Genomic DNA, 57,375 nt, shown 5'->3' with positions numbered 1-57,375 from the left:
CTGTTCCGCATTTATTTGTTGTTCTAATACATTTTCTGTATTTTCTGCGACTTGCTCGTCAGGTACTTTTTGGTCTTTACTACTCATGAATATCTCCGCGTATTTTGTATTATCTTCGCCATTTGAGCTTATTATGGGGATCAAAACGCGGGATTCAAGGGAACAATCATTATTGTGAGGGCAAAACCATATGCTGAAGGAAATAACAGCAATGAATAATGAATTCAAATGCATCGGTATTGTCGGTCGTCCACGTCACCCGGAAGCGCTGGCCACCCACGAAATGCTGTATCACTGGCTGGTATCTAAAGGTTATTGTGTCATTGTGGACAGACAGGTCGCGAAAGACATTAATTTAAAAGACGCTCAGACTGGAGGATTGACAGAAATTGGTAAAATTGCCGATCTTGTGATTGTTGTCGGTGGTGATGGTAATATGCTCGGTGCAACCAGAGTATTATCACGTTATGACATTAAAGTCATTGGTATCAATCGAGGCAATTTGGGCTTTTTAACGGATTTGGATCCCGATAATGCTTTACAGCAGCTATCCGAAGTTTTGAATGGCAAATATCGAGACGAAAAACGTTTTCTGCTTGAGGCACAAGTGACAAAAACTGGGCATAAATCTCGCCGTAGTACTGCCTTAAATGAAGTTGTACTACATCCAGGCAAAGTTGCCCATATGATTGAATTCGAAGTATATATTGATGAACGTTTTGCTTTTTCTCAACGTTCAGATGGCTTAATCATAGCAACACCCACTGGCTCTACAGCCTATTCACTGTCTGCTGGAGGACCTATATTAACCCCAAACTTAGATGCTATCGTGCTAGTGCCGATGTTTCCACATACGCTCTCGGCACGCCCTCTCGTTATCAGCAGCGAAAGCAGTATTCGCCTGAAATTTGCCCAAAACAGCAATGACTACGAAGTCAGTTGTGACAGCCAGATCGTCCTGCCAATCCAAGATGGTGAAGAAGTGATCATCAAACGCAGTGACTATAATCTGCACTTAATTCACCCAAAAGATTACAACTACTTCAATACACTGAGCACAAAACTGGGCTGGTCGAAAAAAATGTTCTAAAAATGAGCCTCCCTACTTTACTGTATAAAAAACCAGTTTATACTGTATGGAAGCACAGGCATGTTTTTATGCACAGGAACATGTTCTTATACAGTAACGTGTTTATATACAGTAAAAAGAAGGAGGAGCACGATGCTGACTCAATTGACCATCAGTAACTTTGCTATCGTTCGCGAACTTGAAATTGATTTCCGCTCAGGAATGACGGCAATCACAGGTGAAACTGGAGCCGGTAAATCCATCGCAATTGATGCATTAGGTTTATGTCTTGGCAATCGTGGCGAAGCTAACATGGTTCGCCCAGGTGCTTCGCGTACCGATCTTTGTGCCTGTTTTTCGCTGTCTGATGCGCCTTCTGCCCGCAAATGGCTTATAGACCACCAGCTTGATGGAAGTTTTGATGATGACAATGAGTGCCTGCTGCGTCGTACAATTACCGCTGATGGGCGTTCTCGCGGTTTTATCAATGGCACTGCTGTACCACTTTCTCAATTACGTGAATTAGGTTCTCATCTAATTCAAATTCACGGGCAACATGCTCACCAATTATTGTTAGAAAATCGTCACCAAAGGCGCTTACTGGATATTTACACGGGTGATTTCGAACTTCACCAAAAAATGAAACAGGCTTACCAACAATGGCGTCAAAGCTGTCAAGCTCTCTCCCAATTCCAACAACAAGCTCTTGAGCGTCGCTCACGTCAGCAATTGCTGGAATACCACCTGAAAGAACTGGACGAATTGTCACCACAACCAGGTCATTATCAAGAACAGGATAGTGAATACAAACGGCTGGCAAATTGCGGGCAATTTTTATCCGTCAGTCAAAATATCCTCCAGATTTTAAGTGATAATGATGAACAGAACATTGTCAGTCTTCTTAGCTATGCCCGCAGTGAACTGACAGAGCTTGCCAGCATGGATCACAAACTCAGTGGCCTGCTTAACATGCTGGAAGAAGCTGCTATCCAAATCAATGAAGTTAGTGACGAGTTACGTCATTACAGCGACCAACTGGAACTGGATCCCAATCGTTTATTTGAACTGGAACAGAAAATCTCCCAACAAATCAGCATGGCCCGTAAACACCATGTTGCGCCAGAAGAGTTACCTGCATTACATCAACAGCTGTTGGAAGAGCAATATCAGTTATCCCAGCAGGAAAATGATTGTGCTCACCTTAGTGAGCTTGTCAGCTTGCATTATCAGCAAGCCCTGACTGTGGCAGAAAAATTGCACCATGTTCGCCAGAAATATGCCGCAGAATTGGGCCAACTGATAACAAACAGTATGCACCAACTTTCTATGCCTCATGGCCGTTTTACCATTGATGTTACCTTTGAAGCGGAGCATTTAAATATTGATGGAGCCAGCAAAGTTGAATTCAATGTCACAACCAACCCCGGCCAGCCTCATCAACCATTAGCAAAAGTAGCATCAGGTGGTGAACTTTCCCGTATTGCACTGGCAATCCAGGTCATTACGGCGAAAAAAATGGAAACCCCTGCGCTGATTTTCGATGAAGTTGATGTAGGTATCAGTGGTCCAACAGCGGCAATTGTTGGGCGTTTGCTACGTGAATTGGGGGAATCGACCCAAGTTATGTGTGTCACCCACTTACCTCAAGTCGCAGGATGCGGGCATCAGCATTTTTATGTCAGCAAGCAAACAGACGGTGAAGAAACAGAAACCCAAATGCAACTATTGGATAAAAAAGCACGACTTCAAGAACTCGCGCGGCTTCTGGCGGGGAGTGAGGTTACAAAAAATACTCTGGCTAACGCAAAAGAGCTGTTAGCGGCATAAATTGAGACAACTTTTTTGTATAATTGCAGTCATAGGTAAATGCGTAGAGGTTTTCAATCTCTTCAATGTTTATTATTATCGACGGCCTAACGCCTAAAGGAATGTAATTACTATGCGCTGTAAATTATTGACTGCCGCTACTGTATCACTTGTTATGCTGACTGCGGGTTGCTCCATGTTTGAGCGAATTGTTTATCGTCCTGATATTAATCAAGGGAACTACCTTACGCCGGCGGCGGTATCAAAAATCCATAAAGGAATGACTCAGCAGCAAGTTTCTTACACTTTGGGAACACCAATGCTGACTGATCCGTTTGGGAGTCAAACTTGGTATTACGTATTCCGCCAACAACCAGGCCATGGGAAAACAACTCAGGAAACCCTGACACTTACCTTTGATAGCAAAGGAGTGCTAACTGATATCAAAGATGAAAAATCACTGGCAGAGAATCAGTGAGATGTGTGTTTTATTTATTCGCCAGTAGAAAGCCTGGCGAATAAATAGACATTATCGTGCATTGTTTTTCGCGCGCTCTGCTCGTTTACGGCGCATTTCTTTTGGATCAGCAACCAGAGGGCGATAAATTTCTACACGATCTCCCTCTTCTAACGTATCAGTCAGTTTGGCAGGACGGCTATAAATACCAACTTTATTTTTAGCCAAATCGATATCATTACGTAATGTCAAAAGACCTGACGTTACAATCGCCTGTTCGACGGTTGCTCCTTGCGGTACTTTCACATTACGCAGATATTGCCGTTCAGGCAGAGCATAAACGACTTCGACATTAATTTCAGACACTATAGACCTCACGTGCACGTTGGGTAAAAGCCTGAACCATATTCCCCGCCAGCTCTTTAAATACCTTACCAAAAGCCAGTTCAATCAATTTGTTGGTAAATTCAAAATCGAGATGCAACTCAACTTTACAAGCATCTTCACTTAACGGAGTAAAATGCCACCCTCCCATCAACTTACGGAAAGGCCCATCAACGAGTTGCATACTAATGCGTTGATTATCAAATAGCGTATTGCGCGTTACGAACGTCTTACTGATCCCTGCCTTAGAGACCTCAACAGAAGCCGTCATTTCATTATTGCTACTGCTTATTACACGGCTACCTACACATCCTGGTAAAAAATCCGGATAAGATGTCACATCATTGACCAATTTATACATTTGTTCCACGCTGTAAGGCACTAGCGCAGAGCGACTAATCTGTGGCATATCATTTCCTGTAAAACATAACAGCGCTGAATAGTATCACTTAAACATGGTTAAATAAAAACCCGATGACATTTAGAACAATAAATACGCACTTATCGCTAAATATCATACAGAAGAGATTTCTTTCACTAACGCATACAGTATAATACAACGCACTATGACAAAGAAAAAAGCATACAAACCCGGTTCGGCAACAATTGCCATGAATAAGCGAGCCCGCCACGAATACTTCATTGAAGAAGAACTCGAAGCAGGCTTATCCCTACAAGGTTGGGAAGTTAAATCACTGCGCGCTGGCAAGGCTAACATCAGTGAGAGTTATGTTTTGCTCAAAGATGGTGATGCTTATCTTTTTGGTGCCACGATTACGCCATTAAACGTTGCTTCTTCCCACGTAGTTTGTGATCCGACACGGTCACGCAAACTACTACTTAACAAACGCGAGCTTGATTCACTGTATGGTCGAATCAATCGAGAAGGTTATACCATCGTCGCACTTTCCATGTATTGGAAAAACGCCTGGTGCAAAATCAAAATTGGCGTGGCAAAAGGTAAAAAGGCGCATGATAAGCGTTCAGATATCAAAGAACGTGAATGGAAATTAGACAAAGCGAGAATTATGAAGAATTCTGGGCGTTAATCACTGGCATTATCACTCAATATTCTGATATACTTGCTTTTAAATATACTTGGGGCTGATTCTGGATTCGACGGGATTTGCGAAACCCAAGGTGCATGCCGAGGGGCGGTTGGCCTCGTAAAAAGCCGCAAAACAATAGTCGCAAACGACGAAAACTACGCACTGGCAGCTTAATAACCTGCGCAGAGCCCTCTCTCCCTAGCCTCCGCTCTTAGGACGGGGATCAAGAGAGGTCAAACCCAAAAGAGATCGCGTGGATGCCTTGCCTGGGGTTGAAGCGTTAAATCCAATCAGGCTAGTTTGTTAGTGGCGTGTCTGTCCGCAGCTGGCAAGCGAATGTAAAGACCAGACTAAGCATGTAGTACCAAGGATGTAGGAATTTCGGACGCGGGTTCAACTCCCGCCAGCTCCACCAAAATTCTCCATCGGTGATTACCAGAGTCATCCGATGAAGTCCTAAGAGCCCGCACGGCGCAAGCCCTGCGGGCTTTTTTGTGCCCTCAATTTGTCCCGCGAAGTCCGAAGAGAACTAATTAAATCCGAACCTTTTAGGCCCATTGATAGGCCCAACGAAAAGCTCTATTGTTTTCGTTGGGCCTAAATGCATGGAGACTCCCATGGCAAGAAAAACCAAGCCGTTAACCGATACGGAAATCAAAGCCGCCAAACCTAAAGATGCCGATTACCAGCTGTATGATGGTGACGGGCTTACTCTGTTAATCAAGTCCAGCGGTAGTAAGCTCTGGCAGTTCCGTTACTACCGACCTCTGACCAAGCAGCGAACCAAACAGAGCTTCGGTGCCTACCCTGCCGTCTCACTCTCAGATGCACGTAAACTCAGAGCTGAATCTCGAGTTTTATTGGCGAAAGACATTGATCCTCAGGAACATCAGAAAGAACAGGTGAGAAATTCTCAAGAGGCCAAAACCAACACTTTCTTATTAGTTGCCGAGCGTTGGTGGAATGTGAAAAAAGCCAGCGTAACAGAGGACTATGCCGACGATATCTGGCGCTCGCTTGAGAGAGATGTTTTTCCAGCAATCGGTGATATCAGTGTCACTGAGATTAAGGCTCATACTCTGGTTAAAGCAGTTCAGCCGGTTCAGGCCAGAGGGGCATTAGAGACTGTTCGACGCCTTTGTCAGCGAATTAATGAAGTCATGATTTATGCGCAGAACACGGGCCTGATTGATGCGGTTCCCAGTGTAAATATCGGAAAAGCGTTCGAGAAACCGCAAAAGAAAAACATGCCGAGTATCCGTCCGGATCAGCTTCCACAGTTAATGCAAACAATGCGTACGGCAAGTATCAGTGTGTCAACGCGGTGCTTGTTCATGTGGCAACTTCTCACCATTACCCGCCCTGCCAAAGCAGCTGAGGCTCGATGGGATGAGATCGATTTCAATGCTAGCGAATGGAAAATTCCTGCAGCTCGAATGAAGATGAACCGGGACCATACGGTTCCACTATCTGATGGGGCTCTCGCTATTCTGGCAATGATGAAGTCTCTCAGTGGTGGCCGAGAATTTATCTTTCCCAGTCGCATCAAACCAACCCAGCCGATGAATAGCCAAACAGTGAATGCAGCACTCAAACGTGCTGGATTGGGAGGCGTTCTCGTTTCTCATGGCTTACGCTCTATCGCCAGCACTGCTCTCAATGAGCAGGGATTTCCGCCTGATGTTATTGAGGCTGCACTGGCCCATGTGGATAAGAATGAGGTTCGCCGAGCCTATAACCGCAGCGATTATCTTGAGCAGCGACGACCAATGATGCAATGGTGGGCTGACTTTGTGAAAAAGGCAGATAGTGGTAGCCTCGCTGAAGTTGAATTTACAACATTAAAGCTCACTGGATAAGACCAATTCTTAATCCACACAAGCAAAAAACAGGAGTGTGCGGTAATGGCGCAATCCTGTTTTATAAGATCTTACTCCTTGGGTTACACGCATGATCTAACCAGGCAAGCATTGGCTCATACTATCAGGAACAAATCTGAAGCAACCTACCATCGTAAAGGCCTGCTGAATGAGCGACGCCCGATGATGCAGGTATGGGAGGATTATGACATGTCACCAATCTCAAAAGCCTGAGCAAACCGTTTTCCTATCTGCAGAGACTTTCAACCACTCATATAATAATCAGGGAGATAAATTTGTTAACCGTCCAGGTAATACGCAAAGAGGCCATCAGATTTCGGGAACTGCTCGAAAAATGTGATCCATCGAAAACTTACCTTGTACCTGACAACTTTCCTGTTGAAAGCTGCAGGCTTGCTTCGATGCTACTTTCCTTCCACTTTCTGAAATTATGGCCTGAGTTGGAATTGAAAGGTATCTCAGGAGTAACAGGTAAAAATGATGCAATAACTCACTACTGGCTGGAGTTGGATGATATCGTTATTGATATCACAGGGGATCAATACAATGTCATCAGCACCAGCAAACTAAACGAAGCTATCGTAAAAAACAGGCCTTTTGTGCCTGTCCATATCGCATACAAAAAGAACAGCCATCTCTATGATTTATTTAGAATTCAAGGGGAATGGCGTTTAACCAGTGGATTTCCTACAATAGGTGATGATTTCATCGATGAGATGGAATGTGATTATCGCCAGCTTGTCAGGTGATGGTGGAAACAGAATCAAGAAATAGATGCAGACCTGCACTTTTATCGGCAAGTCTGCAACTGAAATTCTATTTGTCGCTCAAGGGCCGCTGTATTAGCTGGCTAGTGCCAAAATTGCGATAACCGTCATAGAAATCTTTACTGTAGTCTTTGCTCAGATAAGCTATTCGTAGAAGAAACTCATAGTAGTCATCACTTAACGTTAACGCGTCATCCCGAGTGAACCAGGCGGTATGATTCTTCGGGAAATGCGGGAGATAAGCATATTCAGGATAATCAAGCCCAATGGCGCTGCACCAGGCTTTCTGTATCCTGATTCCCATATTGTCAGCATCAGATTCAGTGTAATTCCCCAGATAGGCATAAACCTCTTTGTCAAACAGCAGAACCAGATGGTAGTGATGATGTTCCCCGGTAACACGCTCTCTGGCCCAGATATAGCCGAGTGGCCTAGACTCACCAGTCCTGCCAGAACGCTTGTGCTCTTCCCGTAACTGGCTTTTAAGGGATTCTATAGCCCGAGTTATGGCTTTCTCATCATCCTTCTGAAAGCAGAGCGGCAAGTCTGGCTCTCCAGGCACATGGGACTGAGCAAATCTCAGATCAGCACGTAATGCAAATACCCGGTTATAGTTTTCCACATAATTAGATATCACAGAAAGCGATCGACGAAGCATATAGCTTGATATTCTGGAATCATATTTGTCTTCAGCTTCCTGCAGCAGGAACTTAAACTGCTTTTCAGTTAATCCGTAAGGTGATTTCATAATATAAGTTCACTGGGTAATGGGTAGCCAGTAGCTACCCAGGTTATTGTGGGATGGTTTAAGTAATGGCCATGGTGCCCTATTGCAGTAGGATCACCTTGGTTCACTGGTATGTATTACTATGTTTTATATGCTTATTCCTAATTGAAATATATATCTATATCTATATCTATATCTATATATATGTCTATCTTATATATCTATATCTATATCTATATATATGTCTATCTTATATATCTATATCTATATATATATATAAGATAGACATATATTACATATACCGGGCTTTCCAAGTGACTTGGACAACTACGTGGTGATAAAGGAAGCCGCAGTACGCCTGGGTAAGAAATAGATTTAACTCAATGATATATAATCAAAATAACTCTGAAGTTATTCTGGTCGAGCTAACTTACTCAGTGTCAGCGGACCAGTCTGATGTATTGGCGTATTGGTCTTAGCTGCCAGTTCGACAGGGTTCATTGTTGAACCGATAAATTTGACATAATTGATACCTGCCTCTTCGAATAACTGCACCATTCCTTTCGATTTAAGCTTTTCCAATGCTGGTATAAGCCGCTCAGAGCATCTGATGGATCTTGGGCCCTTTTTGATAATGTCGTTTCTTCTGAAATCGTACGAGCCATTTTCGACAAGATGCGATTCCAGCCAGAATAATATTTTTTCTTCATCACTAAGCTCTCTTGTAGAATCAATTTTTGTGATAGCGTGATTGACAAACCAATCCATCAAATTCAAAGCTGATAACAAATTTTCCTTTGTTATTATTGTCGAATCGGGTTCACCAGAAACCTGAAAAATGCCTGCCATTCTGAGACCCTGCTCGATAATACGGGCACCTAAATCATCGTAGGGAAACAAGGAACCTCCAGGTTTCATCTTTTGCTGCAAACTTAACGATGTTGTATCCAATAGTTCCTGGGCATCTGGTGCCAGAGAAAGCTTTATTAGTTCATCACCATTTTCTCTTCGCTTCACACCTGCTTTTATATGCCGCGTTATCACTGAGTACAATTCAGAAAGCACTGCCTCACTATGAGTGTAATCACCGTTGATGATGCACGGTTCTATAATTTGCTCCATATCTATCATCTGTGTACGTGCCTGTAATCCAGTCTCTCTGATGTTTGCTTTTTTCTGTCTGCTGGTATTGTCATAGGGTTGAGGCTGCATCGCTAAAAAATATGAAAACACATAATTTTCAATGACAAAGCTTTCAGTGGCAGCCCTATCTATTGTAACTTTGTCTCCACACCAGTATGTATTGAGTAGCGCGGGATTGTTGAACACACTCCCCTTGTACACTGCGGTTGCCTCGTCATTAAAAAGCGCCTTATTTTGATACCCCAGTCCGATTGATTTTGCGAGTGCTTCGCTTGTCGGATTCGTTGTAATAATGACCTTTCGTACTGGCACTTTCGGCTGTCGGCCAATCCATTCTTCAAGTTTCTTACTCGTTTCGGTAGTATCTTCTCCCTTGCTCAGAGTCTTTTTATAAAGTCTTTTTAATACGTTAAACTCTGCCTCCCAAAGAATATTTATTCGCTCATATGCTTTAAGCTCTTCACGATAAACATCTTCAAACTCCCGCTCTTGTTGTGCAAAGGGGGTCTTCAACAATCTGAATATTGTTGATTTTCCACTGCCAGATCTTGAAAGCAGCAACAGGTACAAGGCCAGAAGGGATCGCTGCTTGTTCTTTAACTGAACACAGTACAAATCCTGACAGGCCAGCCCTAAAAAGGCTAATAACGTAACAACGATTATCTCGATAGCCACTCCAGTTATGTTGTGCAAATGCGAAGCCCAATGCCTGATGTGACGTGGCAGAATATCAAACTTCAGGTTAAGCTCATGATTAATTTTGTTTTTATTGTTCATTGCAACATCCTTTATTTTTTTACAAAAAAATTAAACGGTTCGGGAAGCGATCCACTTGTCAATAGCAGTAGATCGCCATCCTACGGAAGCAGCCCCTAGCCGGACCGGTTTAGGAAACTCGGCATCGTAATATCTGGATTTAGGATTCAGTTTTTCGTAGATGCTTGAGCGGGATATCCCCAGTATCACTGTCAACTCTGCCATGCGCAGGATGCGTAGCGGGTGTGCTTTTTGTTCACTAATGTTCGGCATTTTCACTTCTCCTGTTGGACCTCTTTAGCTGGATTCGACTTTCTCACACCATCTGAGATACTGTCCCCGTCAAAAAACGGAAACCAACCGGAGGGAACGTGGGGACTCATGCTTTTGCTGATATGATGTATCGTCTTTACCAGTGCTTTGGCTTGTTTGAAAAGCATGACGAACGGCGTGAAGTGCGTGGAAACAGCTGTTTTTCCTTTCATCAGAATTTTTTTAATCAAGGCTATAACGATATAATAAGAATAATTGACAGCAATGAAGTCTTCAGCCTCGAAGAAAGACGCGAAGTTTTTTACAAATACGAGCAACTATATAATGCGCTAATGCATATCCCGGTCTTTTCTCATCTAGATAATCGCCAAATCACAAAGCGATACCTTCAGGTCGCATTGCCTCCCATAGTAGCATTAGACGTCTATAATTCTCTTCCCCCCGATGATGAAATGCATTTCTATTACCACATTCATCGTTTTTTGATCAGCACACACTGCCCTCACAAAAGTGATGATAAAAGAAAACTTTATGTCAGCGTGAAAAATTATTTGCGGGAATACATTCGCTCATTTGATTTTCCGTACAAAGATCATCTGGCTCCCCTTTTTAACTTCATTAGCGATATCAAAGCAGGAAGTGGACAATGGGAAGAGACCATAAAAGAAATAATAAAAAATTGCCGTTCAGAATACGATGAAAGCTACATTCCGAAAAAAAACATAACATCCCACTCGCAGAATTTAGATAAAATTGAGCGGGCTTATCTGTCGCTTAATGTGTTACTCGCATTCGAACGTAAGACATCTGCAGTCACCGCGATATCCATGCATTATCGATACACCGTGAACAATGGCATTAATTACAAAAGTAGTTATGGCATTTTATGTCGATATCTCTATTCCAGAGGGTATGATGAACAACTGCTACATTACACTCCCCTTTTATAATGAGGCAGTTCGACCGATTTCGGTAACAATAGAAGAAAAACCATATCGCTATGCACACGAATTAAAATGGCTTATTTTTAACACTAGGAATAACACCAAATACTCTAAATGGGATTTAGCTGAAATAGCATTTTGTTTCAAATCTGCATCTAACTCAGATGTACTAATACCCTACTCCCAACTTTTGCAAACCATCATTTTTCTCAGTCAGGATAAAACAGATGAAGCATTCCGACTTGTAAACAAAATCCCATTAACTACCTTACCGATTGGTTACCTGCCCTCAGCCTTTTCAGTTATCAAACTGGCATTAAAAGTGAAACTGGAAAGAAAAAAAATAAGAAACAAAACATTACTGTCCGTAATAAACAGCACCTTGAGCAATCAAGGTGCTGTTACCGAACTTATTGCTGTGACTCAGGGAGAAACTGATAGTAATCTTGCATTATGCGCAGATAACATGACGATTATGCGAGCAATAAAAATGTACAACCACATGATAAGAAAGGTAAGTTATTCATCTGAAGATTCACTATATGATGTATGTCCGCAATCTATATTCGGTATTCTTGATGAAATAGAATGTGCGCTGGGCAAATTAAATATCCTTATTCGCGAAACAGGTGATAGCATTGACAGTAATGAACTCGCCAGGCTTATAGTGAAAAATAAAACACTAACAGCTTGTGAATTGAATGAAAACCTGGTTGGAATACTTGATAAATGCACACTTTATAATTTCCTGAGTAGCATCAATGTTTTTATTAGTTATTTGAGATGCCCTGGAGAAGAACTAGGACACATCAGGATATTTGCCGGGGTAACAGAGAATCCAAAACGTCTTCGGGAAAAGGCATGTGAGGCTTTGAAGATTGCATCTGAAAACCTTAGAAAAGGGGTTTAAGATGAAGGGAGAGGTGGCCAATTGCCTGCTGGAAAATCCTGCAAAATTTCGAATGACACTTATTACCCCTGCTACGGCTGCTACGTGTAGCAGCCGTAGCAGGCCTTTAAAGAACTGGATGAAGATTAGCCTCACCAGGAAACAGTAGATTGGAATGAAAAAATTTAATTATAACCAAATCAATACATGCCTGAGATGTATTAGCTAAAACTTGACCTAGCACATCTATTGCACAGATCCAAACCCAATCTACAGGCAACTCTGTGCCAAAAGCAGACATTGTTGGACTGTATATAGTTCATGCTACCTCTGCTTGCATTAACAGCTAATTTAGCCACTACAGAGCTAAAAATCTTGGTAAATGATGTAGCCAGTCATTCACTCATCGCACGCTTCTTGCACTACTTAGTTTGGTGTTAGAATAGTCCTCCTATTGAGGAGATGATCATGTTTAAGTATGCCGTAAACTCGCTAACAGATTATATTTCAACAGTTACAAAAATAGTAAATGAAGTCGATGACATATGGTTTAGAGGACATGCTTGCGCTTCATATAGATTAGAACCTTCGGTATTACGTGATACCGTTCCCTTAACTGATGCCAGAGGTAATAGGGTCGAAAATGGTCAGGTGGTACTTTCAGAGGGCGGTCATGTAACAGGTCTTAGTCCCGAAAATATGTTTTATGAATTTAAGTCGCGAGCGGTTCCTTTTTTGAATCGAGAGCCCTCAAATAATTTTGAGTGGATGTTCTTGATGCAGCACTATGGTGTACCAACAAGGCTGTTAGACTGGACGACAAACGCCTTAGTAGCATTATTCTTTGCTATCGAATCAAATCCTACCTTTGACGAAGAGAGGCATTACGACGAATCGCCTTCGCAAAATTTTATGGAAAGCGATGAGTTTTGCTCGGAAGGAGCTGCTGTTTTTGCCTTAAGTCCATCAAAATTGAATTATTTAACAGTCTCAAGCCGTTCGAAAATTTATATTTGCGAAGAAGCTGACAAATGGAGCCATTACTTTGACCCAATGAATAAAGAAGGTAGTTCTAATTTTCTTCCAATTGCAGTCCAATCAAGTCATATAGATACGAGGATAAGATCACAATCGGGTCACTTCACATTACATGGTTCAAATATATGGGCATTAGACTATTACGATGCTCTTCGTGAAATTATGCATAAAATATTTATACCGTATGAAGTGGTTCCCCAAATGCTTAAAGATTTGCAATCTCTAGGTATAACGAAGTCATTTATATATCCGGGGCTAGAATCATTGTCGCGAGATATCAAAAGAAGCGAAGCCTTCAGATTTAACGGCAAAAAGCTTTAGCATTGCAACCTGCTAGCCGCTGAACATGGAGTTAATGGCGGCTTATCGCTTGAAGCAGACTGTCAGATTTGTTCGTGTACTATCGGTGAAAATTGTTAGGTAAAGTTTAAGCCAATACACCTGAGAGTATGTCTGAAATGTGTACATCAAAAGGTGATAAGCAAACATCACCTTATCACCTCTTTATAAGAAACCAGTCAATCACGCCATGCCGCATTAGAGTACTCGCGTCCACCATCAATATCTGATGCAGCATCAGCAAGTAATTCACGACCTTTACGATCTGAGGCTAAGCTAACGAAGCTATTTACTGACCATTTATTATAAATATAAGCTTGAGCGATGGCTAATCGAAAACGATAACCTAAATCCCAGCCTCGTAACCACCCAATTTCTGGCAATTGTGAAAATAGCATATCACGAGCTTGTGGTGACAACCTAGATTTCAATATTTTCCGGTGCAAATTTGAGTAATTTTTTTCGATTATTTTAAGTCCTTTATCGCCACCAGATTTTATAGCCAAGACTATAGAGAAACAATCAAGCATATCTAATGCAGCGCCGTCAAGATCGTTTGTAACAGTCATAAAAGAGTTATACCAAGGCTCTAGACCTTCAGCAATTACTACATTCGATAGCCAACCAAACGCATCAGCAAAATCATAAAGTAAGCTTGCTCGAGTTACATTTCGAATTATCTCATCTTTAAGTAGATAATCATGGCGTGACCAAAGCTCTTTTCTCCATACAGTCGGCACCGGTTTTTTACTATTTAATTTCTGAACAACTTTAGCAACAGCGATATCAGGTAAATTATCAAAAATCGAACTTGCAATATCATTATTGTTACGCTCAATCATGTCGTTTATAAACTGCTCAAGGCCTTTGGTATCATTAGGGACCAAGTGTAACAAGTCCATGATATCGCTATCATCTAATATAGATTCATTTGCAAGTAAAAATTCAGGATTCTGCTTAACTACGAGTTTCCTAACAATTAAATTAGAACGACTGAGAGTCCAAAATTCAGATGTTTGAACAGTTCTAATTAAGTGTTTAAAAATAACCTCACCACTTTCAGATTTTGATTGTGATGCTAAATCCAAAAGATTTAACACGGACTCAGATTGCCTAGGCCAAAAACCCGTTAAATTATCAAATCCAGCAGTAGTGATTGGAGGGAATACTGCCCCTTCCTCTTCAAAGCTAAGAATCAAATTATTGAGTAATGTTATTTGCCCCTGACCTGCAAAACCACCATCGACTAAATCTTGTTTTAAATGATTAGCATCATTTAAAGTCGGAAATGCTTCAGCAACAATGTCAATAATACGGAGAATAGACTCAGTATCAGTTTCATAACTAAGCGAATATATTTCAGCTAAAGGCTTGAATGAACCACGTTGTTTACGAACATCTCGACCATATTCCCACAAGAAATTACGGAATGAATGTTGCATTTCGCTCTGAATATCAACGACAGCATCATTTAACCAACTTGATGAAATATCTTTAATTTCAGAATCAAAAAAATCTTCTTGAGAAAAAACAGCTATGATATCAAAACGGGCTGAACCTGTTGACCTTGGTTTACGCGAAACGGCGGTCTGAAATCGAAAATTACGTCTGAGGCGCGGCCATTGTTGAGACCAAACAGCAAATAATGGTCTATCTAGCAGATCTGAAGAAGGAACTTCAATGCTTGTTTTTACTTTGCCATACAGTGAATCAATTAATTTTTCTACAAGTAAAAGATCCAATGGCAATTGTGTGATTTTTTTTCTTGTTAAATCAACTTCCAAAGGCTGGCTATAATAATCTTTATTTACGAAATTACCAGGGCGGCTAATAACCCCCTGTAATATAGATAAATCTTTTATAGACTCCAACATTGATGGCTCTAGCAATAACGCATGAGTCCACACACATCCAGGTCTTGGCATCTCTGGGGCTGGCCAAGTAAACATTAACACATAACGACCAATTGTAGGTGCTGGTAAACCAGTCCAGTACCCCTTTGAACTTCCAAAAATAACACCTGGTGCAAGATCACTTAACTCCGTAAGATAAGCAATTTCGTCACCAAGAGGTAAGGATGATGCAATTAATCGATGACCATCATCATAACCAAATAAGCAATGATCTAATTTCATTCGCCCGCCGACATAAGCCATACAAGAGGTTCGGTCAAATCATTCCCTTCACTTTCCGGACCAACAATTTTAATTCTCCGACTTGCTAGCAAAGTAGCAATCTCATCAACTGCAGTATCATCAGAAAGACTAACTCCTTGCGCAGACACACCATAAATCTGATGATCAAAGTAATCACTATTAGTCTTCAAAAATTGTGCTACAAGCGGCATATTTACTTCTAACCAATCGTTAGGTGTTACTCCTGAATCATGAACTAAATCCCATGCAGATATTAATATAGCAATTCTTCGCAAACATGGCTCAAAGGGAGGCCTTATAATATCACTAAGTAGCTGCACAACTTTAACTTGAGCGGGCAATAATTTTGGTTCCCATTCAGTTATTATGTTTTCAGAATTCTCATCAGTAGAATCATTGTTCAAAGTCTCTTCAGACTCGATATTACTTGGCAATCTTGCATTGAGTTCAGTAACAGATAAAAAGTCTTCTCTGACATCTGCACTAATGAAAAATAAGATACCATCGTCATCCGAAAAATTTTTCATGAAATCTTTTCGGAATATTCTATCTTCTACTTGACGATCAAAAACCTCTCCAGCTAGATCAGGAAAAAATGCTGTTCCTTTTTCACCAGTTTCGCGATTTCGCAAATGAATCGCTACATTCATATCCCCAACCTGAGATGTTCTAGGAACAGCTTCAAAGTTTCGCCACGCTTCAGCTATGCGATTGAGATAAGTAAGATCACCCTCATAAGCGTCTAATTCTAAAAGACAAATTGTCTCATCAGATTCAACCAAATGCCAAAGTGCTGCTAAAAAGGTTGTCTTACCTGATGCTGGTAATCCCATAATTATAAAATTTGAATTCACTGAACAACTCTCCTTACTAACAGTTTATCAAATTCATCTGTCAACTCCGGAAGACAAGGATTATCAATAAGCTCAGGTGGTTTCGGTCTCAACCAAGTTTTCAGAAGTGGAGCTAATCCTTGCGCTGGTTCTGAATCTGGATGTAGCGAACGAGCGGCTGTATGAAAAGTTTCAAAATGGAACTGCCCCGATAGCATACTTTCAATAGCTTGTTCAAATGTAGCTAAAGCATCCCGAGCTTGAGATTTTTCATCCCCCTCAAGTAAATCAAATTTAGTAACAACCAATTGGATGTGTGTTTGAGATGAAATATTCCCTGAATTAGTCACAACACGAACTATATTTCTTATAGAAGAAAAAACCTCAGCGCGTTTTCTTGGTGCAGCTACGCGCTCACCATCAACGATAAACGCGATAGTCGTTGCCTTAAGAATCTCTATCATATCTACAGCACGATCTGGACGATCTCGGATCTCTCGATAAACTTCCCCAGCTCGCTCCGAAATAAGAAGGTCACGACGTAAAAGGTCTGTTTCATTTGACAATGCCAAATGAAAGAAACGTAGACCATCTTGAGCCGACGTTCTATCTGTGTCTGGATATGACCTTCCTGACTCCGCTCGAGAATGAAAACTTTTTCGTTCGAACCCCATTAATGTCAAGCTGTGGCAAAAATAGGAATTTGCAAAAGCACCTCGTAGAAAGCGACCATATATTTCGGTTACTAATGTTGTCTTACCACCATTGCGCTCCCCAACGATGGTTATTATAGAAGCATCCCGCCAACGCAAAAGCTGGTCTGCCTCTTCCAGAGTAAGCATCGTAGATGTGGGTAGTGATACCCAAGCTTGGGTGGTATCAACAGCTTGAACCTTAACAGATTCTGGTTGTTCAAAAACATCAACATCAGTTTCTTCTTCATTGAGCTGATTTGTCACAGCAGCCGCCCTAAAAGATATTCACGGTAAAGTTGCTCTGCCAGAGGTAGTGACTCTAACTGAATTGAAGATTCAAGCCCAGTTCTTGACTTAAATTGTGCATACCAAGAACCAATACCTATTACCTCTGCTAATTCAATCGCGGTTGAGATAGGGGTAAGTTTAGGAGGTAATGTTGATGGCGCTTTAAGACAACGAAGCTCCTCCACACTAAAACTATCAATAGCCGCAGATAGTTCTTTTGGCTGTGCCCCGCGCCCCTTCTTGGCGGTTAAAATTACACGTTCAAGCATCGCGGGTATAGCAACAGGGCCAAATTCGGAAGAATTAGTCAAAGCCCCCAAGTCTATTGCGGCGGCTAATGCTGCTTGTTGAGTTGAAAAGGTAGTGAAACTACGATTAAAAACTCTACTATAACCACCTGTAAGCCACCAAAGCATCTGGCTTTCTTCCCGTATCAATGCAGCCTGGCGATCAATTTTTTTCAGTATTCCCATGCTCTGAGTTGCAACTGCTTTTGCCGACGCCTGAGCTTCTGCCCGAATCTTTCCAAGCAGGGTGACAAGAGTTGCCCAATCATTTGTGGCGCCCAAGGCAGCAATCTCTTCGTCCAGTTTGGGGGTAACAGTGGGAACTATCTTGATCGGAATCTCTTGAAATGCTCTCCCTGCAATAGCCAGCTTCAAAAAACTCTCTTCAGCGTTTTTTAAAAGCCACAAAGATTGTAAAGGCTGACGAAGCCCTTTAACGCTCCCAGCACATATCGCTAAGATAGCAACCGCATTTTCTTGGTCGATAAGTTCCCCTAAAACTGATGCGGATAGAACACGTGCTTCTCTTTCGTTATTCAACAGGCTAAAACTTGCATCTTCTTCTGAAAACTCAGCCCGAAACCATTCTAAAGAAACATCAGTATCACCGTAGTAAAATGATGTTAAATCAAGTATTTGCTGTTCATTGATATTATCTACGAGCCGTTTGACCGGTTCTTGGCGAGAAATAATTGTTTCTGATGTAGGAGCTAAGCCCGCTTCAGCATAACGATCTGCGAATGTTAATATTGCCATACTTGTAGTCCCTTTATCGTTGTTCTGCTTCGCTCACAGCTTCTGCAAGCACATCAAGCATTCCCCTCTCATGAGCTCTGAGCAATACTTGTCTAAAACGTTCATAGTCAGGTAAACGCATGTCATCGTCTTCTAACAATTCTAAACGCCCAGCAATCACTAATTTTTGACTAAATGTAAGGCGGTAGAAGCGAAGGCCAAGATCACGAAGGACGTTCGTTGAATTTCCCTCTTTCACAGCCATTATCTCAGGAATATGTTCAGCAAGACGAGGCTGTGTTACTAAGCTTGAGAGGGGTCTAACCGATGAGTTCCAATTATCTAGCCGGATAGAGTGCTCAAACACGGAAGAGTGTCTATCCATCTTCGCCTGAAATCCTCCGGGTGCAGTTTGCCAGACTCTGATGTGAGCTCTAACATTAAGCATTCGCTCCGTTGGTCCTCCACTAACATCTAATTCAATTAGATTGTATCCAGGCTCCCAACCATCCTCATGCCGATCTGGATTTGCTGCACTAGCTGCAAGTCGCACATAATCGCGAACCATGTCGACGCGATTAGTGTGAATATGGCCAAAAATTTGTAATGGAGCTACATCGTTCAGATGATCTTCAAGCTCACGAGCATTACGCAACCAAGTAAGATGGTGATGAGTAAGCACGGCATTAACAACGCCATCTTCACGAGTAATTTGGAAACTTGCGGGGTCTACAAATAGATCTCCCTGACGATCATATCCACTTGATACAAATGCACTGTTCAATCCCCATAATCTCAGTGTTGAGCCATCATTCAATGCAACGTCTCGAACCACTCGTGTTCTATCTGGGGGAAGTAAACTACAGAAAAACTGCTGTGCGAATTGATTGTAGTTGTCCAGACTTTCATAAAGTAATCGCCGAGCATCTGGATCACTTAGCTGCCTCATGATTTCAGCATTGGGGTTGGGTGCTGTCTTAATTTTTTGATGGATCATCTGAACTAAGTTTCGGTCTGCTAAGTTCCGCACAACATCATGGTTGCCCGGTACAACAAAGACTGATTCCATTGAGCACCCACAAGCGCCACAAAGGCGCTCAAGCCAATCAGTAGCAAACGAAAATTCTTCTGGATCTCCTGAAAATGCAATATCCCCTGAGACAACCACTACATCAGGTGCACCTAAACGTGTGCACTGCTGTGCCGCATCACGAATCAACTCATTTCTTAAATGGAAGTTTGGATCCTGCGCAGTTTGAATTTCAGATTTCCGAAAATGGATATCTGATAAATGTAATATGAGCAAGGTACTACTCCTTCAGATTTAGCCAACCGTCAAAACTAATTAAATATTAGATATTCCATTCTATCAAAAACTTACCATTTTAACTGCTATGCCCTCCATCAACTTACAAGTCTGTTACTTCCTTCTCAAAATTTAAGCTCGTTCGCAAAGAAACCATCATCTAGATCCAAGTGGTAAGACTGCAAGTAAGGCCACCATAGCTCTTACTATAATCAGAAAAAATTTGAGATATATATCATTTTACTGAATGCACACAAAAACGGCGAAACCTAACGAATAATTCTGTTTTTATTATATTTTTCAAATAGGTAGGAATGAAGGACTCTCAAGACCTGAAACCGCTGCTGAACTCAATTCCCGGCCTGCCGCAGTGGGTATCAGAGCGTATTCTGCAGCAGATAAACCAGCTTGCTAACTACGAGCCAGTGATCGGCATTATGGGTAAAACTGGGGCGGGAAAATCGTCGCTGTGCAATGCCCTGTTTGCCAGTGAGGTTTCACCGGTTAGCGATGTAGCCGCCTGCACACGCGAACCGATGCGCTTTCGCCAGCAGGTGGGGGAACGTGTGATGAGCATCGTGGATTTACCCGGAGTAGGGGAAAGCAATGCGCGTGATTTGGAATATGCTGCACTTTACCGCAAGCAGCTTCCCCGACTTGACCTGGTACTGTGGCTGATTAAGGCCGATGATCGGGCACTAGCGGTGGATGAACATTTTTACCGTCAGGTGATCGGTGAGCCTTACCGGCATAAGGTGCTGTTTGTTATCTGCCAGTCGGATAAGGTCGAACCCACCAGCAGTGGCAATAAATTATCTACTGAACAGAAACAAAACATCAGCCGCAAAATCGGCCTGTTACATGAGCTGTTCCAGCCAGTAAATCCGGTCTGCGCGGTGTCAGTTCGTCTGCAATGGGGACTTCGGGTGATGGCTGAACGGATGATTCGTTGCCTGCCACGGGAGGCCAGTAGTCCGGTGACAGTACAGCTTAGTGCTCCACTTCGTACCGATGCCGTTAATAAAAAAGCCCGTGACGATTTTGGTGAAACGGTCGGCTCGGTGTTGGACACGATAAGCAGCTTGCCCCTGATACCGGCCCCGGTTCGGACAATTATCCAGGCTGTACGTGACACCGTGGTATCGGTCGCTCGTGCTGTCTGGAGTTTTTTCTTCTGAATACTTAACCCCTTACTCGTTGTTTCCTTAGCCCTGCCGCGACTATGTGACAGGGCTTTTTTGTCTTTATTTATCCATCCTTAGGAGTCTGTTTATGACCCGTCTGGCTTCGCGCTTTGGCGCAGCAAACCTTATTCGTCGTGATCGTCCACTAACCCGTGAAGAGCTGTATCGCGTGGTACCCAGTGTGTTCAGTGAGGACAAACACGAGTCACGTAGTGAAAAATACACCTACATACCCACCATATCCCTGCTGGACAGTCTGCAGCGCGAAGGCTTTCAGCCCTTCTTTGCCTGCCAGACCCGAGTGCGTGACCCAGGGCGTCGTGAGCATACAAAGCATATGCTGCGCCTGCGTCGGGAGGGGCAAATTACCGGCAAACAGGTGCCGGAAATTATTCTGCTCAACTCTCATGACGGCACCAGTTCGTACCAGATGTTGCCGGGATTATTCCGTGCGGTTTGCCAGAACGGGCTCGTCTGCGGTGAGTCGTTTGGCGAGGTGCGGGTGCCGCACAAAGGAGATGTCGTGAGTCAGGTGATTGAGGGAGCGTATGAAGTGCTAGGTATTTTTGACCGTGTGGAAGAGAAGCGGGATGCCATGCAGTCGCTGATGCTGCCGCCGCCTGCACAACAGGCTCTGGCACAGGCTGCACTGACGTACCGTTTCGGTGAGGACCACCAGCCGGTGACAGCACCTCAGATACTCTCCCCACGCCGCTGGCAGGATGAGAGCAATGATCTGTGGACCACATACCAGCGTATTCAGGAGAACCTGATTAAGGGCGGGCTCAGTGGTCGGAGTGCAAAAGGCGGGCGAACGCATACCCGCGCCGTGCGTGGTATCGACGGAGATGTGAAGCTCAACCGGGCTCTCTGGGTGATGGCTGAAGCGATGCTGGGTGGGTTTCAGTCCTGAGCTTGTTATCAGCATGTTAGGAAAGGACACTCCCTGTCCGTTTTGCCTCCATTAGATTGAGTGTTTTTTCATCGCATTTCACGGTGTGCCGCGTCGGGCCTGCTTCCGGAGGCAGATAAAAAATAGTTCATTCCATGTCCATACCCTGTCCGCCCCCCTCTTTAGAATCATTTCATATTCAGTCAGTTAACTATTACGGAGATTTAAGATGACACAGGCAGAGCGCCGTCATGACCGGCTGGCTGTCAGGCTGTCACTGATAATCAGCCGCCTGGTTGCAGGTGAAACGCTGAACATGGCGCGGCTGGCTGCAGAGTTTGGTGTGTCAGTCCGTACCCTGCGACGGGATTTTCGCGAACGGCTGATGTACCTCGACCTTGAGTATCGACGGGGGCAATGTCGCCTGCGCAGTGCCGGTGGAGGCGTACAGGGCGAGCTGGATGCGCTGACCTTTGCTCACCGGGCAGGACTGGCCGATATTTTTCCGGGGCTTGACCGGCGTCTGGCGGGCATGCTGCTCACTGCAGGAGGGATGCCGTGTCTGGTATGGCAACCGCCACAGTCTGCGTCCCCGGTCATCTCACTGGTGTTCTACCGTCTCGTCAGTGCAATAACCGCCTGTCAGCGGGTGCTGCTGTTGGCCGAGGGAGAGCGCTGTGACGGCCTGGCCCCGTACCGCCTGATATCACTCGACAGCTGCTGGTATCTCACCGGTGAACTTAATGGGCATATCACCGTGCATCCTCTGACGACTATCCATGCGGTGACAGTCCTGAACACCACTTTTACCCCGCGAAAACGTCTCAGCCAGTTAACCACACAGGCGGGCTTTATTCGGGCTCTTCCGCACTTCAGCTGTATTCGCGAAGTCCTGTCTCATGGGCCCTCTGAGGAGGAGCAGGGCAACACACTGATTTAATTACCTCTGTTAAGAAGGAAAAACAATGACCTGGCATTACGAGAAAAATGGCATACGTCACGACAATGTGACCGAAGACGACATCACTGGCCTGATTAAGCGCGGTGAACTCACCGCTGCCACGCTGGTGTGGCGACAGGGCATGCTGGACTGGCAACCGGTCTCCGCTACCCCGCTGGCTTCGGCGCTGCTCCACAGCACCACACCACCAGCGCTGCCGGGGAGTCGCATTCCGGGCGGAGTGGTATGGACGCTGGCATTTGCTCCCTTCATTGGTTATGCGCTCGAGCTGTGGACTGCAGGGCTGAACGGAATGTCTTTTGACGAGGCATATGAGGCTGTCTCGGGCGGGCAGTACTGGTTTATCACGCTGCTGCTCAATATCGCTCTGGGGTATCTCGATGAACGACGCCTGCGTGAGGCCGGAGTGGATACCACCATGTTCGGCAAACTGGCCTGGCTGGTGCCGTTCTATTTGTGGCGTCGGGCGAAAAACCTCGGTCAGAAACCGGCTTACTTCTGGGTATGGCTTGTGATGCTGGCCCTGACCGTATGGGCCTGAATCACCGCTACCTGATACTTTCTCTGTTAAGGACCAACGTAATGAAAACACTGATTAAAATACTGGGCATTACCGGCAGCCTTCTGCTTTGTGCAGGGGCTCAGGCCCAGCCCTATAACCGGACGCTACCTGCAGTCGTCAATGACAACAACGGGAATATTTTCTGGTGTGATGCGCATCGTCAGGTTACCGGAAAATGCGAAGCCATGTCTGTTGACCGTCAGGGCGGGATGGTCACGGTGCGTTCAGCACCTTTTAAAGACTGCGAAGGCGGCCTGTGGGGCTGGATAACTATCATGCGCAACGATGTGTCGAAGGGATTCACCATTACTCCGGATAAGAAATTCGGGCTCACCGTAAAAGATCTGTGCCGTCCGGGCACGGTAGTGACCTTTAAGCCCAACCAGAAGAAGCCGGAATATGACGACCTGGTGGCACTTTACCAGGGCAAAGAGCTGTTTCGCTACCGGCGCTTCTGATAACACCCGATATCAACCACTCTTATTTTGCCCAACTGCGGGCTGGATTAATTCAGGACGAAGACCATGCTGAAAATACTGACCTCTGCTGTACCCGCCCTCATTCTGTCACTTGCCGCATTCAGTGCCAGTGCCGCTCAGCTTCCGGCAAGCCTTATGGATAAAGACAATCCCGGCCAGGAATACTGGTGCCAGGGAAACGATATCAACACCTCCATGTGCTCACTGACAGGTGTCAGCGACGACCATAAATTTGCCCTGATTCACGACCTGCCGGGCCCGGCCTGTGAAGACTTAAGCTTCGGGGTTATCGACCTCGTGCGCCAGACCGGTGTCAACATTCCTTACGATGGTGGTGACTGTAAGGGCGATGTGCAGGCCGGTTTTGTGCGTGGCACGAAAGATAATGCCCTGTATGTGAAAATTGTACGGGGCAGCAAAACCCTGCGGCTGTATAAGGTGCAAACCGGTTACTGACAATCCCCCCACACATGCAAACTCCCACAGCCCCTGACGCATCTGCGTCAGGGGCTTTTGTTTTTAAGGTACACCGAATGCCTGAATCTCACATGCTGCCACCGGGACCTTTTACCCGACAGCAGGCCGAAGCGGTTACCCGCCGGTATCGCAACATCAGCATTGAAGACGACCAGGGTAGTCACTTCCGCCTAGTGGTTCGTGACTCTGAAGGTCGAATGGTCTGGCGGGCCTGGTGCTGGTGAAGGACATAACCGTTATATCCGACAGTACGGCATCCTCAGAGCATCCTCCTCCTGATTACACCCATCCATCATCCCTGCATGTCCTTTATTTCCCATACGCCAGCCATCGTCGCTGGCGTTTTTATTGACGGAGAATATCCATGACGACACAAACGCAATGCGAATTGATGTCCGCTAATGAACCTCAATTTGACCTTACTGCAACACCAGTACCTGACGAGCAGCGTCTCGATTTCTGGCCGCTGTACCTTGGCGATATCCCGCAGTGGATATCGCTGGAACCCCGTATTTTCGCCTGGATGGAGCGCTTTTGTGATGAGTACAGCGGTGGTATCTGGTCCTTTTACACGCTCAGTAATGGCGGCGCGTTTATGGCCCTTGATGCTGACGGGGACGATAAATGGCATCTGTTCAACGGCATGAACGGCAATGGTGCGGAAATGAGCGCGGAAGCCGCAGGTATCGCTGTCTGCCTGATTGAATACAGCCATCACGCCTGCCGCACCGAATACGATGCCATGACGGAGCACTATTACCGCCTGCGGGATTACGCCCGGCAGCACCCTGAATCCCACTCCATTTTTCGCATTATTGATTAAGGATACTCATGATGGAACAGTCACTTATCCCACAGACTCCGGTACTTCCACTGACCGCACAATGCACGGTAAAACGCGCTTTAAAACTGCTTGGCCGACACCTGCGCGAAACAGGTGTGGCATTCACCTCCACCCAGGCAGCCCGTGACTGGCTGAAACTCAAAATGGCGGGGCTGGAGCGCGAAGAGTTTATGGTGCTGTACCTGAACCAGCAGAACAAGTTGATTGCCCACGAAACCCTGTTTGCCGGTTCCATTAGCAGCACCGAGGTACATCCCCGTGAGGTGGTCAAACGCGCCCTATATTTCAATGCAGCAGCAGTGATTCTGGCGCATAACCACCCCTCCGGCGATACCACACCCAGCCAGGCAGATAAGGCCATCACGCAGCGCCTGGTACAGGCGCTTCAGCTCGTTGATATCCGTGTGCCTGACCATCTTATCGTAGGTGGTACGCAGATATTGTCGTTCGCTGAACACGGTCTGCTTTGAGGTATGACATGAGAATTATCAGTAAACGCCGGGCGATGACGATTTACCGTCAGCATCCGGCCTCCCGCATTTTTCGATACTGCACCGGCAGATACCAGTGGCATGGCAGTGTCTGTCATTACACCGGTCTGGCCGTTCCTGACATTCCCGGCGTGCTGGCGGTATACGCCGAACGCCGCCAGGACCGCAACGGGTCCTATGCCTGTCTGATGAGTATCACTCTAAACTGACAATAAAGGAGGTTATAAATGAGCAACATTACATGGGGCCTGCAGCGGGATACCACGCCGCGTCTGGGAGCCCGTCTGGTACAGTAGGGGAACCAACTGCATTATCTGGCTGACCGTGCCAGTATCACCGGTAAATTCAGTGACGCCGAATGCCGGAAGCTGGATGAAACATTCCCGCACTTTATCAGCCAGATGGAATCGATGCTGACCACTGGTGAAATGAATCCCCGCCATGCCCACTGCGTCATCCTGTATCACAACGGTTTCACCTGCGAAGCCGACACTCTTGGCAGTTGCGGCTATGTATACATCGCCGTCTATCCCACTCAACGCTAACGAATTTCACGAGAGCAAACATGAAAACTCTACCTGCTACAATTTCGCGGGCGACGAAGCCCTGTCTGTCGCCCGTGGCTGTCTGGCAAATGTTACTGACACGCCTGCTGGATCAACACTATGGCCTGACGCTAAACGACACGCCGTTCAGTGATAAAACAGTTATTCAGGAATATATTAATGCTGGAGTATCCCTCAGCGATGCGGTGAACTTTCTTGTCGAAAAATACGGGCTTGTCCGTATCGACCGAAAGGGATTTTCATGGCAAGAGCAGAGCCCGTATCTTTCCGTAGTGGATATTTTGCGAGCAAGACGCTCTACCGGCTTGCTAAAAACTGACGTGAAATAAACGCTTAAATACAGAGCAGACTAAAGGAAAGCAAAATGCTAATCTCGTAGACAAAGAGACTCCTGCTGTAATCTCCCCTCCCCTGCAAAAACCCTGACATTTTCTTTTAGGACCAACAATGGGACCAAAATGAAAATTGAATTGATTATTAGCACATATAAAACAAATAGTTATAAAACCAATTCAGACTCCGCCAGCCCACCAAATAAATCAAGGGGTTGCGTGAAAACGCAGCCCCTTTTTCTTTGTCCATGTCCACTTTACGTCCACCCATTTTATTTTTTCCATATCTCCATCATATGACAGGTGGCGTTTAAAACATAAGGATGGTAGCGGTAATGATTGACTACAAAGTTGCATCTGACTCTGATTTGGTGGCAGAACTGAATAAGCTATCTGGTGATAGCTCTGTTGGCATATCAAGCAAAAAGAAAGAGTTCCTATATATTATTAGAAACTTGAGTATTGGTGAACAACCTATCGCAGTTCTGGCAGGTGATTTAGATGGCAAGAAAGGCTCATTAATTTTACTAACCACCAAGAATCTGCATTTCATAAGAATTAGCCTGTTCAAAAAAGTACATCACGATAAATTCCCTATGGAATTGATAATGGGATGTAACGATAAGAAAGGGCTATTGTTTTCAAAAGTCACATTCAATATTAATCATGAGCAAGAATATATTTTCAGCAATATTGAGAAAAAAGCCCTGGATAGGTTTCTTACTCGCTTAAATGAAGCTATCACTGGTTATGAATCTGTATCATATGGACAGACTGAGCAACCACCTGCTACATCTCAATCTGAGATAAGCTCCCAGCTTTCAGAAGGACGTGCACCGTCTATTTTAGATACAAGCTCTTTAGTAGCAAAATTAGAACTCATTGAAGAGCTGAAAGATTATGAAACTATCAACAGCAAAGAATTTAACGTTCTTAAAAATTATATCTTGGAATCGAATCTTGATAACAAGTTAGCTACTGTCAATATAAAAAGGTTGTGTGAAGATTTAGATAGATTGAATGACTTTGTTAATGACGGCGTTATTACGAAAAAAGATTTTTCTACTCAAAAACAAGCCTTATTAGCGGCACTGCCAACTAACAAGCAATCTCAATAAATTTCAGTTTCTAGCCTCCCTCAAAGCCGCATAAACCTTGAGTTCTTTAACATGGTGCGGCTTTGCCTTGTGATCCAATAACCTAACGTAAAATAGAATTTTCCCTCTAATATCAATGCATTGATATTTTCGCCGCGATCCGCTTTTGATCCAAAAACTGAAATTGCCTGAAAATCTTTTCATTCCTTTCAGTGAGGGAATTTTCTCACGCCGCCCGTGCTGGCGCGGCCTGGCGATAGGGTTTGTCGGATTTTAAAACTGAAAAAACTTTTTGATCCAAAACGTGCAGGCGGGTGCGGTGTAGTCCGTTTTACGTGGGGTTTACGTTTATTTCGTGGGAATTACGCAGCTTGGGCGCAACGCAGAGACGTTGATCCAAATTAGCCGCGGTTGGGACTATGTCAGTGAGTGAATGCCCTAGCGGGCGTTTGGTTACGTTTTATAAGCACCTAAAAAAGACCACTCCGCGAAGAGTGGCCTTTGGTTGAAGGTGTTGAGTTCAAAAATGCAATCTATCACCGAAGCTAAGTTAAGCCGCGGTGAGTATTAATTCATAGCCTAAACTTGATAAGGCCTTTTCTACCGTGTCAATTTTTGTCGCGTGATACACATCCAGCAGTTGCTTGACGTTCTGCTTTTGAATGCCAACACGGCGCCCCAGTTCCGAACGGCTAACACCTGACCTTACCATAGCATTAAGCAACAAAATTTTAGCCGCAACACTCGCCGGAATATCAATATAGTGCTCCGTTACCGTATCGCTCGGTAACGGTATTTCCTTACTCTCATCGTCAAAATACATAGAAAAGGCAGTGAGTAGCGCATCATAGCCCATGGCTTTTGCATCGGCCAGGTCATCACCACAGGTCAACGCCTCTGGTATATCAGGGAACGAGACAAACAGGTTCGTTCCGTCTTCTTCAATATTTACTGGATATCGCATAATCAATAGTAGTGAGTCGAGTTAGCCCAAGAACCAGCCCCGAAGGGCTGGTTAGTTATTTAAGTTTTAACTGCTTAAGGATTGATAGCCTTAATTTTTCGTTAATCTCTTTACTCGGATGTCTTGGCATTGCACTTCTTGCGTCTCCGTTGAAGAGTATCAAGTGATTCTTTCCATTCTTGATTATGACTCCTTGAGACTCAAGCCACCGCCTGAACTCACTCTGCTTCACTCATCCTCCATTCTGTTTAACATGGTAAAATAGTAATATTTTTTTATTACCCTGTCAACGTGTTTGTAATATTTTTTTATTACCCCAGAAAAACAAAAACCCCGCAAGTGCGCTGAGGGCTCCCCACAAAACGGCGCTAATAAATCAAAACCATATTTTGGTAGATTTTGGCGAGGTATTTGAGGGTTTGATTAAGAACTATTTCAAATAATATTAGCGGGGAATGACGTAATACATTCTCCGCTAATGTCAGGTAAGAGATGACCCTTCTTGATTTGAGACTATTTGCCTGATAATGGAGGTGTAACCCTTTGTTTTCAGCATAAAATCCAATCAGCCAAAGGACAATTGAGCTGAGTGTAGCAAGCAGGCTCAATACGGATAAACGACCAGCGCCTTGGCTATAACTCGCTCTGAGTCCAAATCCAAAACGCTCGCTCTTTTCATCTCTAAAATTTTGCTCTATTTGCATTCTTCGGCTGTACAATTTCATGACCTGCCGAGGTTTAAAATCATCCATGCTGGTAAAAATTAGCCAAGGTTCTTTGGCTGACGAACGTCCATCTTTCACCTGCGACATTCGTTCCATTCGATAACGTGACTTTTTAAATTTTCTACCTTTATTGGGTCTCTTATGGAGATAGAAGAAACCATCACAACATGCATATTTTGCTTTTGATAATGTACCCATGCCCAGAGATTGGGGGGTTTCCGTGGCTTTTAACGCTTGTCGTTTAAACCAAAGCTCACCGTATTTCTCAAGCCTTAATTGCGTATTTCCCCGAATGCGTCCGACAAAATCCCAACCGAGTGTTTTTATATGCTTAAACCAGGCATTTTGAAAACCGGCATCGGTGATAATAAGGACTCTGGCTTTAGGGTTAACGGCTTGCGCTAAGCTGTCAAGAAACACCTTCTGTATCTTTGCATTTTGTTGCTCGCATGACGGAACTATTTGACTTAACAAAGGGATTGAGCGTCCATCACAAATCAAACTCGCGCGGAGTACATGATGTTCTTGTGATGGATATCCACTCCAATCAACAGCAATCACACACAGTGAGAGCGGTTCAGTCAACATGGCAATAATGTGACGAAAAATATCAGGAATATCTCTATGGAGTGCTTCATTACCGAGTAATCGGTCAACGCGTTTAATTTTATGTTTGACGTGGGCCTTTCCGGGTAAAAAACGTCCAATACGGGTTAACGTCAGAGAAGCCCCATTAATTAAAGCGGTAGTGGCATCGATTAATGCGTTCTGACGATATTGATGAAACGGCGCTAAGGCATCTTTGAAGAAGTTATGGCATACTTGACGTGCAGGCATAGCAGTGACCCTATTGACTTGGTGGAACAATCAGTAGATCACACAACGCTATGCTTGTCTATTTTCTGGGGATTCCTCAGCGCCGAAGCAGGGTTAATTTGATCAACAGGCAATCAAGTGGTGAGGTTGGTTACTCTGTTTTTATTTTGATGAGAGGGTGTTTAGGAGCAAACGGATGAAAAAGTTTGACACCACAATCATCGTGTTCAAAGCGTTAATAGCGCTTTTAGAATTGATTCGTGTATTTCTAACGTAGACTTCATTACTCTACTTCTTACCATTTCAAATAGCAACTCCACACATTAGTAAGATCCACAACACTCACCCAATCACAGGCGAATACTTCTGTTTTAGTCCATCGGATTTATAGGCTATGCTCCTCATGGCGCTGGCGTTCTCTGGGGTGCCGGTATTGTGATGGGTATGGGCGGCGGTCAGTTCTGCCAGCTCCCTGACCACATCCAGTGTCTCTAACATTAAGGTCATTACGTTAAGTTGCGGGCTACCGATCCAGACCACGGGGCCGACAATCTCCTGCCTGGTTCCGGCAATGCTTTGCTTAAGCAAACCGATTTTCTCAATCAGCGTTTTGCCGATCTCGATATTCGCGGCTTTCTCCACACAGGCAACCAGATTTGCTGACGTTGCCAGGCAATAATCCCCGTCTGCAATGTGCTGGACAGCGCCCGCCAGTAGGGTAGACGTGCCCAAAACGGTGGTTTTATCCGTGGCCTGTATTGTGGTTTCCCGTGCGACCACGGCGCGGGTTTCCGTATCAGCCTTGATTTCACGGTGCATGGACGATTCATTAATAGTCTGGTCGGTCTGCCTGATCCAACTGCCCTCCTGGGTGACCCGTTGTAACACTTCCACCCGTTGCTGCTGCAATTGTTCACCTGGCTTAAGGTCTATGAATTAAACGCTTAAAGCGTGTATCTTGTCCCCGGGAATTGTTTATCGATGTTACCTTTAACCACTTTATATGCCTGATGTCTGTCACCATTCACATATTTTATAAAAGGATTATTCCAGACCACGCGGTCGGTGGGACCTGCCATATAAGCGAAATCGATTCCTGCACTGATAAAGGCACTTCGCGCTCTTTCTAGCCAGTTTCCTCTCCCGATATAGCATGCTTGGAATTTAATCACACCAACTCGGTGAAGCGACATTTTTTTCAAATCATCAGCCAGGTCTTCCGGAGTATAACGGCCTAAGAAGTTCTCGTTGGCATGAGCAAAAATATCTACACGGTCATTTTCCGTCACCCATTGAAGATAATGGAAATTATTATAAAAATATCTTTGTTCCGGCTCCACCAGTTCAAGCATGTCCTTATATTTTGACTTTAAGTAGCTATACTCCTGTGGACTACGCTTTTTAAAGTCGTAAGCTAAGACGACTTCTATCTTGCCAAAAGGCCATTCATGAGACTTAATTAACGGTATTCTTCCTGCGGTTTTATATATTCTATTTTTGAAATTCATTGAATTACCCCTTTTGTTAAACACTGCTATATAAGTTAGGGTACCGCCCCGTAAGATAATGAGAAAGTGGTTACACCTTCTTTGGTTGTCGTTAGGCTAACAGTTTTCTGAAGTGTCCGGAATTATCATGCCATTTTAGTTAATTCTGTTTGCGAGTAAATAATAGTTACGCACAAACGGTTTTGTCCAAGTGAGCTGGTGGAGCCGTTCGCGTAGATAGCTGGGAAAGTGGTAAGCTTCAACGTGGGCACTTAATACTGAACTGTGCGTGTTTGCATACTGACTTCCAGCCTATGTTAACCCTGTCTTGCACTACCCACCCGCCCCAATGCGTTAATATCTTCTGCATATCTCTGTGCATGATTTTTTTATCCACCCTGAACGTATTAGTTATTTAGGTAGGAGTACTCATCTGATTGGCGAACGGGCAAGTGATGTTTCAAATTTGAGTCATGAGTAAAAACAGAGGGTTAGCTATCGTCCCTCAGTTCTGAGTCACCAACATAATCAAAGAGTTATCGGCAATTTAAGAACCAAGTGAATATTATTGACTTGGTTTTCTCTGTATACAGGTATATCGGTAGTTTCCCCGGCATAGAGCGCTTATCTCATTGATATTACCCGTAGAGCATATTTGCTTTACGGGTAAAACGGTGGAATAAGAAATATAGACTTACGAAAATTCCCAATTCCATTTAAAAATAAGTGTTTTGTTGTAACTTCCCATTGCGGAACGTCATTCTAATAATTTCTTACCTTGCACAAACAATTTTATTATTTCATAAACCATATTCACTTAATCCCTTATGTTCATCAGGACGACGCCCCAATGGCCAGTAAAAAAGCCTTTCCGTTTCCTTGATTGGCATATCATTGATACATGCGAAACGGCGTGTCATTAAACCTTGCCCATTAAACTCCCAGTTTTCATTACCGAAACTACGGAACCAATTACCTGAGTCATCATGCCATTCATAGGCAAAACGTACAGCAATACGATTTGCATCAAATACCCATAATTCTTTGATAAGACGGTAATCAAACTCTCTATTCCATTTGTGTGTCAAAAAATCGACAACGGCTTCACGCCCCTTCACAAATTCAGTTCGGTTACGCCAGAATGTATCTTTTGTATACACTTGCGAAATCTTCTCTGGATTTCGGGTGTTCCAAGCGTCTTCTGCCAGACGAACTTTCAGCTCAGCCGTTTCAAATGTAAACGGAGGTACAGGTTGCCTTATTTCCATGATAGTCTCCTTATCGAGGGTAGACAGATTTGTCTACTTAAGGTAATTTAAGTAGACGGAGTTGTCTACATAAATAATAATTGCATTAAGGAGAGGAGGGATTATGGATAAAAAAGTATCCAAAGCTCGTGAGCGCATACTAAAAACAGCCCACATGTTGTTTTATCGTGATGGTATACGAGCTACAGGCATTGACCGCATCATCAAGGAATCTGAGGTAACGAAAGTAACGTTCTATCGCCACTTTCCATCCAAAAATGACCTGATACTGGCTTTTCTTGATTATCGCCATGAACAGTGGATTCAGTGGTTTAAAGGATCTCTCCAAGCCAACATCAACCGTTATAGCTCACCGACTGAAGCTCTGACAGAAACGTTAGCTGAGTGGTTCAACTCTAATGAATTCAGAGGCTGTGCATTCATCAATACAGTCATAGAAATAGGAAAGGAGCAACCACAAGTTATTCCTCTTATTCAGGAGCATAAAAAACAAATGGAACAGGTCATTACGTCTTCTCTACCCCCAAAGCTTAACAGAAAACGTCTAGCGCAGAAATTTGCTTTGCTTGTCGAAGGTGCGATCATTATGGTTCAACGCACTGGGCACAGCGATGAAGTATTGTCACTGTTGCGGGAATGCCTATCGGATATTGTTACGTCTGAATGACTACGAATTAACATTACGGAATAACAATGTGGTCATGAACCCAAATTTCATATTCAGAAACTTGAGTGTTGTGCTTAAATTCAAGTTGCCTGATATAGACAATTTATGGGGCATCATTAGCTATGGCCTATAATTATTTCTGTATCTTTGTGTTGTAACATCCTAATCATAATTATCAGTGAGGAGTAAAAAATCATGAAAAAAGGCACTGTAATCAACGATTATGTTAGCGCTTATCCAAATCCGATCAAATTACAAGCTGGAGATATTGTTTTGATCAGCCATAGCGATATTGAGTACCCTTACTGGATCTGGACGACAAACTCTTTAAATATCAGTGGCTGGGTTCCTCAACAAATTCTGGATCTCATTTATCCTGATAACGCAATATGTAAGGAAGATTACACGGCTCATGAGTTAACAGTAAAAGCGGGAGAATATCTGTATCTGGACCGAGTATTAAATGGTTGGTGTCGGGCATATAAAGACTCAGGGGAAACAGGCTGGATACCTCTAGAATATGTTAAATTCTAAGATGTCATAGTGATACAGCCATCTCAGTATTAACCACAATATTGTGATTATACTGTCTTCTTATTATCAAGGCATTTAATAATATTAATGGGATACGTTACTGAGCAAAGGAGACTAAAGTAATGAAGTTTATTCCCGATTATAATCATATCCATGCAGCACATTCTCGTATTAAACCCTATATCAATAAGACGCCTGTATTCACATCAACAACTGTCAATGAACTCTTTGACGCTCAAGTCTATTTCAAGTGTGAAAACTATCAAAAAATGGGGGCATTCAAATTCCGCGGAGCCATGAATGCTCTATGCCAGTTTAGTGATGAACAGAAAAAAGCAGGGGTTATTGCTTTTTCATCAGGCAATCATGCACAAGCAATTGCGCTGGCAGCTAAGTTACTGAATATTTCTGCCACCATTGTCATGCCACACGATGCGCCCCAGGCTAAGATAACAGCAACAAAAGGTTATGGGGCTAAAGTCGTTTTTTATGACAGATATACTGAAGATCGCGAAGAAATTGGCCGACAACTGGCGGAAAAACACGGTATGACACTTATTCCGCCTTTCGATCATCCACATATTATTGCTGGTCAAGGCACTGCGGCTAAGGAGCTACTGGAAGAAATCGGCGAGTTGGATGCTCTGTTTATACCTCTTGGCGGTGGTGGTCTATTGTCTGGCTCTGCACTTGCCGCTGCTCACTTATCCCCTACATGTCAGGTTTTTGGAGTCGAGCCAGCAGCCGGTAATGACGGTCAGCAATCTTTTAAAAAAGGTGAAATAGTTCATATAGATACCCCAAAAACAATTGCAGATGGTGCTCAAACACAGCACTTGGGGCAACACACTTTTGCCATCATTCGCTACCTTGTCAAAGACATTCTTACTGCGTCGGATGATCAATTAATTGATGCTATGTACTTTTTGGCCGAGCGAATGAAAACCATTATCGAGCCTACCGGCTGTTTGGGGTTTGCGGCGGCAAAAGCAATGCGGGAACAATTGCAAGGGCAACGTATCGGAATTATCTTGAGTGGCGGAAATATTGATATAAAACAATATGCACATTTGTTAGCAAACAAGATCTAATTAGCATTCATTGTCTAACAATTAACATACTCGTTAGCATGATAAAAATGTGAAAATATTTCTACTTAACTTTTTCCTGCTCCTTCTTTAACTTCCGCCATAACGTCGTGCGGCTAATGCCCAGATATTCTGCTGCCGCACGCCGATTACCTGAAAACCGTGCCACAATCTCATGGACTGAAATATCGTGTACTGAAGGCGTATTTTCGATAAAAGAAGCTGTCTCAATCTGGGCTGTTTTCGTATTGTTGTTAATAACATTGGTGCCAGTCTGGCGTTCAGGTGAAAGCGATAATATCAATGCAGGGGTTAACGCCTGTTCTGGATGAGCACTTAAATAAAGTGCTATTCGTTCCATTAAGTTACGTAGTTCACGCACATTTCCCGGCCAATGGTAGGCGTGCAACACGTCATGACATCCAGCAAGCGCCTGTATCCTCAATGCAGAAACGGGGAAATTAAGTACCGCAAAAGCCCGTTGTAAGTATTCTAGCGCCAACAAACCAATATCATCCCCCCTCTCCCTTAATGCTGGTATGTTGATCCGCAATACACTCAAACGGTAGAACAAATCTGCCCGGAAACGCCCTTCCCTGACCCAAGTATCCAAATCACAATGCGTCGCACAGATGATCCGCACATCGACGGCAATCGGACGATATCCACCAACCCTGACAACCGATTTTTCTTCTAATACCCTTAATAACCGCGTTTGCAAAGGCAGCGGCATTTCACCGATTTCATCCAGAAATAGCGTCCCTCTATGTGCAATTTCAAATAACCCCGCACGCCCGCCACGTCGTGAACCAGTGAAAGCTCCTTCCTCATAACCAAACAGTTCAGCCTCCAACAAAGACTCCGTAATCGCGCCACAGTTAACCGCAACAAATGGCCGCGGATACTTGCCCACTAGCTGTCCATACCGCAAGGTATATTCATGATGAATAGCCTGCGCCACCAGCTCTTTTCCTGTCCCGCTTTCTCCCTGAATTAAAACCGTTGCTGTCGAGCGGGAGTACAGCATAATTGTATTGCGCACATGTTCTACCGCAACAGAATTACCTCTAATGTCGTTGATTGTGTGCCGTGTGCGTAGTTTATCTTCTGTAGGATAAGGAGAAATTACGGCCTGATTAAGTTTGCTCATTCGGGCCATCTCCAAGGCATCTCGAAAGGCCTGCCGAATCGAATCCGCTGAATAGACAAAAACCCCCACTAACTCAGCTTCATAAGCAAGATCGGTAATCAATCCTGCCCCGACAATCACTTTGATGCCCATCGCTTTCAAAGCATTGACCTGCGCCCTGGCATCTTCCTCTGTGACATAACTGCGTTGTTCAATGCGCAAATTGAAATGCTGCTGAAATTCTTCTAATGCAGGCAACGTATTCTGGTAGGTAATCACACCAATTCGGGTACTGATTTGTCGGGCACGAGCCAATGCCTGCATAAAATCAAAGCCGCTGGCTTTGGCAATAATCATCGGCACGGATAAACGGCTTTTTAAATAGGCTCCATTAGATCCTGCGCAAATCACCGCATCACAATGTTCAGTTTCCAGTCGTTTGCGAATATGTTGGACCGCACGTTCAAAACCCAACTGAATCGGCGTGATATTCGCTTGGTGATCAAATTCCGGTGTAATATCACGAAAAAGATCAAAAAGCCTGGAAACAGAGACTGTCCAGATAACGGGTTTATTGTTATCACGTTCCCCTGAGTGTGCTGATGCCATATCTTCTCCCTTGTTGCTTGTGTTCTGTTTCACCGCCAAAACATGAAACAAAAATGAAACAAAATTGATTCAAAATGAAACAACTATACATTATAGCCAATAGCTAAACAGTAGCTACTTATCAACCAAAATCTATCCCCCTAATTAATTTAGATAATAAAAACAATATAGTTGATACATCCCCATTAGCCCATCTGCCCACTTTTTAAATATTGGCATAGACCTTGCTAAAAACCTTTCTACAGTAACAACCAAATACAAATCGGTTTCATTTTAGTAACAACGGGGTTATGTATGGCATTTTCTTCCGCTGGTTTAGCTTTTCGTCAGGCAATAGAGAACGAATCTCCGTTACAAGTCGTCGGAACCCTCAATGCAAACCATGCATTACTGGCAAAACGGGCAGGCTACAAGGCGATTTACCTGTCCGGTGGTGGTGTTTCTGCGGGTTCACTGGGGCTACCCGATTTGGGGATCTCTACGCTGGACGACGTGTTGATTGATGTCCGCCGTATTACGGATGTCTGTGACTTACCGCTGCTTGTCGATGCCGATATTGGATTCGGTTCCTCTGCGTTTAATGTCGCTCGCACAATTCGTTCTATTATTAAAGCAGGAGCCGCGGGTGTTCATATTGAAGATCAGGTCGGTGCTAAACGTTGTGGTCATCGTCCAAATAAAGAAATTGTTTCCAAACAGGAGATGGTAGACCGTATCAAGGCTGCCGTTGATGCCCGCACCGATGAAAATTTTGTCATTATGGCCCGCACGGATGCACTGGCAGTAGAAGGGTTAGAGGCCGCACTGGACAGAGCCACAGCTTATATCGAAGCGGGCGCCGATATGCTGTTCCCTGAAGCCATCACCGAGCTGCCTATGTATCAGGCATTCGCGTCCAAGACGCAGGTTCCTGTTTTAGCAAACATTACCGAATTCGGTGCGACACCACTCTTTACAATCGAAGAATTAAGACGCGTCAACGTCGCCATTGCCCTTTACCCACTATCGGCATTTCGGGCGATGAATAAAGCGGCCGAACAGGTCTATACCACTTTGCGTCGAGATGGCACACAGAAAAACGTCATCAATATGATGCAAACCCGCAATGAACTTTATGAAAGCATCAACTACTACGATTTTGAACGAAAACTGGATGCCCTGTTTTCCCAGAAAAATAGCAGAGGTGATACTCATGAGTAAGCAGAATACGGCAACGGAACTCTCTAAATCTACATCATTTAAGCCCAAAAAATCAGTTGCACTGTCCGGTGTTACAGCAGGCAATACAGCGCTCTGTACCGTTGGCAAAAATGGCAATGATTTACATTACCGTGGTTATGATATTCTCGATTTGGCCGCCCATTGTGAATTTGAAGAAGTCGCTTATCTTCTCATCCACGGCAAACTTCCCTCCCACGCAGAATTGACATCCTACAAAAACAAATTGAAATCCTTACGTGGCCTGCCAAGCAATGTCAAAACCGCATTGGAGGCACTGCCTGCGGTGGCCCATCCTATGGATGTCATGCGTACCGGTGTTTCTGTACTGGGTTGTACTTTGCCGGAAAAAGAAGACCACAATCTGGCAGGTGCCCGCGATATTGCTGATCGCTTACTTGCCTCGCTCAGTTCAATACTGCTTTATTGGTATCACTACAGCCATAATGGCCGCCGCATTGAAGTTGAAACTGATGATGATTCCATTGGTGGACACTTCCTCCATCTCTTGCATGGTCAAAAACCGCAGGGATCATGGGAAAAAGCCATGCAAACTTCCCTGATCCTGTACGCTGAGCATGAATTTAATGCGTCTACCTTTACCAGCCGGGTCATTACCGGCACAGGATCGGATATTTACTCTGCCATTATCGGGGGGATTGGTGCCCTGCGCGGGCCAAAGCATGGTGGGGCCAATGAAGTCTCATTCGAAATTCAGCAACGCTATGACACTCTCGCGCAAGCCGAGGCCGATATTCTGGCTCGTTTGGAGAGAAAAGAAGTCATTATTGGTTTCGGCCATCCGGTTTATACCGTCTCCGATCCCCGCCATAAAATCATTAAAGAAATTGCCCTGCAACTTTCCCAGGAAGCAGGGACAACCCAGATGTATGATATTGCCGATCGGATTGAATCCGTGATGTGGGATAACAAAAAAATGTTCCCGAATCTTGATTGGTTCTCTGCGGTTTCCTATTACATGATGGGGGTTCCTACTGCCATGTTTACCCCGCTATTTGTGATTGCCCGCACTTGTGGTTGGTCAGCTCACATTATTGAACAACGTATTGATAACAAAATCATCCGTCCATCAGCTCACTATATTGGCCCCGAAAATTTGGCATTTATACCGATTGAACAACGTTAATAATTCGATTTAAGGATTAATTATGTCTACCTCTGTTGTTAACAACCGCCCTGATTACGATCAGGTGATTGTAGATATTGTGGATTATGTCATGGACTACACCATTATATCCCCAATTGCTTATGCCACAGCCCACCACTGCCTGATAGATACTTTGGGTTGTGGATTAGAAGCGCTGGAATACCCCGCCTGTACAAAACTATTAGGGCCCATTGTGCCGGGAACAACGGTGCTTAATGGCGCACGCGTACCAGGAACCCAATTCCAGCTTGATCCTGTTCAGGCTGCATTCAACATTGGTGCAATGATTCGCTGGCTCGATTTCAATGACACCTGGCTGGCGGCCGAATGGGGACATCCTTCTGATAATCTTGGCGGAATACTTGCCACCGCCGACTGGCTGTCCAGAAATGCCATTGCCCGCGGAGAAAAGCCACTCACCATGTGGGATGTTCTGGCTGCGATGATCAAAGCGCATGAAATTCAAGGCTGTCTGGCATTAGAAAATGCGTTCAATAAAGTCGGATTGGATCATGTCGTTTTAGTCAAAGTGGCTTCCACGGCGGTTGTCGCTCAACTGTTAGGGCTGAAACGTGAAGAAATATTAAGTGCGGTTTCATTGGCCTGGGTTGACGGACAATCCTTGAGAACCTATCGCCATGCCCCCAATACCGGCTCGCGCAAATCCTGGGCAGCGGGGGATGCAACTTCCCGTGCCGTGCGTCTGGCTCTGATAGCCCAAACAGGTGAAATGGGCTATCCCTCTGTATTATCTGCCAAAACCTGGGGATTTTATGACGTTCTGTTCAATGGTCAGCCATTCAAATTCCAGCGCCCTTATGGTTCTTATGTCATGGAAAATGTGCTGTTCAAAATCTCTTTTCCGGCAGAATTCCATTCACAAACTGCGGTGGAAGCGGCCATACTTCTGCATCAGCAACTGAAAGAGCACGGCAAGGGCATTGAAGATATTGCTCAAATCACTATACGTACCCACGAAGCTTGTATCAGAATCATTGATAAACAGGGGCCATTGAACAATCCCGCTGACCGGGATCACTGCATTCAATATATGGTGGCCGTTCCGCTGATTTTTGGTCGTCTGACGGCGGCGGATTATGAAGATGATATCGCTGCCGATCCACGCATTGACGTCTTGCGGGAAAAAATAGTCTGCCTCGAAGACCCCGATTTCACCCGTGACTATCATGATCCCGAAAAACGCTCCATTGCCAATGCGCTGACGTTGATATTCACCGATGGCACCCAATTGGATGAAGTTAAAGTCGAATTCCCGATTGGACACGCTCGTCGCCGTAAAGATGGCATTCCGCTATTAGAGGAGAAATTCAAAACCAATCTGGCGCGTCGCTTCCCGCAAGAGCAACAACAAAAAATTTTAGCAATATCTCTTGACCTGATGTCATTGAGAGACATCCCGGTAAACGAATACCTTGATTTATATGTCATATAATTTGTATACCCGTGAGAGATGAATGTAGGAGGGATTATGTCATTCCAAGATTTCTATCGGCATTCCATTGATGATCCCGATACTTTTTGGGCAGAACAGGCCAAACGCATACACTGGCAACAGCCTTTTGCACAAACCCTGGATCATAGTCATCCTCCGTTTGCCCATTGGTTTTGTGGCGGAAAAACTAATCTCTGCTACAACGCACTAGACCGCTGGCTGGAAATCCAACCCGATGCCAGCGCACTGATTGCCATATCAATGGAAACCAATAGCGAGCAAGTTTTCACCTATAAAGAACTGCATCGGGAAGTGAATCGCGCCGCCGCTATCATGTTGTCGCTCGGCGTAAAAAAAGGCGATCGTGTTGTTGTTTACATGCCAATGGTCGCCGAAGCGCTGTTTATTTTACTGGCCTGTGCCCGTATTGGGGCAATCCATTCGGTCGTATTTGGGGGATTTGCTTCCCACAGCCTCGCTACCCGATTAGATAACGCCGAACCGGTTTTAGTCGTCTCCGCGGATGCGGGTTCACGTGGGGGAAAAATCATTCCTTATAAGCCTCTGCTTGATGAGGCCATTGAATTAGCCAGGCACACGCCACGCCATGTTTTGATGGTGGATCGTGGGTTGTCCGATATTCATTGGGTGAATGGCAGGGATGTCGATTTTGCCACATTACGGCAGAAGCATCTTGATGCGGAAATCCCTGTCACATGGCTCGAATCCAATGAAACTTCTTGTGTTCTCTATACATCAGGCACAACCGGAACCCCGAAAGGGGTTCAACGCGATGTCGGCGGTTATGCCGTGGCGCTGGCGACATCAATGGGCGTTATTTTTGGCGGTAAGGCAGGCGGCGTTTTTTTCTGCACATCGGATATTGGCTGGATTGTCGGACACTCTTATATTGTCTATGCTCCCTTAATCGCCGGCATGGCAACGATCATGTATGAAGGTCTCCCGATACGCCCAGATGCGGGCATTTGGTGGCAAATTGTCGAAAAATATCGTGTCACCAGAATGTTTTCTGCCCCTACGGCAATCCGCGTTTTGAAAAAATACCCGACGGATTGTATCGCCAAATATGATATCTCATCGCTTGAAACACTCTATTTAGCGGGAGAGCCGCTTGATGAACATACTGCCCGTTGGATTGCCGAAACCATTAATGTGCCTGTCATTGATAACTACTGGCAAACTGAAACGGGCTGGCCCATTATGGCGATTGCCCGCAGTCTGGATGACAGGCCAGGCCGTTTTGGTAGCACCGGTTTTCCCATGTACGGTTTTAACGTCAAGCTGCTCAACGAACTGACTGGTCAGGAATGTGGTGATAATGAAAAGGGAATGCTGGTCATCAAAGGCCCTTTACCGCCAGGTTGCATCCAGACTATCTATGGCGACGATCCCCGTTTCATTAATACTTACTGGAGTCACTTTGACCAGCAAGTCTATTCGACGTTTGACTGGGGAATACGTGACAACGAGGGTTATTATTTTATTCTGGGACGTTCGGATGATGTGATTAACGTTTCCGGCCATCGTTTGGGAACGCGGGAGATTGAAGAGTGCATTGCCAGCCACGAAGATGTCGCCGAAGTTGCCGTCATTGGTATCAAGGATGAAGTGAAGGGGCAAGCCGCCGTGGCGTTTGCTGTCCTCAAAGAAGGACGAGAAATCCAGAATGCTGACCATTTTGCCACCTTAGAGAAAGCATTAATGGAATTGGTGGATAAAAAAATCGGCAGCGTTGGCCGTCCGGCACGCGTCTATTTTGTGACACAATTACCGAAAACGCGTTCAGGAAAAATGTTGCGCCGTACCATGCAGGCCATTTGTGAAGGACGTGAGCCAAGCGATATTGCCCTGATTGAGAACCCCGCTTCATTGGAAGCCATTCGGGATGCAATTTCCCATTAAGCAATCATATGCTCATCTCTTCTTTGTTTAATCCGCATTTAATGTTGCAGAGTTATTATACCTTTGTACTACATTTTCCCAGCTACTTTTACCCATTCCAGCTCCGTTCCTACACGGAGCTTTTTTTTCAGATGAACAGGTTAACGCTTTTATCTATTGATTTTTAAAGTGAAATGGTAGTTAGATTTGATGAGACAGCTGCTAACATGAATGAGGAAAATGTTAGCAGCTACAATGGATTGACTCTATTGAATAGTATATAGAGAAATCCTTTATATTCTATTGACTCTGACTCATCAAATAACGATATAAGCGAGCGGCTCTCTCTGGTGGTAATTCAATAAATCTTTTATTTATATCAATAAGTAGCTCACAGCTTTTCTCTTTATTCGTAGTAACACTCTGATAAGAGTCCAACAAGGTAATGTCTTCCCCATATTTATGCACCATATCAACCATAATTGTTTCCAGATCTTGTAAGGCAAGAACATCATCCTTGTCTGAGGATTGATACTGCTGCTCACTATAAGAGGAAATAATCAACTCCCTATCAGCTTTAATCCGTTGGTTATACAACTCTTTTGGAAACGATTTTGATATTTCCAAAAGATCATAAACATTTTTGTTCATCTCTGGAAAAACAAACCTGAGACATTTTTCAGCACTTACTTGCTGCAAAAACTCCATCTGTTTTATCACCAATTGCGCATGAGCGACAATATCTTTATCAAGAGCAAACAAAATACGCTTATTGACCAGAGAAATTAACTTATTCACCACTTCACCATAAATGACATCGTGGCTTTTTCCTTCTTTCTGCAAAGCCAGAATCTTTTGTTTAAACTCATCATAAAGTTTCGGATCTTTGTTTTTAATAGTCAGAAAAATGGGTTCATCTTCTTTTTCGATTACAAGATCCGTACCGTCAATAATACCCCCTTTAGTACTGCGCAATACTTTAAAATCAAACACATTCCAACCAATTGTGGCAATAATAAAGATCACAATGGATACGTTCTTACTCATTCTACCTTTTTTCTGTATAGTCCAGAGAATACCTCCAACTAATCCACTGAAAATCCCACTAAAAACAATATTTTCCCAATCCATCCGTTATCCTTTTTGCTCCATAGAATGAAGAACACATCATGTATATACTCAACAAACTTCAAGTTGCAATCCACAAGACGAGGCAAGGCCTTATATTTCCCCGCTGCGCGGGGAAATATAACACACATATTGCAGTTGGATTGGTATAAAAATGAATAAATAAACACGTACTTATTAAAGTGATTTAAAAATAATTTAAATAATCACCTAATTTATAATTTTGATAAATACAAAAAAAATATATATACGCATTAAACTTCAAGTTGCAATTTACAACACGCTATGAAACCTGATATCTCCCCGCTTCGCGGGGAGATATCACACGTATCTTGAAGTTAGGTTGGTATAATTAACTATAAAAATAGGTTATTAAATCAGGGTACACAAAGCACCCTGAATCATAACTTTTTTTTCATAAAATATGAATTAATGTGCTATCTTCGGTTCTTTTAACGCAGACTCTGTCCATTCCATAATAGCTGGATGCTTTAACATACGATTAACCCATCCCTGACTGATTGCAGAAAATTTCAATCCGTAGGTTTGAGCACGGAAAACCACAGGGGCATAAAATGCATCGACAGCCGTGAATTTATCTCCCGCCAGCCATTCACCACCAAACCGAGTTAGCCCTTCTGCCCAAAGTGCATCAATTCGTTCAATATCGCACTGCAATTCGGGAGTTATTTCATTAAACTCATTATGAATAGAACAATCCATCGGGCAAAGCTGGCGTAATGTCGCAAAACCAGAATGCATTTCCGCCGCAGCACTTCTCGCCCATGCTCTGGCTGTTTTATCTGATGGCCAAACTTGAGCATGATCCTCAGCAATATATTCGATAATTGCCAGAGAATCCCAAACAGTAATCTCTCCATCAATCAAACAAGGAACCAAACCCGTAGGTGAAAATGCCTGGAATTTCTCACGGCTGCTTTTACCATCTTCAAAATAGCTCAACTTCTCATTAAAAGGAATATTCAGCGCCCTGAGCAAAATCCACGGACGCAGTGACCAGGAAGAGTAATTTTTATTGGCTATCCACAATGTATACATTTCTTTCTCTCTAAATGGGTTTTCATCATACTGAGAGTATCACATGTTGGAGTTCCTTACCCCGCGCGGCGTAAGGAATACGCCTGCCATGTTGAAATGCTATTTAGAATAATAGAATAGTGTGATTATATCAAAATATTATATTTTCCTATGGAAATAATAAATTAGCTAATCCATTATAAAATGCCATATTATTAGAATAACACCCCATAAAAAAACAAAATAACACACAAAATAAAGAAATTAATTCACTATGCACTTTAAAAACTCTCGTCTATATTGTAGAAACATCTTTATATTAAAAATAAGGATATAATATGTCACTCAAAAACACTTCCACCAGCTTTGGTCATATTTCTATTTTAATTCATTGGCTAGTCGCGCTCGCTGTTTATGGAATGTTTGCACTTGGATTATGGATGGTTACATTAAGTTACTATGATAACTGGTATCATCGTGCTCCTGAACTGCATAAAAGTATAGGTAGTTTATTATTTATTATCATGATTATTCGGGTAATATGGCGATTCATTTCGCCGCCACCAAAACCTTTGGCAAGCTACAGTCTTTTTATACGCATCAGTTCACAACTAATGCAACTCACTCTCTATATCGCCTTATTTGGTATTCTATTTAGTGGATATCTCATTTCTACAGCCGATGGGCAGCCTATCAGCATTTTTGGCTGGTTTGAAATCCCTGCAACCATCACAGGCCAGGGCATACAGGCTGATACGGCGGGCGTTATTCATCTTTATCTTGCCTGGACTGTTGTCGTGCTCTCCCTATTACATGGGCTTGCGGCACTGAAACATCACTTTATTGATCGTGATACCACCCTAAAAAGAATATTTGGTTATAAACCAAATTAAAATGACTTTTGGAGAATTATTATGCTGAAAAAGACGCTAGTAGCCCTGACCGTAGGGGGATGGCTCATGAGTACAGGAAACGCACTCGCTGCTGATTATAAGTTCGATAAAATAGGCCAACATGCCTTTATTGAATTTCGTATTCAGCATTTAGGATTTAGCTGGCTTTATGGCGGTTTTAAAGATTTCGATGGTAACTTTACTTTTGATCCGCAAAACCCAGCAAATGATAAAGTGAATGTGGTTATCAAAACCGATAGTGTCGATACCAAACATGCCGAACGAGATAAGCATTTACGTGGACCTAACTTTTTGAACAGCAATAAATATCCTGAAGCTAAATTCACATCAACGAATGTTAAGAAAGAAGATGGACATTACTTTATTACCGGCGATCTCACATTAAATGGTGTGACTAAACCTGTCACACTGGACGCAAAATTGATCAATGCAGGAAACGACCCGTGGGGTGGCTACCGTGCTGGTTTTGAAGCGACAGCCAAACTCAAACTAAAAGACTTTAATATCAAAGAAGATCTGGGGCCAAAATCTCAGGAAGTCGAACTGATCATTTCCGTTGAAGGCGTGCGAGAAAAAGTCTAATCATAAAAGAACGCGGTAAGAAAAACGTACCGCGCTCCATTTACCCTGTTGTAGACAGACATAATATCTATACCAATCTAACTTCAAAATGCGTGTGATTTCTCCCCGCCAAGCGGGGAGAAATCAGGTTTCATAGCGTGTTGTAAATTGCAATTTGAAGTTTAATGCGTATATTGGGCAATCAATTCATTAACATGATGAGTTATTGATGCCAAAGCATTATGGGCAGCATAATCAGCCTTAATGATCTGTGACTGCTGGCGCCATATCGGGGAAGATAATATCCTTGTCACTGCCTGATATAACTGCTGTTCATTAGGTGTATCAGTATGCAAACTGATACCACAACGTGACCAGATAACACGAGCGACAGCTTCTAATTTACCATCTCCTGTTCCCGCGACCACCAAAGGTACGCCATGACGAATGGCTGAATTCAGAGAACCATAACCACCATTAGTAATAAAAATGGCTGCTTTGGGGAGCCAGTGTTCAAAATTGAGATACTCGACCACTCTGGCATTTTCTGGAAGGTCTTTTCCCAGGACATCGATAGAACGACCGCCTGTAATCGCTAATACCCGAACCGGCAACGTTGCTAACCCACGCAATGTGGGCAATATCAATTGGTTAAAATCAATATTAGCCAGTGTTCCCTGAGTCACCAAGATCAACGGCAGGCTTTCATCCGGCCAACTGATTTGCGTTTTATCATCTTTCACTTTCACCGGCAACGATCCGATAAAATTCACCGTTTCAGGTAAATCATCACGAGAAAATTCAAATGATTGCGTTGCCAGTTGTAAGAAACGATCAACCCCGCTCATCAAAACATCATTGTGATCCGTTGTCAGTGGGGGACAATCCACCGCCGCAAGCGACTGGTTGAATGCTGTCCTGACCTGCTCAATTAATTGGTGCGTTTCCTCATCGACTAATTGCTCGCGTGTCAAATCAGCAGGTAATAATTCAGGTGGTATCCGCGCGCCCCAGAATATGGCATCCTTTGCTGACCACGCCAGGGGCGTAACACCAATAGCAATGACAGGGATACGTTTTTCAGCCGGTTTCTGCAATAACGGCAACGCGGCATAAAAAGTATTATCGATAATCAGCAGGTCAGCTTGTCCCTCGTCAATAACTTGCAGTAATTGTTTCGACAACACAGGAATAGGTGCAGCAAAAAATTGCCTTAACGCCAGCGCCATCTGAGCATTTCCCGGCGGAAGTTCTGCCCGTTCAGGAAAATATTTTTCCAAACAACGGTAATCAATATCCACTTGCTCATCGAAAGGAACAAAAGTAGCCCCTAACGCTTCCGTTTGCTGTTGAAACAAGGAACCACTGAATATGGTGACATCATGTCCCTGCCCTATTAAATGTTCCGCAATAGTGAATATTGGAAAAACATGGCCAGGCGTTGCAATAGCCGCTAAAACAATACGAGACATTAATCGAGTCTCCTTCTACTCAATCAGCACTGGAAACAGTAATAGTGCGGAAGCTGTGATTCTTACACACAGGCACGCCGTGGATATGCACCCGCTGAATATGGCGAGGAGAACGGGAAATAAACGCTTCACGTCCATGTAATAAAGTGAAGTTATCGCAAATCGCAATATCACCAGACTGCCATTGATGAGCGTAGAAATAACGCGGATCATACAATCGGTTATACAGTGTTTCCTCAAGGGCTTGTTGCTCTTCCTGTGACATGCCATCTATCTTCAAAGCGTGATGATCAGCATACTTCACATCTTCTTTACCCATTGGCTCATTGTAACGCATCACCCATTTTTCGCCGTCGGGGTGAGAACAAACCAATGGTGAAACCACTTCACCACCATAATGGGTGACGCGGCTTGTACGGTAAGTAATGGTGGTATTTTTCCATCTATTACGCTCTTCATCACTGGCATCAATAATCAATTGTTCCGTGTTGACAAACGTGGTGCGCCCTCCTTGAGCCGCTTCGGGGGCAGAAACACAGTGAAATAGCTGAAATTCAGGAATTGTTTCTCTATACATTCCATCCCAATGCAACGGTAAATTACCACTGTCCATAACATGGTCAGACGGATCTGGATGCTCCATAACATCCAATACAGCACCAAATGGCCACATCATGATTTCACCCCAACGGCCAGAATATTCCGCCAATTTCTCTTTATCCGTAAAACCGGATTGAAAGCCACGCAATACAACCAGCAGATGAGTACGAGCTAATTCACGCAAAGCATCAACTGACAGAGTGGTAATATCCTGATCAGGGTAATTGGGAGTAATAAATACGCCAAAAGGTTTCATCCCCTCAATATGACAATCAAGTTCATAGGTATTCATGATTTTTCTCTCTAAAATACGGGTATACCACGTGGTTATGCTGCTTATACTGTCGCCGTTTGAAATTCTGTTTGTGGGTTTTCTTCAGATGGCGTTTCAATCACGTAATGGCTTGGAACCCCCCGAATTTCGATCAGCTTTCCATTCATCTTTTTCACTTCATCACTTTTCATCAGTACAAACTGACCGTTAATGTTGGCCGCCACACCGTGCCACGGTGTCAACCAATCATCCCGAGTCGGCATCATATGAATACCAATTTTGATACTGTCTACAGGTTGCGGGTGAATAGAAAGACGGATCGCTAGAGGGAATTGTTCTGCCAGCAAATTACCCCACGCCCAGCTGCGTTGGATAACCCCAGCCGAGCGCTGGCGTGCATCTTTTTGCAACGCATTTTTTGAACCTGTATATTCTGGCAATAAGCTATCTTCATAAAGAAAACGAGTAATCGCTCGATATAATTGAACACCTTCTTCGGTTTTTTTGAGTTCTTCCTTGATCTCCTCGATTGAAGAGGCATAACGACTGACCAATAATTCACGCAGTTGATCGTAATCATTAGTATATTGCGTTAGTGATTCAACGTTACCAAGATTAAAAACTGAAAGATGAGTCGCGCCCAGTTCATGCAGCAATTTTTCAATTTCTAATTGATAATGGGTAATTGTGTCATCATCGACAAGAATAAGATCACTAAAAACATGTCCATCAGAACAAATAACAATATTTGCCCCAGGTGGATAATAAAGTTGAATACGCTGGCAAAGGGAGTTTAGAAAAATCAGTGATAACTTTTCTGCCATATCCGGCATTTTACCCAATACTTTTCTAGGATTGGGGGATTTTGTTGGAAATGCAGGTAAAATACATTCGATAGGTTTCCCTTGTTCCACAAATGCACGGATACGTGACAATTGAACCTCAGAAACCTTTTTTTCTTCATATTGAAGTGTATGTTCAGACTCAGGGAAACGACGCCGATACTGCAATAATTCACGTAGAATTTTGTTAGACACTTCTTCTATGTCAAGACGTTCCATAATTCATTCCTAATTTATTACATTTACATCACAGCCAATTAATACAGTTAGCAATATGCAGATATTGCTGAGCATAAAACATTAACTCACATGCTTTTGAATATATAAATAACGAAATAAAACTTACAGCAGGAAAGTGACAATATACAACCAAACCTAACTGTAAATACACTGAGTTTTTTATTTTATCTTATTTTATTACACACACTACAAAACGCTAAGAAATCATGAACATAAATATATATCATCATAATCCCACAAATAAATTAAATTTTTTTAAAAAAATAATTCAATTTTTTTGATGATGTTACAAAACTGAAATAAAGTTCAAATTTTTTAGAAAACATTATTTTTAAAAGCTATATTATTTATATATCCAATATTATTTATTACAGGAGAGAAAAACAATGTATTGCGAATTTATAAATAGCGCAGAAAAAGAAACAACAGCAACTTCATATACTCAAAATCAACTCATTAAATCACGATCTGTTATTATTTCTAGTGAAATCCATCAATCGCTTGCTGAAAATGTAATGACACAACTGATAATTTTGCAGGGAAATCAGTAATGATCCAATAAAAATATTTATCTAAAGAAAACCGTTACTCCCTACCAAATACCCGTTTTATGATCCATCAGCTGATCAGGAAAGCAACCAATCAATCCCTTGATAAGGTCGCAAAAGATACCGATCGGAATTACTGGATGGAACCAAAAGAAGCCCGTAATTACGGTATTGTTGGGCAAATCATTCATCATTGGGATGAATTGCATGAATATTGATGAAATGATGAGCCTTATTGGCTAATAACACAGGCGGCATTATCCAAATACTAATAATAACCGCCTGCTTTCTTAGTGTTTATAAAGGTACTTCAAGTATTTTCAGTTTTGTCTAATGTCCATACAAAATCCTGCTCTACAACAGGTGAAAATCCCAGTTTCTTATAAAGCCAACCCGCATTAGATGTCACCAACATCACGTGTTTTACATGAGGAATAATCGGATGCTGTAAAACACATTCTACCAACCAACGCCCTAATCCCCTCTTCTGATAGTCATCGATAATAAACACATCTGAAAGATAAGAAAACATTGAAAAATCAGTTACTAACCTTGCAAACCCAATTGCTCTATCACGATGAAATAATGCAAAGCATAAACTATTTTCTATTGCAGTTTTGACCTTATCAAACTCAACACCACGCGCCCAAAATAATTGCGTTAATTCACTATGTACGAAATGAATATCAATCTTACTCTTATCCGTTGTAACCCAATATTCACCTCGTTCCCATGTTATATTTTGCTCCATCATTTTTCCTTTTAAGAAGAGATTGAAATGTGAATAAATCTACCATAAAAAGGAATCAAAAAAGCCATGCTATAACATGGCTTAATCAAAATATGAGAAATATTAATTAACGGATGAATCATCTTTCTGTAAGAGTGTCCGGTATATCAACCCACCGATAGCACCACCAATTAATGGAATCAACCAAAATACCCAAAGCTGCTCCAAGGCCCAGGTCCCCTGGAAAATAGCAACCGCAGTACTTCTTGCCGGGTTAACCGATGTATTTGTTACTGGGATACTGATTAAGTGAATAAGTGTCAATGCTAAACCGATAGCCAATGGTGCAAAACCTGCTGGTGCATTTTTATCTGTTGCTCCAAGAATGACAATCAAGAAAAATCCGGTTAATACTAATTCAATAATAATTGCAGCTCGTAATGAAAAACCACCAGGAGAATGTTCACCATAGCCATTAGATGCAAAACCACTTGCTGTTGCATCAAAACCACTTTTACCGCTAGCGATAAGGTACAGTACCGCGGCTGCCGCAATTCCTCCAATCACTTGGGCAATAACATAAGGAATAACCTCTTTAGCAGAAATACGCCCGCCCGCGAACAACCCCAATGTTACTGCCGGATTAAAGTGCCCTCCTGAAATATGCCCTACAGCATAGGCCATCGTTACCACAGTTAAACCAAAAGCCAGAGATACGCCCACAAAACCAATCCCCAGCTGTGGAAATGCCGCAGCTAAAACAGCACTACCACATCCACCAAACACCAACCAAAAAGTACCCAAAAACTCTGCCGATAACTTTTTAAACATTCGACGATTCCTTAATGATATTTGCATAAATGCAAAAGAATCCAAAAACAGTTTAGTTAGTGTTTTTAATTATGGGCAAGGAATCGCAGACAGAAAAATAAAGAAAAACCAATTTATATTGGTTTATTACAGATTGCTTTATTGTTAACTTAATAATAAGCAATGAAGAAATGCATGTTTAAACAACCTGAGTTTAATATAACAACTCAGGTTGTTTATTTATTTAATCAATAACTTATTTGATAACCGCTTTTTTTACTTCATCCGAAGCTTGCCAAATACGATATTTAACTGTCAACGATTTTGGCGTATATACTACGATAGGTAATTTGCTGTTATAACGGATAAAAGCATCCTTACCTAGCTGAACCTGAACAAAACGCACTGTTTTTTCTTCATTTGGACAAGCCATTTTTGTTGAAGCGGGACCAGTCACATTATTTAGCACATAATAGTCATATCCCCACCCTTCCAGCGTTTTAGTCTCCAACTTACCGCCAAACCAGTGATGATTACAATCCACTTTCATATCCTTGCCAATCACCAACTCGACCATATAGCCGTTTTCATGTTCTTTCTGAGGCAATTCAATCACGCTACGAGCCATTTTCTCAGAAGGCGCAGGATAAGGGGCGATATCTTCAAGTTTTTTGTCAGCAAAAACCGACGTTGATACCATCAATGCAGCTAAAGGGAATAGATATTTTTTCATATATCACCTCTGAATATGTTTAAAAAGGAGACTAGATAATAACAACAAAAAGACAGGGGTAAATTATGTTTTTTGGCAAAGCTCTGATTCTTAAAGGCATTAGATAAGGGAAAACTATTCACTCATGATCAATGTCAAATTTTATTTATCACCAATAGCCTAACAGGTTCTACCAGTTCTTTTTTATGTGATATTTCTCAAATCTGATATTAAAATGACCTGCTACACTCACGCAGTGTGGTAGTGAATTTCGTATAGGAGGTCTTATGTTTCCAGAATATCGTGAATTAGTATCCAACCTGAAAGAATCTCATCCCCGCTTCCAATCCCTGTTTGAAAAACATAACCGACTTGACCACGAGATAACCCAACTTGAAGGCCCAAATGGTGCGGGTTACAACGATAAAGTTGTGCGTCTGAAAAAAGAAAAACTACACATCAAAGATGAAATGCAAAGGATTTTGCAGGAACAATATCAGAACCAGAAGTAAATCAGCCAAATGGTTTTGACGCCCACTTTGTTGACGAGTGGGTGTCACAAAAAGATCTCGAATAGAGACCCTTACTTCAATCCAACATCCAAAAAAAGCCACCATAACGGTGGCAAAAAACTGGAGCAATAATTTTTTCGTTATTTATTGTACGGCAGCCGCTTTCTGGCGAGGTTGTCTCTTGGTTTTTGCCCTTGGATGTGGCGCCACATTCTGGACTTCACCTGGCTTAGAAATGAAACGGACAAAGGTTTCATGGCTGACAAACGTTGCTCCACAATTGATATTCTGACATTGGTTATAGCGCTCCTTTGTTTGGCTTGAGTGTTCAAAGCTGCTACGAGTATGCGCTGATTGATCACACAGAGGACACTTAATCATATTGTTCACCTTTCTGAAATCGTTATCTTGAAATAACTGTCTTGAAATAACTGTCTTGAAATAACATCATCTCGTCTGGTGAACAATATACCAAAGATCTCATATTGAGATCAAGTACTCATTTCAACTTCATCGATTTTTATTTCGAGATCTAATGATGTCGTAAAACCACTGTCATTGAGCGTGTGAGTGACTTTGACCAAAGTCCAGTCAGTTCCATCAATTTCTGGCTTAAACCCCTCTAACTGGACGGGAGTTTCAGGATAAATATCAGCGCGCCCCAATGCTAATGTGATAGAGAACTGCGCCGCTCCTCGTTGCATTTTTTTCCAAACGGCGATAGCGGCACGCTCTGCACTTTCTTTGTTAGAATAAATGCGCGAAAGCGTTAGAATATTCTCCTGAGTTCCCACCAAATAGCTTGCAGATTCTTGCTGTACCGTCGTTGTTTGATGGTGTTCAACCGTTGATTCACGCTGTTCTTCATAAGATAAGCTTGCTTCAATATCGAAATTTGCTTCTATCTCAATACTGCCGTGACCTTTATTTTTACTGTTCTTTTTATTCCCCTTTTTAATATAAGTCGGCTTTCCACGACCTTTAGTTTTTGGATTTTTCTTCGCCAAATTAACTTTGCCAGGTGATTTATTTTTAAGATCTTTTTCCTTTTTAGAGGATTGTGGTTGCTTTTTCCCGGAAGAAGCATCCCCTTTTTTAGTGGTTTTTTTGCCTGTTTGAGAAGAATTCTTGCCTGATGATTGGCTACTACTTTCATATTCAACGACAAGTTCCGCTTTTCCTTCCTCTGATTCCTTTCGCCTCAGTTTAACCGTCTGTTTAGTTGCTGTACGTGTATCCATCCATTGAGCAACAACACCAGTATAGGCCTCACGATCGGACAGAGAAAATCTGTGACTATCCCCCGAGTTACGCGTAATCAGTACAGGCGGAATAGGCTTACCACTCGCCGCTTTATTCTTCCCTTGCTGAACAAACAATAATTCGCCATTTTTGACTGAAGCGATTGCGCCTTCTTGTTTTGCTAGTCGAGTCAAAAAGCTGACGTCAGATTCATTTGTTTGATCGACATGCATAGAGATATTTTCCAACTCTGAACTTATCTTAAACGCCAATTTATTTCTGGCAGCGATAGTACTGACAATACTGCCTAAAGTGCATTTATGGTAAGAAATTTCCTTTTTCGTATTCAGATCACCACGAAAATCCGCACTACGGGCACGAATAGTTAATCGATCTGGTGCACCAACATGTTCAATTTCATCAACAACAAATTTTCCCTTCGGCGTTAAGGAGTGGCCATGCCACCCCAGTTCTAATCTAAGAATATCGCCACGACGAGGCAGCCTCAGCATGCCATCCGCATCATCCAACTCAATATCGAGCTGGTCTGATTCCAAACCACGATTATCCGTCAATGTTAATGACATCAGGCGTGATTGGATATTCCCACTGATATCCTTGTTATTGATTTCCAGACGAAAAGCGGGCTCACTGACTTTTCCAGTGACCAAATCAAATTGGGGAACCCAATCCGTGTCGGGTATCCACTTTTCAAAATCAATCATGAGAACACTCCTTTGACTTTATCAATAACATCATCTTTGAATGCAGAAAGTTTCTTTGGCAAATTAGGTAAATCTTTCTTGATATCAGAAAGCTGCTCCTGCAAATCGCCCAACATTTCGAGCAAATTATTGTCAACACGTCGCAAAGTCAGCGTGAAACTGATTTTTCTGGCCGCACCGCCTGACATAAACTCTGTTTTAGTCTCATCAATGCTTTCGATAACGAACATACCGTAAATGGCACCACTGCCATCAATAAAAGACCACGCCTTGCCACTATCTGCCATCAATTTCAATGCGGTCAATGAAAGTGAACCACCTGTCAGTTCAGGATAAAGTTCCCCTGATAGTGTGATCGTATCATTGTCTGAACCGACAAACTGCCAGGCAGGCCGCGCTCCCACGCGGCTGTTGAAGGCATGTCGCCAACTCTGTTTATATTGAAAAGTTTGATATGGCGTTGTTTTCAGCATAAAAACAAACAAACCAAGTGCAGCCATCATGAGAAATCTTCTCCTCTGTCTGAAAGTGAGCTACGCATACGCGCTTGGTGCATACGTTCCCTTTGTTCCAATTCCTGCCTGACCACACGGGCAATATCCTGCGCGGATTGTCCCTGAGCGCCATAGACATAGATGTTATATTGCGGTGCTGCGCCACCGTATTGCTGTGGCTGACTCCGTTCCCGTTTCGCCTGCACTTCCTCATAAGCGTGAGCAGGTAAACTCTGCGCGTGTAATGGTGCATCCTGCGCCGCAACCGGCAGTGACATTGAGCTAACAGCAAGACCCAAGGCAGCAAGTTTCGCGGTATTTTTTCGGCTGGTAACATTAGCTGGGCCATTGATAATTTCAGGCCCATATTCCCCTACAAGGCCTGGTTTCCCGGCAGGAATAAATCCGCCCTTATCATGTTGGGTAATCTGTTTTGCTTGCTGAGATGTGTCGCTCTTGGTAATTTCCTGTGATGTTTTTACGGTAACTTCCTGTTTATCATCACCAGACCACCACGATTTAAACCAATCAGTAATAGAGGCGAATTTACTTTTCAGGTTCTCCCATTTTTCTTGAATACCAATTAGCAAACTATCGATCATTGCTGAACCTGCCGATTTTAATTTTTCAGGAATAGCCTGAACATCAGCAACAATTTCATTCCATCTATCTGAAATTGATTTTTTAACGCTCTCCCAAATTTCTAAAGTATTCTGTTTAACGGATTCCCAAACTTCACCTATTTTAGCTTTAACTGACTCCCAAGCTTCTGAGGCGCTTTGTTTAATCGTGTCCCAATTTTGGTAGATAAGACCGATTAATCCACCATCCATGAAATAACTTTTAATACCTTCCCAGGCTGCACCAACTCGGTCTTTAATTCCCTGCCATGCATTGCTACAAAAATTTTTGATGTTTTCCCACAAAGCAGTGAATTTGGGGCCTAATGTTTCCCAATTCTGCCAAATATAAATAGCAGCCATTGCGATAACACCAATAATGGCAAGAATAGGGTTCGCCATCATAGCTCGGCCAATAAACAGCATTGCTTTACCTAATACACTAAAAGCACTACTTAAAAAAGACAGACCTTTTACACCAACACTTGCCAGAATATTTATGCCATTACCTAAAAAGCCAAAAACTTTTTGACCAATATTTCCTAATGCTCCTAAGCCTTTTCGCTGTCTTCCAAAAGTATCTTTACCTCCTTTATTAGACAGTAAATCAGCGCCATCATTAAGTGAGCCAAAAACCTTGTTTCCGGTTTTACCAAAAAAGTCCATGGCCGCTCTTAGCGCTTCCAAAGCCTCAGTTCCAAATTGTGCAAATGCCTTCAAGCCATCTCTTAAATTCTCCATAGCCTGAATCCCTACCTGCGCAAATCTATTCAGATTGGCTCTTAACTCTTCCAGTCCCTGAACCCCAATCTGAGTAAATATATCCAGACTGGATTTTAACTTGTCCAGTGCCTGAACACCCAACTGCGCAAAGAAATTTAGACTGGCTTTTAACTCTTCGAGAGCCTGCATACCCAATTTAGCAAATACATCCAGGGGAGATGTTAATTTATTAAGAGCCTGAACACCCAATTGCACAAACGCATCTAAGGTGGATTTTAATTTATCCAGCGCCTGCGTTCCCAGTTGAGCAAATATATCCAAAGGTGCCGTTAATTTATTCAGAGTCTGAACACCCAATTGCACAAACGCATCTAAGGTGGATTTTAATTTATCCAGCGCCTGCGTTCCCAGTTGAGCAAATATATCCAAAGGTGCTGTTAATTTATTCAGAGCCTG

Annotated in this window: 60 protein-coding genes, 1 other RNA gene and 5 pseudogenes (1 of these 66 only partly in view); 35 read left to right on the top strand and 31 right to left on the bottom strand. The window is 43.3% G+C overall.

Going from position 1 to position 57,375, the window contains the following annotated elements; translation table 11 throughout:
* Positions 1-87, bottom strand: the start of a protein-coding gene (gene grpE / locus IQ209_RS05025; RefSeq protein WP_193849565.1) for a nucleotide exchange factor GrpE. It extends 495 nt beyond the left edge of the window; the window shows 87 of its 582 coding nt (coding positions 1-87); its start codon is at positions 85-87; its stop codon lies off the left edge, out of view.
* A gap of 124 nt (positions 88-211) precedes the next feature.
* On the opposite strand from grpE, the gene nadK reads away from it, so the two are divergent.
* The 3 genes from nadK (at position 212) to bamE (ending at position 3,353) form a co-directional block, all read left to right on the top strand.
* On the top strand, positions 212-1,090 hold the full coding sequence (gene nadK, locus IQ209_RS05020) for an NAD(+) kinase (protein WP_193849563.1): 879 nt from the start codon (positions 212-214) through the stop codon (positions 1,088-1,090).
* A 132-nt stretch (positions 1,091-1,222) separates the two neighbouring features.
* Positions 1,223-2,896 carry a DNA repair protein RecN gene (recN, locus tag IQ209_RS05015; protein ID WP_193849561.1) on the top strand — a complete coding sequence of 558 codons (1,674 nt, stop codon included), beginning with the start codon at positions 1,223-1,225 and terminating at the stop codon, positions 2,894-2,896.
* Positions 2,897-3,008: 112 nt separating this feature from the next.
* On the top strand, positions 3,009-3,353 hold the full coding sequence (gene bamE / locus IQ209_RS05010) for an outer membrane protein assembly factor BamE (protein ID WP_193849559.1): 345 nt from the start codon (positions 3,009-3,011) through the stop codon (positions 3,351-3,353).
* Between the two features lie 51 nt (positions 3,354-3,404).
* Here bamE and IQ209_RS05005 read toward each other — a convergent pair whose 3' ends face one another.
* The gene (locus IQ209_RS05005) at positions 3,405-3,698 is read right to left on the bottom strand and encodes an RnfH family protein (protein ID WP_193849557.1); all 294 of its coding nucleotides are present in this window, start codon (positions 3,696-3,698) and stop codon (positions 3,405-3,407) included.
* The gene (locus IQ209_RS05000; protein ID WP_189760708.1) at positions 3,691-4,125 is read right to left on the bottom strand and encodes a type II toxin-antitoxin system RatA family toxin; all 435 of its coding nucleotides are present in this window, start codon (positions 4,123-4,125) and stop codon (positions 3,691-3,693) included. Before IQ209_RS05000 ends, IQ209_RS05005 begins: the two co-directional genes overlap by 8 nt.
* A 157-nt stretch (positions 4,126-4,282) precedes the next feature.
* Between IQ209_RS05000 and smpB the strand changes: the two genes are divergently transcribed.
* From smpB to IQ209_RS04980, 4 genes are all read left to right on the top strand, one after another.
* Entirely contained in the window at positions 4,283-4,765 is a 483-nt protein-coding gene (gene smpB, locus IQ209_RS04995) for an SsrA-binding protein SmpB (RefSeq protein ID WP_189760709.1), read from the top strand.
* A gap of 51 nt (positions 4,766-4,816) precedes the next feature.
* Positions 4,817-5,180: a transfer-messenger RNA gene (gene ssrA, locus IQ209_RS04990) on the top strand.
* Between the two features lie 202 nt (positions 5,181-5,382).
* Positions 5,383-6,624 (top strand): integrase, encoded by a 1,242-nt coding sequence (locus tag IQ209_RS04985; RefSeq protein WP_193849555.1) that lies wholly within the window; start codon positions 5,383-5,385, stop codon positions 6,622-6,624.
* 296 nt (positions 6,625-6,920) lie between these two features.
* Complete coding sequence (locus tag IQ209_RS04980) at positions 6,921-7,394, top strand: hypothetical protein (protein ID WP_193849553.1); 474 nt, start codon at positions 6,921-6,923, stop codon at positions 7,392-7,394.
* A gap of 67 nt (positions 7,395-7,461) precedes the next feature.
* Here IQ209_RS04980 and IQ209_RS04975 read toward each other — a convergent pair whose 3' ends face one another.
* The 3 genes from IQ209_RS04975 to IQ209_RS04965 form a co-directional block, all read right to left on the bottom strand.
* The gene (locus tag IQ209_RS04975; protein ID WP_193849551.1) at positions 7,462-8,160 is read right to left on the bottom strand and encodes an inovirus Gp2 family protein; all 699 of its coding nucleotides are present in this window, start codon (positions 8,158-8,160) and stop codon (positions 7,462-7,464) included.
* Between the two features lie 390 nt (positions 8,161-8,550).
* Positions 8,551-10,059, bottom strand: coding sequence for a DUF3987 domain-containing protein (locus IQ209_RS04970; protein ID WP_193849549.1), 1,509 nt, complete (start codon positions 10,057-10,059; stop codon positions 8,551-8,553).
* 30 nt (positions 10,060-10,089) lie between these two features.
* A complete protein-coding gene (locus tag IQ209_RS04965; RefSeq protein ID WP_193849547.1) occupies positions 10,090-10,311 on the bottom strand; it encodes an AlpA family transcriptional regulator in 222 nt (73 codons plus the stop codon).
* 98 nt (positions 10,312-10,409) lie between these two features.
* Between IQ209_RS04965 and IQ209_RS04960 the strand changes: the two genes are divergently transcribed.
* The 3 genes from IQ209_RS04960 to IQ209_RS04950 all read left to right on the top strand — a co-directional run bounded on the left by IQ209_RS04960 (position 10,410) and on the right by IQ209_RS04950 (position 13,503).
* Positions 10,410-11,261, top strand: a complete 852-nt coding sequence (locus tag IQ209_RS04960; protein ID WP_193849545.1) for a hypothetical protein — start codon at positions 10,410-10,412, stop codon at positions 11,259-11,261.
* Positions 11,188-12,165 carry a hypothetical protein gene (locus IQ209_RS04955; protein WP_193849543.1) on the top strand — a complete coding sequence of 326 codons (978 nt, stop codon included), beginning with the start codon at positions 11,188-11,190 and terminating at the stop codon, positions 12,163-12,165. Before IQ209_RS04960 ends, IQ209_RS04955 begins: the two co-directional genes overlap by 74 nt.
* Positions 12,166-12,612: 447 nt before the next feature.
* Positions 12,613-13,503, top strand: a complete 891-nt coding sequence (locus IQ209_RS04950; RefSeq protein ID WP_193849541.1) for an FRG domain-containing protein — start codon at positions 12,613-12,615, stop codon at positions 13,501-13,503.
* A gap of 197 nt (positions 13,504-13,700) precedes the next feature.
* Here the strand turns inward: IQ209_RS04950 and IQ209_RS04945 are convergent, their stop codons facing one another.
* The 5 genes from IQ209_RS04945 to IQ209_RS04925 are packed head-to-tail and all read right to left on the bottom strand — an operon-like array spanning position 13,701 to position 19,821.
* Entirely contained in the window at positions 13,701-15,656 is a 1,956-nt protein-coding gene (locus tag IQ209_RS04945; RefSeq protein ID WP_193849540.1) for a hypothetical protein, read from the bottom strand.
* Positions 15,653-16,531, bottom strand: a complete 879-nt coding sequence (locus IQ209_RS04940) for a CpaF/VirB11 family protein (RefSeq protein WP_259364376.1) — start codon at positions 16,529-16,531, stop codon at positions 15,653-15,655. Before IQ209_RS04940 ends, IQ209_RS04945 begins: the two co-directional genes overlap by 4 nt.
* A complete protein-coding gene (locus IQ209_RS04935) occupies positions 16,528-17,469 on the bottom strand; it encodes a hypothetical protein (protein ID WP_339378913.1) in 942 nt (313 codons plus the stop codon). The genes IQ209_RS04940 and IQ209_RS04935 overlap by 4 nt, the downstream gene beginning before the upstream one ends.
* Positions 17,466-18,536 (bottom strand): GTPase-associated system all-helical protein GASH, encoded by a 1,071-nt coding sequence (locus tag IQ209_RS04930; protein WP_193849537.1) that lies wholly within the window; start codon positions 18,534-18,536, stop codon positions 17,466-17,468. Before IQ209_RS04930 ends, IQ209_RS04935 begins: the two co-directional genes overlap by 4 nt.
* Positions 18,537-18,549: 13 nt before the next feature.
* Entirely contained in the window at positions 18,550-19,821 is a 1,272-nt protein-coding gene (locus IQ209_RS04925) for a metallophosphoesterase (RefSeq protein WP_193849535.1), read from the bottom strand.
* A gap of 314 nt (positions 19,822-20,135) precedes the next feature.
* Here IQ209_RS04925 and IQ209_RS04920 point away from each other — a divergent pair, with 314 nt between their 5' ends.
* From IQ209_RS04920 to IQ209_RS04860, 13 genes and pseudogenes are all read left to right on the top strand, one after another.
* Complete coding sequence (locus IQ209_RS04920; protein WP_193849533.1) at positions 20,136-20,999, top strand: GTPase family protein; 864 nt, start codon at positions 20,136-20,138, stop codon at positions 20,997-20,999.
* 94 nt (positions 21,000-21,093) lie between these two features.
* On the top strand, positions 21,094-21,918 hold the full coding sequence (locus IQ209_RS04915) for a DUF932 domain-containing protein (protein WP_193849531.1): 825 nt from the start codon (positions 21,094-21,096) through the stop codon (positions 21,916-21,918).
* Positions 21,919-22,126: 208 nt separating this feature from the next.
* On the top strand, positions 22,127-22,837 hold the full coding sequence (locus tag IQ209_RS04910) for a DeoR family transcriptional regulator (RefSeq protein ID WP_193849529.1): 711 nt from the start codon (positions 22,127-22,129) through the stop codon (positions 22,835-22,837).
* Positions 22,838-22,862: 25 nt separating this feature from the next.
* Positions 22,863-23,399, top strand: a complete 537-nt coding sequence (locus tag IQ209_RS04905) for a DUF4339 domain-containing protein (RefSeq protein WP_193849527.1) — start codon at positions 22,863-22,865, stop codon at positions 23,397-23,399.
* Between the two features lie 41 nt (positions 23,400-23,440).
* On the top strand, positions 23,441-23,878 hold the full coding sequence (locus tag IQ209_RS04900) for a hypothetical protein (protein ID WP_023301392.1): 438 nt from the start codon (positions 23,441-23,443) through the stop codon (positions 23,876-23,878).
* Positions 23,879-23,944: 66 nt separating this feature from the next.
* The gene (locus tag IQ209_RS04895) at positions 23,945-24,355 is read left to right on the top strand and encodes a hypothetical protein (RefSeq protein ID WP_023301393.1); all 411 of its coding nucleotides are present in this window, start codon (positions 23,945-23,947) and stop codon (positions 24,353-24,355) included.
* Positions 24,356-24,432: 77 nt separating this feature from the next.
* A pseudogene (locus IQ209_RS04890) lies at positions 24,433-24,655 on the top strand (DUF905 family protein).
* 85 nt (positions 24,656-24,740) lie between these two features.
* Complete coding sequence (locus IQ209_RS04885) at positions 24,741-25,199, top strand: antirestriction protein (protein ID WP_193849525.1); 459 nt, start codon at positions 24,741-24,743, stop codon at positions 25,197-25,199.
* A gap of 8 nt (positions 25,200-25,207) precedes the next feature.
* On the top strand, positions 25,208-25,690 hold the full coding sequence (locus IQ209_RS04880) for a RadC family protein (protein WP_193849523.1): 483 nt from the start codon (positions 25,208-25,210) through the stop codon (positions 25,688-25,690).
* A gap of 8 nt (positions 25,691-25,698) precedes the next feature.
* Positions 25,699-25,920 (top strand): DUF987 domain-containing protein, encoded by a 222-nt coding sequence (locus IQ209_RS04875; RefSeq protein WP_193849521.1) that lies wholly within the window; start codon positions 25,699-25,701, stop codon positions 25,918-25,920.
* A gap of 18 nt (positions 25,921-25,938) precedes the next feature.
* Positions 25,939-26,256: pseudogene (locus IQ209_RS04870) on the top strand (type IV toxin-antitoxin system YeeU family antitoxin).
* Between the two features lie 20 nt (positions 26,257-26,276).
* Entirely contained in the window at positions 26,277-26,606 is a 330-nt protein-coding gene (locus IQ209_RS04865; protein ID WP_193849519.1) for a TA system toxin CbtA family protein, read from the top strand.
* A gap of 338 nt (positions 26,607-26,944) precedes the next feature.
* Entirely contained in the window at positions 26,945-27,727 is a 783-nt protein-coding gene (locus IQ209_RS04860) for a PH domain-containing protein (RefSeq protein WP_193849517.1), read from the top strand.
* A 529-nt stretch (positions 27,728-28,256) separates the two neighbouring features.
* On the opposite strand, the gene IQ209_RS04855 is transcribed toward IQ209_RS04860, so the two are convergent.
* The 3 genes from IQ209_RS04855 to IQ209_RS04845 form a co-directional block, all read right to left on the bottom strand.
* On the bottom strand, positions 28,257-28,670 hold the full coding sequence (locus IQ209_RS04855) for a type II toxin-antitoxin system HicB family antitoxin (protein ID WP_193849515.1): 414 nt from the start codon (positions 28,668-28,670) through the stop codon (positions 28,257-28,259).
* Between the two features lie 55 nt (positions 28,671-28,725).
* Positions 28,726-28,902: a type II toxin-antitoxin system HicA family toxin gene (locus IQ209_RS04850; RefSeq protein ID WP_099143265.1), complete on the bottom strand. Its 177-nt coding sequence runs from the start codon at positions 28,900-28,902 to the stop codon at positions 28,726-28,728.
* A 136-nt stretch (positions 28,903-29,038) separates the two neighbouring features.
* Positions 29,039-30,232, bottom strand: coding sequence for an IS4 family transposase (locus IQ209_RS04845; RefSeq protein WP_193849513.1), 1,194 nt, complete (start codon positions 30,230-30,232; stop codon positions 29,039-29,041).
* Between the two features lie 175 nt (positions 30,233-30,407).
* On the opposite strand from IQ209_RS04845, the gene dinQ reads away from it, so the two are divergent.
* Positions 30,408-30,488 carry a damage-inducible type I toxin DinQ gene (gene dinQ, locus IQ209_RS18720; RefSeq protein ID WP_370588394.1) on the top strand — a complete coding sequence of 27 codons (81 nt, stop codon included), beginning with the start codon at positions 30,408-30,410 and terminating at the stop codon, positions 30,486-30,488.
* A 65-nt stretch (positions 30,489-30,553) separates the two neighbouring features.
* On the opposite strand, the pseudogene IQ209_RS04840 reads toward dinQ, so the two are convergent.
* From IQ209_RS04840 to IQ209_RS04825, 4 genes and pseudogenes are all read right to left on the bottom strand, one after another.
* Positions 30,554-31,141 (bottom strand): annotated as a pseudogene (locus IQ209_RS04840) (hypothetical protein); the annotation flags it as partial.
* Between the two features lie 14 nt (positions 31,142-31,155).
* Positions 31,156-31,719, bottom strand: coding sequence for a hypothetical protein (locus IQ209_RS04835; RefSeq protein ID WP_193849511.1), 564 nt, complete (start codon positions 31,717-31,719; stop codon positions 31,156-31,158).
* Positions 31,720-31,957: 238 nt separating this feature from the next.
* Positions 31,958-32,068: a hypothetical protein gene (locus tag IQ209_RS18230; protein ID WP_228005733.1), complete on the bottom strand. Its 111-nt coding sequence runs from the start codon at positions 32,066-32,068 to the stop codon at positions 31,958-31,960.
* A gap of 430 nt (positions 32,069-32,498) precedes the next feature.
* Positions 32,499-32,966, bottom strand: a complete 468-nt coding sequence (locus IQ209_RS04825; RefSeq protein ID WP_193849509.1) for a nuclear transport factor 2 family protein — start codon at positions 32,964-32,966, stop codon at positions 32,499-32,501.
* A gap of 103 nt (positions 32,967-33,069) precedes the next feature.
* Between IQ209_RS04825 and IQ209_RS04820 the strand changes: the two genes are divergently transcribed.
* From IQ209_RS04820 to IQ209_RS04810, 3 genes are all read left to right on the top strand, one after another.
* Positions 33,070-33,633: a TetR/AcrR family transcriptional regulator gene (locus IQ209_RS04820; RefSeq protein ID WP_193849507.1), complete on the top strand. Its 564-nt coding sequence runs from the start codon at positions 33,070-33,072 to the stop codon at positions 33,631-33,633.
* Positions 33,634-33,828: 195 nt separating this feature from the next.
* Entirely contained in the window at positions 33,829-34,167 is a 339-nt protein-coding gene (locus tag IQ209_RS04815) for an SH3 domain-containing protein (RefSeq protein WP_193849505.1), read from the top strand.
* Positions 34,168-34,289: 122 nt separating this feature from the next.
* On the top strand, positions 34,290-35,258 hold the full coding sequence (locus IQ209_RS04810; protein ID WP_193849503.1) for a threo-3-hydroxy-L-aspartate ammonia-lyase: 969 nt from the start codon (positions 34,290-34,292) through the stop codon (positions 35,256-35,258).
* A 61-nt stretch (positions 35,259-35,319) separates the two neighbouring features.
* Here IQ209_RS04810 and prpR read toward each other — a convergent pair whose 3' ends face one another.
* On the bottom strand, positions 35,320-36,993 hold the full coding sequence (prpR, locus tag IQ209_RS04805) for a propionate catabolism operon regulatory protein PrpR (RefSeq protein WP_193849501.1): 1,674 nt from the start codon (positions 36,991-36,993) through the stop codon (positions 35,320-35,322).
* 294 nt (positions 36,994-37,287) lie between these two features.
* Here prpR and prpB point away from each other — a divergent pair, with 294 nt between their 5' ends.
* From prpB to IQ209_RS04785, 4 genes are read left to right on the top strand one after another with little or no spacing between them, the layout of a single operon-like run.
* Positions 37,288-38,193, top strand: a complete 906-nt coding sequence (gene prpB, locus IQ209_RS04800; protein ID WP_193849499.1) for a methylisocitrate lyase — start codon at positions 37,288-37,290, stop codon at positions 38,191-38,193.
* On the top strand, positions 38,186-39,358 hold the full coding sequence (prpC, locus tag IQ209_RS04795; RefSeq protein WP_193849497.1) for a 2-methylcitrate synthase: 1,173 nt from the start codon (positions 38,186-38,188) through the stop codon (positions 39,356-39,358). The genes prpB and prpC overlap by 8 nt, the downstream gene beginning before the upstream one ends.
* 22 nt (positions 39,359-39,380) lie before the next feature.
* Positions 39,381-40,832 (top strand): bifunctional 2-methylcitrate dehydratase/aconitate hydratase, encoded by a 1,452-nt coding sequence (locus tag IQ209_RS04790; protein WP_193849495.1) that lies wholly within the window; start codon positions 39,381-39,383, stop codon positions 40,830-40,832.
* 36 nt (positions 40,833-40,868) lie between these two features.
* Positions 40,869-42,755 carry a propionate--CoA ligase gene (locus IQ209_RS04785; RefSeq protein WP_193849493.1) on the top strand — a complete coding sequence of 629 codons (1,887 nt, stop codon included), beginning with the start codon at positions 40,869-40,871 and terminating at the stop codon, positions 42,753-42,755.
* 279 nt (positions 42,756-43,034) lie between these two features.
* Here the strand turns inward: IQ209_RS04785 and IQ209_RS04780 are convergent, their stop codons facing one another.
* A complete protein-coding gene (locus IQ209_RS04780; protein ID WP_193849491.1) occupies positions 43,035-43,865 on the bottom strand; it encodes a hypothetical protein in 831 nt (276 codons plus the stop codon).
* 426 nt (positions 43,866-44,291) lie between these two features.
* Positions 44,292-44,921 carry a glutathione S-transferase family protein gene (locus tag IQ209_RS04775; protein ID WP_193849489.1) on the bottom strand — a complete coding sequence of 210 codons (630 nt, stop codon included), beginning with the start codon at positions 44,919-44,921 and terminating at the stop codon, positions 44,292-44,294.
* Positions 44,922-45,238: 317 nt separating this feature from the next.
* On the opposite strand from IQ209_RS04775, the gene IQ209_RS04770 reads away from it, so the two are divergent.
* Together IQ209_RS04770 and IQ209_RS04765 are read left to right on the top strand one after the other, a co-directional pair.
* Positions 45,239-45,793: a cytochrome b gene (locus IQ209_RS04770; RefSeq protein ID WP_193849487.1), complete on the top strand. Its 555-nt coding sequence runs from the start codon at positions 45,239-45,241 to the stop codon at positions 45,791-45,793.
* Between the two features lie 21 nt (positions 45,794-45,814).
* Positions 45,815-46,396: a YceI family protein gene (locus tag IQ209_RS04765; protein ID WP_193849485.1), complete on the top strand. Its 582-nt coding sequence runs from the start codon at positions 45,815-45,817 to the stop codon at positions 46,394-46,396.
* Positions 46,397-46,557: 161 nt separating this feature from the next.
* Here IQ209_RS04765 and IQ209_RS04760 read toward each other — a convergent pair whose 3' ends face one another.
* Genes IQ209_RS04760 through pvcA form a run of 3 tightly spaced genes read right to left on the bottom strand, consistent with a single transcriptional unit; the run spans position 46,558 to position 49,782 of the window.
* A complete protein-coding gene (locus IQ209_RS04760) occupies positions 46,558-47,847 on the bottom strand; it encodes a rhabduscin glycosyltransferase (RefSeq protein WP_193849483.1) in 1,290 nt (429 codons plus the stop codon).
* 19 nt (positions 47,848-47,866) lie between these two features.
* On the bottom strand, positions 47,867-48,739 hold the full coding sequence (gene pvcB / locus IQ209_RS04755; protein ID WP_193849481.1) for a tyrosine isonitrile desaturase/decarboxylase: 873 nt from the start codon (positions 48,737-48,739) through the stop codon (positions 47,867-47,869).
* Positions 48,740-48,783: 44 nt separating this feature from the next.
* Entirely contained in the window at positions 48,784-49,782 is a 999-nt protein-coding gene (gene pvcA / locus IQ209_RS04750; RefSeq protein WP_193849479.1) for an L-tyrosine isonitrile synthase, read from the bottom strand.
* 407 nt (positions 49,783-50,189) lie between these two features.
* On the opposite strand from pvcA, the pseudogene IQ209_RS04745 reads away from it, so the two are divergent.
* A pseudogene (locus tag IQ209_RS04745) lies at positions 50,190-50,569 on the top strand (ATP-dependent Clp protease proteolytic subunit).
* Positions 50,570-50,661: 92 nt separating this feature from the next.
* Here the strand turns inward: IQ209_RS04745 and IQ209_RS04740 are convergent.
* From IQ209_RS04740 to eco, 3 genes are all read right to left on the bottom strand, one after another.
* Positions 50,662-51,102 (bottom strand): GNAT family N-acetyltransferase, encoded by a 441-nt coding sequence (locus IQ209_RS04740; RefSeq protein ID WP_193849477.1) that lies wholly within the window; start codon positions 51,100-51,102, stop codon positions 50,662-50,664.
* A gap of 102 nt (positions 51,103-51,204) precedes the next feature.
* Complete coding sequence (gene aqpZ / locus IQ209_RS04735) at positions 51,205-51,912, bottom strand: aquaporin Z (protein WP_193849475.1); 708 nt, start codon at positions 51,910-51,912, stop codon at positions 51,205-51,207.
* A 235-nt stretch (positions 51,913-52,147) separates the two neighbouring features.
* On the bottom strand, positions 52,148-52,624 hold the full coding sequence (gene eco, locus IQ209_RS04730; protein WP_193849473.1) for a serine protease inhibitor ecotin: 477 nt from the start codon (positions 52,622-52,624) through the stop codon (positions 52,148-52,150).
* 266 nt (positions 52,625-52,890) lie between these two features.
* Here eco and IQ209_RS04725 point away from each other — a divergent pair, with 266 nt between their 5' ends.
* On the top strand, positions 52,891-53,115 hold the full coding sequence (locus IQ209_RS04725; RefSeq protein WP_193849471.1) for a YdcH family protein: 225 nt from the start codon (positions 52,891-52,893) through the stop codon (positions 53,113-53,115).
* A gap of 144 nt (positions 53,116-53,259) precedes the next feature.
* Here the strand turns inward: IQ209_RS04725 and IQ209_RS04720 are convergent, their stop codons facing one another.
* The 4 genes and pseudogenes from IQ209_RS04720 to IQ209_RS04705 form a co-directional block, all read right to left on the bottom strand.
* Entirely contained in the window at positions 53,260-53,496 is a 237-nt protein-coding gene (locus IQ209_RS04720; RefSeq protein ID WP_193849469.1) for an ogr/Delta-like zinc finger family protein, read from the bottom strand.
* 110 nt (positions 53,497-53,606) lie between these two features.
* Complete coding sequence (locus IQ209_RS18715; RefSeq protein ID WP_193849468.1) at positions 53,607-55,082, bottom strand: phage late control D family protein; 1,476 nt, start codon at positions 55,080-55,082, stop codon at positions 53,607-53,609.
* Complete coding sequence (locus IQ209_RS04710) at positions 55,079-55,585, bottom strand: phage tail protein (RefSeq protein ID WP_193849466.1); 507 nt, start codon at positions 55,583-55,585, stop codon at positions 55,079-55,081. The genes IQ209_RS18715 and IQ209_RS04710 overlap by 4 nt, the downstream gene beginning before the upstream one ends.
* Positions 55,582-57,375: pseudogene (locus IQ209_RS04705) on the bottom strand (phage tail protein); the annotation flags it as partial. The gene IQ209_RS04710 and the pseudogene IQ209_RS04705, both read right to left, overlap by 4 nt.

This window comes from Xenorhabdus sp. BG5 (assembly GCF_015163665.1).
GTDB lineage: Bacteria > Pseudomonadota > Gammaproteobacteria > Enterobacterales > Enterobacteriaceae > Xenorhabdus.
The sequence above is the reverse complement of the archived record's forward strand: the minus strand, read 5'-3'. Positions and strand labels throughout refer to the sequence as shown.

Excerpts from the sequence above, each read along its gene's own strand:
- IQ209_RS04985 (WP_193849555.1), top strand. The coding sequence starts at position 5,383 with ATGGCAAGAAAAACCAAGCCGTTAACCGATACGGAAATCAAAGCCGCC.
- IQ209_RS04790 (WP_193849495.1), top strand. The coding sequence starts at position 39,381 with ATGTCTACCTCTGTTGTTAACAACCGCCCTGATTACGATCAGGTGATT.
- IQ209_RS04895 (WP_023301393.1), top strand. The coding sequence starts at position 23,945 with ATGCTGAAAATACTGACCTCTGCTGTACCCGCCCTCATTCTGTCACTT.
- IQ209_RS04720 (WP_193849469.1), bottom strand. The coding sequence starts at position 53,496 with ATGATTAAGTGTCCTCTGTGTGATCAATCAGCGCATACTCGTAGCAGC.
- IQ209_RS04845 (WP_193849513.1), bottom strand. The coding sequence starts at position 30,232 with ATGCCTGCACGTCAAGTATGCCATAACTTCTTCAAAGATGCCTTAGCG.
- IQ209_RS04820 (WP_193849507.1), top strand. The coding sequence starts at position 33,070 with ATGGATAAAAAAGTATCCAAAGCTCGTGAGCGCATACTAAAAACAGCC.
- IQ209_RS04710 (WP_193849466.1), bottom strand. The coding sequence starts at position 55,585 with ATGATGGCTGCACTTGGTTTGTTTGTTTTTATGCTGAAAACAACGCCA.
- IQ209_RS04965 (WP_193849547.1), bottom strand. The coding sequence starts at position 10,311 with ATGCCGAACATTAGTGAACAAAAAGCACACCCGCTACGCATCCTGCGC.
- bamE (WP_193849559.1), top strand. The coding sequence starts at position 3,009 with ATGCGCTGTAAATTATTGACTGCCGCTACTGTATCACTTGTTATGCTG.
- prpR (WP_193849501.1), bottom strand. The coding sequence starts at position 36,993 with ATGGCATCAGCACACTCAGGGGAACGTGATAACAATAAACCCGTTATC.
- recN (WP_193849561.1), top strand. The coding sequence starts at position 1,223 with ATGCTGACTCAATTGACCATCAGTAACTTTGCTATCGTTCGCGAACTT.
- IQ209_RS18230 (WP_228005733.1), bottom strand. The coding sequence starts at position 32,068 with ATGCAGAAGATATTAACGCATTGGGGCGGGTGGGTAGTGCAAGACAGG.
- pvcA (WP_193849479.1), bottom strand. The coding sequence starts at position 49,782 with ATGGAACGTCTTGACATAGAAGAAGTGTCTAACAAAATTCTACGTGAA.
- prpB (WP_193849499.1), top strand. The coding sequence starts at position 37,288 with ATGGCATTTTCTTCCGCTGGTTTAGCTTTTCGTCAGGCAATAGAGAAC.
- IQ209_RS04785 (WP_193849493.1), top strand. The coding sequence starts at position 40,869 with ATGTCATTCCAAGATTTCTATCGGCATTCCATTGATGATCCCGATACT.
- IQ209_RS04955 (WP_193849543.1), top strand. The coding sequence starts at position 11,188 with ATGGCATTTTATGTCGATATCTCTATTCCAGAGGGTATGATGAACAAC.
- IQ209_RS18715 (WP_193849468.1), bottom strand. The coding sequence starts at position 55,082 with ATGATTGATTTTGAAAAGTGGATACCCGACACGGATTGGGTTCCCCAA.
- IQ209_RS04910 (WP_193849529.1), top strand. The coding sequence starts at position 22,127 with ATGACACAGGCAGAGCGCCGTCATGACCGGCTGGCTGTCAGGCTGTCA.
- IQ209_RS04775 (WP_193849489.1), bottom strand. The coding sequence starts at position 44,921 with ATGTATACATTGTGGATAGCCAATAAAAATTACTCTTCCTGGTCACTG.
- pvcB (WP_193849481.1), bottom strand. The coding sequence starts at position 48,739 with ATGAATACCTATGAACTTGATTGTCATATTGAGGGGATGAAACCTTTT.
- IQ209_RS04810 (WP_193849503.1), top strand. The coding sequence starts at position 34,290 with ATGAAGTTTATTCCCGATTATAATCATATCCATGCAGCACATTCTCGT.
- IQ209_RS04780 (WP_193849491.1), bottom strand. The coding sequence starts at position 43,865 with ATGGATTGGGAAAATATTGTTTTTAGTGGGATTTTCAGTGGATTAGTT.
- IQ209_RS04770 (WP_193849487.1), top strand. The coding sequence starts at position 45,239 with ATGTCACTCAAAAACACTTCCACCAGCTTTGGTCATATTTCTATTTTA.
- IQ209_RS04740 (WP_193849477.1), bottom strand. The coding sequence starts at position 51,102 with ATGGAGCAAAATATAACATGGGAACGAGGTGAATATTGGGTTACAACG.
- IQ209_RS05000 (WP_189760708.1), bottom strand. The coding sequence starts at position 4,125 with ATGCCACAGATTAGTCGCTCTGCGCTAGTGCCTTACAGCGTGGAACAA.
- IQ209_RS04860 (WP_193849517.1), top strand. The coding sequence starts at position 26,945 with ATGATTGACTACAAAGTTGCATCTGACTCTGATTTGGTGGCAGAACTG.
- prpC (WP_193849497.1), top strand. The coding sequence starts at position 38,186 with ATGAGTAAGCAGAATACGGCAACGGAACTCTCTAAATCTACATCATTT.
- IQ209_RS04825 (WP_193849509.1), bottom strand. The coding sequence starts at position 32,966 with ATGGAAATAAGGCAACCTGTACCTCCGTTTACATTTGAAACGGCTGAG.
- IQ209_RS04970 (WP_193849549.1), bottom strand. The coding sequence starts at position 10,059 with ATGAACAATAAAAACAAAATTAATCATGAGCTTAACCTGAAGTTTGAT.
- IQ209_RS04900 (WP_023301392.1), top strand. The coding sequence starts at position 23,441 with ATGAAAACACTGATTAAAATACTGGGCATTACCGGCAGCCTTCTGCTT.
- IQ209_RS04950 (WP_193849541.1), top strand. The coding sequence starts at position 12,613 with ATGTTTAAGTATGCCGTAAACTCGCTAACAGATTATATTTCAACAGTT.
- IQ209_RS04930 (WP_193849537.1), bottom strand. The coding sequence starts at position 18,536 with ATGGCAATATTAACATTCGCAGATCGTTATGCTGAAGCGGGCTTAGCT.
- aqpZ (WP_193849475.1), bottom strand. The coding sequence starts at position 51,912 with ATGTTTAAAAAGTTATCGGCAGAGTTTTTGGGTACTTTTTGGTTGGTG.
- IQ209_RS04875 (WP_193849521.1), top strand. The coding sequence starts at position 25,699 with ATGAGAATTATCAGTAAACGCCGGGCGATGACGATTTACCGTCAGCAT.
- smpB (WP_189760709.1), top strand. The coding sequence starts at position 4,283 with ATGACAAAGAAAAAAGCATACAAACCCGGTTCGGCAACAATTGCCATG.
- IQ209_RS04975 (WP_193849551.1), bottom strand. The coding sequence starts at position 8,160 with ATGAAATCACCTTACGGATTAACTGAAAAGCAGTTTAAGTTCCTGCTG.
- IQ209_RS04865 (WP_193849519.1), top strand. The coding sequence starts at position 26,277 with ATGAAAACTCTACCTGCTACAATTTCGCGGGCGACGAAGCCCTGTCTG.
- IQ209_RS04915 (WP_193849531.1), top strand. The coding sequence starts at position 21,094 with ATGACCCGTCTGGCTTCGCGCTTTGGCGCAGCAAACCTTATTCGTCGT.
- IQ209_RS04765 (WP_193849485.1), top strand. The coding sequence starts at position 45,815 with ATGCTGAAAAAGACGCTAGTAGCCCTGACCGTAGGGGGATGGCTCATG.
- IQ209_RS04885 (WP_193849525.1), top strand. The coding sequence starts at position 24,741 with ATGACGACACAAACGCAATGCGAATTGATGTCCGCTAATGAACCTCAA.
- nadK (WP_193849563.1), top strand. The coding sequence starts at position 212 with ATGAATAATGAATTCAAATGCATCGGTATTGTCGGTCGTCCACGTCAC.
- IQ209_RS04855 (WP_193849515.1), bottom strand. The coding sequence starts at position 28,670 with ATGCGATATCCAGTAAATATTGAAGAAGACGGAACGAACCTGTTTGTC.
- IQ209_RS04835 (WP_193849511.1), bottom strand. The coding sequence starts at position 31,719 with ATGAATTTCAAAAATAGAATATATAAAACCGCAGGAAGAATACCGTTA.
- IQ209_RS04725 (WP_193849471.1), top strand. The coding sequence starts at position 52,891 with ATGTTTCCAGAATATCGTGAATTAGTATCCAACCTGAAAGAATCTCAT.
- IQ209_RS04760 (WP_193849483.1), bottom strand. The coding sequence starts at position 47,847 with ATGTCTCGTATTGTTTTAGCGGCTATTGCAACGCCTGGCCATGTTTTT.
- eco (WP_193849473.1), bottom strand. The coding sequence starts at position 52,624 with ATGAAAAAATATCTATTCCCTTTAGCTGCATTGATGGTATCAACGTCG.
- IQ209_RS04920 (WP_193849533.1), top strand. The coding sequence starts at position 20,136 with ATGAAGGACTCTCAAGACCTGAAACCGCTGCTGAACTCAATTCCCGGC.
- dinQ (WP_370588394.1), top strand. The coding sequence starts at position 30,408 with ATGAAAAAGTTTGACACCACAATCATCGTGTTCAAAGCGTTAATAGCG.
- IQ209_RS04905 (WP_193849527.1), top strand. The coding sequence starts at position 22,863 with ATGACCTGGCATTACGAGAAAAATGGCATACGTCACGACAATGTGACC.
- IQ209_RS04815 (WP_193849505.1), top strand. The coding sequence starts at position 33,829 with ATGAAAAAAGGCACTGTAATCAACGATTATGTTAGCGCTTATCCAAAT.
- IQ209_RS04945 (WP_193849540.1), bottom strand. The coding sequence starts at position 15,656 with ATGAAATTAGATCATTGCTTATTTGGTTATGATGATGGTCATCGATTA.
- IQ209_RS04880 (WP_193849523.1), top strand. The coding sequence starts at position 25,208 with ATGATGGAACAGTCACTTATCCCACAGACTCCGGTACTTCCACTGACC.